53 protein-coding genes, 1 tRNA gene and 2 pseudogenes are annotated in these 56,819 nt (G+C 41.9%); 35 read left to right on the top strand and 21 right to left on the bottom strand.

Annotated elements, in window-relative coordinates:
* The 3 genes from AC075L_RS16850 to AC075L_RS16860 all read left to right on the top strand — a co-directional run.
* On the top strand, window positions 1-231 hold a 231-nt coding region (locus tag AC075L_RS16850; RefSeq protein WP_476387926.1), incomplete at its 5' end, for a MarR family winged helix-turn-helix transcriptional regulator.
* An 11-nt stretch (window positions 232-242) separates the two neighbouring features.
* Window positions 243-1,349 carry a phosphoribosyltransferase domain-containing protein gene (locus tag AC075L_RS16855; RefSeq protein ID WP_118574197.1) on the top strand — a complete coding sequence of 369 codons (1,107 nt, stop codon included), beginning with the start codon at window positions 243-245 and terminating at the stop codon, window positions 1,347-1,349.
* 1 nt (window position 1,350) lies between these two features.
* The gene (locus tag AC075L_RS16860; RefSeq protein WP_008705360.1) at window positions 1,351-2,403 is read left to right on the top strand and encodes a cysteine protease StiP family protein; all 1,053 of its coding nucleotides are present in this window, start codon (window positions 1,351-1,353) and stop codon (window positions 2,401-2,403) included.
* A 12-nt stretch (window positions 2,404-2,415) separates the two neighbouring features.
* Here the strand turns inward: AC075L_RS16860 and AC075L_RS16865 are convergent, their stop codons facing one another.
* Window positions 2,416-3,378 carry an HpcH/HpaI aldolase/citrate lyase family protein gene (locus tag AC075L_RS16865; protein WP_476387927.1) on the bottom strand — a complete coding sequence of 321 codons (963 nt, stop codon included), beginning with the start codon at window positions 3,376-3,378 and terminating at the stop codon, window positions 2,416-2,418.
* A 321-nt stretch (window positions 3,379-3,699) separates the two neighbouring features.
* Between AC075L_RS16865 and AC075L_RS16870 the strand changes: the two genes are divergently transcribed.
* The 7 genes from AC075L_RS16870 to AC075L_RS16900 all read left to right on the top strand — a co-directional run bounded on the left by AC075L_RS16870 (window position 3,700) and on the right by AC075L_RS16900 (window position 12,664).
* Window positions 3,700-5,973 carry a YceG family protein gene (locus tag AC075L_RS16870; RefSeq protein ID WP_476387928.1) on the top strand — a complete coding sequence of 758 codons (2,274 nt, stop codon included), beginning with the start codon at window positions 3,700-3,702 and terminating at the stop codon, window positions 5,971-5,973.
* 6 nt (window positions 5,974-5,979) lie between these two features.
* On the top strand, window positions 5,980-7,134 hold the full coding sequence (locus AC075L_RS16875; protein WP_020993224.1) for a toxic anion resistance protein: 1,155 nt from the start codon (window positions 5,980-5,982) through the stop codon (window positions 7,132-7,134).
* Between the two features lie 29 nt (window positions 7,135-7,163).
* The gene (locus AC075L_RS16880) at window positions 7,164-7,745 is read left to right on the top strand and encodes a TerD family protein (protein WP_022380523.1); all 582 of its coding nucleotides are present in this window, start codon (window positions 7,164-7,166) and stop codon (window positions 7,743-7,745) included.
* A 97-nt stretch (window positions 7,746-7,842) separates the two neighbouring features.
* Window positions 7,843-8,424 carry a TerD family protein gene (locus AC075L_RS16885; RefSeq protein WP_008705353.1) on the top strand — a complete coding sequence of 194 codons (582 nt, stop codon included), beginning with the start codon at window positions 7,843-7,845 and terminating at the stop codon, window positions 8,422-8,424.
* 27 nt (window positions 8,425-8,451) lie between these two features.
* Window positions 8,452-9,060: a TerD family protein gene (locus AC075L_RS16890; protein ID WP_008705352.1), complete on the top strand. Its 609-nt coding sequence runs from the start codon at window positions 8,452-8,454 to the stop codon at window positions 9,058-9,060.
* A gap of 104 nt (window positions 9,061-9,164) precedes the next feature.
* Entirely contained in the window at window positions 9,165-11,801 is a 2,637-nt protein-coding gene (locus AC075L_RS16895) for a cation-translocating P-type ATPase (RefSeq protein WP_055200185.1), read from the top strand.
* 77 nt (window positions 11,802-11,878) lie between these two features.
* The gene (locus tag AC075L_RS16900; RefSeq protein ID WP_055200183.1) at window positions 11,879-12,664 is read left to right on the top strand and encodes an HAD hydrolase family protein; all 786 of its coding nucleotides are present in this window, start codon (window positions 11,879-11,881) and stop codon (window positions 12,662-12,664) included.
* Window positions 12,665-12,717: 53 nt separating this feature from the next.
* On the opposite strand, the pseudogene AC075L_RS16905 reads toward AC075L_RS16900, so the two are convergent.
* Both AC075L_RS16905 and AC075L_RS16910 read right to left on the bottom strand, forming a co-directional pair.
* Window positions 12,718-12,843: pseudogene (locus AC075L_RS16905) on the bottom strand (AIM24 family protein); the annotation flags it as partial.
* 9 nt (window positions 12,844-12,852) lie between these two features.
* Window positions 12,853-14,613: a DUF885 domain-containing protein gene (locus tag AC075L_RS16910; RefSeq protein ID WP_055200315.1), complete on the bottom strand. Its 1,761-nt coding sequence runs from the start codon at window positions 14,611-14,613 to the stop codon at window positions 12,853-12,855.
* 280 nt (window positions 14,614-14,893) lie between these two features.
* Here AC075L_RS16910 and AC075L_RS16915 point away from each other — a divergent pair, with 280 nt between their 5' ends.
* Window positions 14,894-15,607 carry a C40 family peptidase gene (locus AC075L_RS16915; protein WP_020993223.1) on the top strand — a complete coding sequence of 238 codons (714 nt, stop codon included), beginning with the start codon at window positions 14,894-14,896 and terminating at the stop codon, window positions 15,605-15,607.
* A gap of 688 nt (window positions 15,608-16,295) precedes the next feature.
* On the opposite strand, the gene AC075L_RS16920 is transcribed toward AC075L_RS16915, so the two are convergent.
* The 9 genes from AC075L_RS16920 to AC075L_RS16960 form a co-directional block, all read right to left on the bottom strand.
* Entirely contained in the window at window positions 16,296-16,913 is a 618-nt protein-coding gene (locus tag AC075L_RS16920) for a V-type ATP synthase subunit D (RefSeq protein ID WP_008705345.1), read from the bottom strand.
* Between the two features lie 18 nt (window positions 16,914-16,931).
* Window positions 16,932-18,314, bottom strand: a complete 1,383-nt coding sequence (locus tag AC075L_RS16925; protein WP_008705343.1) for a V-type ATP synthase subunit B — start codon at window positions 18,312-18,314, stop codon at window positions 16,932-16,934.
* A 62-nt stretch (window positions 18,315-18,376) separates the two neighbouring features.
* Window positions 18,377-20,149, bottom strand: a complete 1,773-nt coding sequence (locus AC075L_RS16930; RefSeq protein ID WP_008705342.1) for a V-type ATP synthase subunit A — start codon at window positions 20,147-20,149, stop codon at window positions 18,377-18,379.
* Window positions 20,142-20,729 (bottom strand): V-type ATP synthase subunit E, encoded by a 588-nt coding sequence (locus tag AC075L_RS16935; RefSeq protein WP_025578303.1) that lies wholly within the window; start codon window positions 20,727-20,729, stop codon window positions 20,142-20,144. The genes AC075L_RS16930 and AC075L_RS16935 overlap by 8 nt, the downstream gene beginning before the upstream one ends.
* Before the next feature lie 162 nt (window positions 20,730-20,891).
* Window positions 20,892-21,200 (bottom strand): V-type ATP synthase subunit F, encoded by a 309-nt coding sequence (locus AC075L_RS16940; RefSeq protein ID WP_008705340.1) that lies wholly within the window; start codon window positions 21,198-21,200, stop codon window positions 20,892-20,894.
* Between the two features lies 1 nt (window position 21,201).
* Window positions 21,202-21,633 carry an ATP synthase subunit C gene (locus tag AC075L_RS16945; RefSeq protein WP_008705339.1) on the bottom strand — a complete coding sequence of 144 codons (432 nt, stop codon included), beginning with the start codon at window positions 21,631-21,633 and terminating at the stop codon, window positions 21,202-21,204.
* A 233-nt stretch (window positions 21,634-21,866) separates the two neighbouring features.
* Complete coding sequence (locus AC075L_RS16950) at window positions 21,867-23,807, bottom strand: V-type ATPase 116kDa subunit family protein (protein ID WP_177968093.1); 1,941 nt, start codon at window positions 23,805-23,807, stop codon at window positions 21,867-21,869.
* Between the two features lie 67 nt (window positions 23,808-23,874).
* Window positions 23,875-24,918, bottom strand: coding sequence for a V0D/AC39 family V-type ATPase subunit (locus AC075L_RS16955; protein WP_008705337.1), 1,044 nt, complete (start codon window positions 24,916-24,918; stop codon window positions 23,875-23,877).
* Window positions 24,919-24,966: 48 nt separating this feature from the next.
* Complete coding sequence (locus AC075L_RS16960; protein WP_118408521.1) at window positions 24,967-25,278, bottom strand: hypothetical protein; 312 nt, start codon at window positions 25,276-25,278, stop codon at window positions 24,967-24,969.
* A gap of 306 nt (window positions 25,279-25,584) precedes the next feature.
* Between AC075L_RS16960 and trmB the strand changes: the two genes are divergently transcribed.
* The 5 genes from trmB (at window position 25,585) to guaA (ending at window position 33,635) form a co-directional block, all read left to right on the top strand.
* Window positions 25,585-26,250, top strand: a complete 666-nt coding sequence (gene trmB, locus AC075L_RS16965) for a tRNA (guanosine(46)-N7)-methyltransferase TrmB (RefSeq protein WP_026650192.1) — start codon at window positions 25,585-25,587, stop codon at window positions 26,248-26,250.
* Window positions 26,251-26,675: 425 nt separating this feature from the next.
* Window positions 26,676-26,748 (top strand) — tRNA-Lys (locus AC075L_RS16970).
* 530 nt (window positions 26,749-27,278) lie between these two features.
* Window positions 27,279-28,679, top strand: coding sequence for a phospholipase D-like domain-containing protein (locus AC075L_RS16975; protein WP_022379960.1), 1,401 nt, complete (start codon window positions 27,279-27,281; stop codon window positions 28,677-28,679).
* Window positions 28,680-28,899: 220 nt separating this feature from the next.
* Entirely contained in the window at window positions 28,900-31,293 is a 2,394-nt protein-coding gene (locus AC075L_RS16980) for a glycoside hydrolase family 31 protein (RefSeq protein WP_055060344.1), read from the top strand.
* A 764-nt stretch (window positions 31,294-32,057) separates the two neighbouring features.
* Window positions 32,058-33,635 (top strand): glutamine-hydrolyzing GMP synthase, encoded by a 1,578-nt coding sequence (guaA, locus tag AC075L_RS16985; RefSeq protein WP_008705330.1) that lies wholly within the window; start codon window positions 32,058-32,060, stop codon window positions 33,633-33,635.
* Window positions 33,636-33,927: 292 nt separating this feature from the next.
* Here the strand turns inward: guaA and AC075L_RS16990 are convergent, their stop codons facing one another.
* Window positions 33,928-34,458, bottom strand: a complete 531-nt coding sequence (locus AC075L_RS16990) for a helix-turn-helix domain-containing protein (protein ID WP_009247529.1) — start codon at window positions 34,456-34,458, stop codon at window positions 33,928-33,930.
* Window positions 34,459-34,906: 448 nt separating this feature from the next.
* Here AC075L_RS16990 and AC075L_RS16995 point away from each other — a divergent pair, with 448 nt between their 5' ends.
* The 11 genes and pseudogenes from AC075L_RS16995 to AC075L_RS17045 all read left to right on the top strand — a co-directional run bounded on the left by AC075L_RS16995 (window position 34,907) and on the right by AC075L_RS17045 (window position 43,194).
* The gene (locus AC075L_RS16995; RefSeq protein WP_009247528.1) at window positions 34,907-35,095 is read left to right on the top strand and encodes a helix-turn-helix domain-containing protein; all 189 of its coding nucleotides are present in this window, start codon (window positions 34,907-34,909) and stop codon (window positions 35,093-35,095) included.
* Complete coding sequence (locus AC075L_RS17000; protein WP_009247527.1) at window positions 35,096-36,187, top strand: site-specific integrase; 1,092 nt, start codon at window positions 35,096-35,098, stop codon at window positions 36,185-36,187.
* Window positions 36,177-36,513: pseudogene (locus AC075L_RS17005) on the top strand (plasmid mobilization protein). Before AC075L_RS17000 ends, AC075L_RS17005 begins: the two are co-directional and overlap by 11 nt.
* Entirely contained in the window at window positions 36,503-36,709 is a 207-nt protein-coding gene (locus AC075L_RS17010; protein ID WP_476387929.1) for a hypothetical protein, read from the top strand. Before AC075L_RS17005 ends, AC075L_RS17010 begins: the two are co-directional and overlap by 11 nt.
* Window positions 36,693-37,658, top strand: coding sequence for an AAA family ATPase (locus AC075L_RS17015; protein WP_476387930.1), 966 nt, complete (start codon window positions 36,693-36,695; stop codon window positions 37,656-37,658). Before AC075L_RS17010 ends, AC075L_RS17015 begins: the two co-directional genes overlap by 17 nt.
* 355 nt (window positions 37,659-38,013) lie before the next feature.
* Entirely contained in the window at window positions 38,014-39,153 is a 1,140-nt protein-coding gene (locus AC075L_RS17020) for a plasmid recombination protein (protein ID WP_019190307.1), read from the top strand.
* 26 nt (window positions 39,154-39,179) lie between these two features.
* Window positions 39,180-39,557, top strand: coding sequence for a TnpV protein (locus AC075L_RS17025; RefSeq protein ID WP_476387931.1), 378 nt, complete (start codon window positions 39,180-39,182; stop codon window positions 39,555-39,557).
* A 453-nt stretch (window positions 39,558-40,010) separates the two neighbouring features.
* Window positions 40,011-41,555: an ATP-binding cassette domain-containing protein gene (locus tag AC075L_RS17030; protein WP_009247522.1), complete on the top strand. Its 1,545-nt coding sequence runs from the start codon at window positions 40,011-40,013 to the stop codon at window positions 41,553-41,555.
* An 84-nt stretch (window positions 41,556-41,639) separates the two neighbouring features.
* Window positions 41,640-42,137, top strand: a complete 498-nt coding sequence (locus tag AC075L_RS17035) for a nucleotidyltransferase domain-containing protein (protein ID WP_009247521.1) — start codon at window positions 41,640-41,642, stop codon at window positions 42,135-42,137.
* A 618-nt stretch (window positions 42,138-42,755) separates the two neighbouring features.
* Window positions 42,756-42,983 carry a hypothetical protein gene (locus AC075L_RS17040; protein ID WP_008705329.1) on the top strand — a complete coding sequence of 76 codons (228 nt, stop codon included), beginning with the start codon at window positions 42,756-42,758 and terminating at the stop codon, window positions 42,981-42,983.
* A complete protein-coding gene (locus AC075L_RS17045) occupies window positions 42,976-43,194 on the top strand; it encodes a hypothetical protein (RefSeq protein WP_008705328.1) in 219 nt (72 codons plus the stop codon). Before AC075L_RS17040 ends, AC075L_RS17045 begins: the two co-directional genes overlap by 8 nt.
* Window positions 43,195-43,991: 797 nt before the next feature.
* On the opposite strand, the gene AC075L_RS17050 is transcribed toward AC075L_RS17045, so the two are convergent.
* From AC075L_RS17050 to AC075L_RS17080, 7 genes are read right to left on the bottom strand one after another with little or no spacing between them, the layout of a single operon-like run.
* Complete coding sequence (locus AC075L_RS17050; protein ID WP_118616793.1) at window positions 43,992-45,356, bottom strand: sensor histidine kinase; 1,365 nt, start codon at window positions 45,354-45,356, stop codon at window positions 43,992-43,994.
* Window positions 45,347-46,009: a response regulator transcription factor gene (locus AC075L_RS17055; RefSeq protein WP_173706656.1), complete on the bottom strand. Its 663-nt coding sequence runs from the start codon at window positions 46,007-46,009 to the stop codon at window positions 45,347-45,349. Before AC075L_RS17055 ends, AC075L_RS17050 begins: the two co-directional genes overlap by 10 nt.
* Before the next feature lie 38 nt (window positions 46,010-46,047).
* Complete coding sequence (locus AC075L_RS17060; protein WP_025580194.1) at window positions 46,048-46,425, bottom strand: NisI/SpaI family lantibiotic immunity lipoprotein; 378 nt, start codon at window positions 46,423-46,425, stop codon at window positions 46,048-46,050.
* Window positions 46,418-47,161, bottom strand: a complete 744-nt coding sequence (locus AC075L_RS17065) for a lantibiotic immunity ABC transporter MutG family permease subunit (RefSeq protein ID WP_025580193.1) — start codon at window positions 47,159-47,161, stop codon at window positions 46,418-46,420. Before AC075L_RS17065 ends, AC075L_RS17060 begins: the two co-directional genes overlap by 8 nt.
* 2 nt (window positions 47,162-47,163) lie before the next feature.
* Window positions 47,164-47,910: a lantibiotic immunity ABC transporter MutE/EpiE family permease subunit gene (locus tag AC075L_RS17070; protein ID WP_025580191.1), complete on the bottom strand. Its 747-nt coding sequence runs from the start codon at window positions 47,908-47,910 to the stop codon at window positions 47,164-47,166.
* Window positions 47,911-48,615, bottom strand: coding sequence for a lantibiotic protection ABC transporter ATP-binding protein (locus AC075L_RS17075; RefSeq protein WP_025580190.1), 705 nt, complete (start codon window positions 48,613-48,615; stop codon window positions 47,911-47,913).
* 56 nt (window positions 48,616-48,671) lie between these two features.
* Complete coding sequence (locus AC075L_RS17080) at window positions 48,672-48,821, bottom strand: hypothetical protein (RefSeq protein WP_226839767.1); 150 nt, start codon at window positions 48,819-48,821, stop codon at window positions 48,672-48,674.
* A gap of 283 nt (window positions 48,822-49,104) precedes the next feature.
* Here AC075L_RS17080 and AC075L_RS17085 point away from each other — a divergent pair, with 283 nt between their 5' ends.
* The 8 genes from AC075L_RS17085 (at window position 49,105) to AC075L_RS17120 (ending at window position 55,991) form a co-directional block, all read left to right on the top strand.
* Window positions 49,105-49,860, top strand: a complete 756-nt coding sequence (locus tag AC075L_RS17085) for an 8-oxo-dGTP diphosphatase (protein WP_055059700.1) — start codon at window positions 49,105-49,107, stop codon at window positions 49,858-49,860.
* A 188-nt stretch (window positions 49,861-50,048) separates the two neighbouring features.
* Complete coding sequence (locus AC075L_RS17090) at window positions 50,049-50,459, top strand: hypothetical protein (protein ID WP_118408531.1); 411 nt, start codon at window positions 50,049-50,051, stop codon at window positions 50,457-50,459.
* Between the two features lie 40 nt (window positions 50,460-50,499).
* On the top strand, window positions 50,500-51,936 hold the full coding sequence (locus AC075L_RS17095) for an AlbA family DNA-binding domain-containing protein (RefSeq protein ID WP_055054147.1): 1,437 nt from the start codon (window positions 50,500-50,502) through the stop codon (window positions 51,934-51,936).
* Between the two features lie 50 nt (window positions 51,937-51,986).
* Window positions 51,987-52,166, top strand: a complete 180-nt coding sequence (locus AC075L_RS17100) for a hypothetical protein (protein WP_055054148.1) — start codon at window positions 51,987-51,989, stop codon at window positions 52,164-52,166.
* A 429-nt stretch (window positions 52,167-52,595) separates the two neighbouring features.
* Complete coding sequence (locus AC075L_RS17105) at window positions 52,596-53,492, top strand: helix-turn-helix domain-containing protein (RefSeq protein ID WP_055054149.1); 897 nt, start codon at window positions 52,596-52,598, stop codon at window positions 53,490-53,492.
* Window positions 53,493-53,548: 56 nt separating this feature from the next.
* Window positions 53,549-53,791: an HTH domain-containing protein gene (locus AC075L_RS17110; protein ID WP_025580599.1), complete on the top strand. Its 243-nt coding sequence runs from the start codon at window positions 53,549-53,551 to the stop codon at window positions 53,789-53,791.
* A gap of 180 nt (window positions 53,792-53,971) precedes the next feature.
* Complete coding sequence (trxA, locus tag AC075L_RS17115) at window positions 53,972-54,277, top strand: thioredoxin (RefSeq protein WP_025580598.1); 306 nt, start codon at window positions 53,972-53,974, stop codon at window positions 54,275-54,277.
* A 22-nt stretch (window positions 54,278-54,299) separates the two neighbouring features.
* Window positions 54,300-55,991 (top strand): FAD-dependent oxidoreductase, encoded by a 1,692-nt coding sequence (locus AC075L_RS17120; protein WP_118408533.1) that lies wholly within the window; start codon window positions 54,300-54,302, stop codon window positions 55,989-55,991.
* A 118-nt stretch (window positions 55,992-56,109) separates the two neighbouring features.
* Here the strand turns inward: AC075L_RS17120 and AC075L_RS17125 are convergent, their stop codons facing one another.
* On the bottom strand, window positions 56,110-56,769 hold the full coding sequence (locus AC075L_RS17125) for a Crp/Fnr family transcriptional regulator (RefSeq protein ID WP_330673167.1): 660 nt from the start codon (window positions 56,767-56,769) through the stop codon (window positions 56,110-56,112).
* Between the last annotated feature and the right edge of the window lie 50 nt (window positions 56,770-56,819).

The following is a 56,819-nucleotide window of genomic DNA, read 5'->3' on the forward strand; positions in this document are numbered from 1 at the left end:
GCTGTGAATAATCTTGTAAAGAAGGGATATATCCAGCGTATGAGAAGTCAGGAGGACCGAAGGGTTGTGCTGATCTCCCTGACAGAACAGGGGAAGAAAGCTTATTATCATCATAAAGATTTCCATGAGAAGATGGTACTGGCTGTACTTAAAGGCCTAAATGTGGAGGAGACAGAGGCATTGACGAAAGCTCTGACCAAGTTGCAGGCATTTTTCAGATCATATCAGTAGAAGGAGTAAAGATGGAATATACTGAGAAGGATTTAGTAAAGATCGCAAAAAGGGAAAATAATACGAAGAGAAACTATCTGGTAGTGGATCCGCTTCAGGGAAAGCATATTCCGGTAGTGCCATCAAAGGCACTGAATTTATTTGCTGCTCTGGCAGATACTTTCAGGGAGAAATACAAAGATGAAAAACTTTTGCTGGTGGGCTTTGCGGAGACAGCAACTGCCATAGGTGCTCAGGCAGCGATTACTGTGGGGGCAGATTATATTCAGACCACCAGAGAAGTTATTCCCGGCGTGAATTATCTGTTTTTTTCCGAGGAACACAGCCATGCCACAGAGCAGAAGCTGGTAAAAGATGATATTGACAGAGCAGCGGCGGAGACGGATCGGATCATATTTATCGAGGATGAAGTCACTACCGGAAAAACAATTCGGAATATCATCAGTATTCTTGACAGGGAATATGACGGAAAATTTAAATATTCAGTAGCATCTCTGTTAAACGGAATGAGCGAGGAGAATCTGGAACGTTATAAGAGACAGGGGATTTCCCTGTATTATCTGGTAAAAACGGATCACAGTACTTACGGAGACAGAGCAGAAACATTTAAGGAAGACGGATTTTATTATAAATGTCCGGATAAGGCCGCAGAGTATACAACGATTTATGTTAAAAACCGGATGGATGCCCGCAGACTGATTGATTCCGGGAAATATGAAGAAGCATGTGAGAATCTGTGGAGAGAAATCCGGGAGAAAACCGGAAACATGGCTGATAATATATCTGGCAAAAGAATACTGGTGATCGGCACTGAGGAGTTTATGTTCCCTGCACTTTATATCGGAAGAAAGATGGAAAAAGAGGGAGCCGAAGTAAGGTGCCATTCGACTACAAGAAGTCCCATTGCTGTGAGTCTGGAAAAAGAGTATCCCCTTCACAGCAGATATGAACTGAAAAGTTTATATGATCCGGACAGGAGAACGTTTATTTACGATATAGAAAAATATGACAAGGTATTGATTGTCACAGATTCCCCGGAAATAAAGGAAAGTCAGGAAACGCTGATAAATGCTGTCCGGATGCAGAACAAGGATATTACAGTTGTAAGGTGGTGCTGATTTGAGAAGTTCCTATTCAGAAGAAGATGTGATTTTATTATTGAAGGATATTACCGGGCTGGTAGAACCTCAGCCTGCCAAAGTGAGGGAGAAACTGATTCAGTCCGGAAAACATTACAGCGAGATGCTGCCTGTTGAATATGTTCCTACAGATCAGTATATGCAGGTATATCATAATGCGCTGAAACATTATGCGAAGCCGGTTGCCAATGCAGTAGGAATGCTGGCAGATAAGATCATAGAGAATAAGGGAAAGAAAATTGTCTTGGTATCCCTTGCCAGAGCGGGAATCCCAATTGGTATCCTTGTGAAGCGATACATTAAATTCAAATATGGTATAAATGTGCCGCATTATTCCATTTCAATTATCAGAGGAAGAGGGATTGACGATAATGCCATGAAGTATCTGCTTGAAAAGTACAGACCGCAGCAGATTTTATTTGTGGACGGATGGATTGGCAAGGGTGCGATCCTGAATGAATTGAAGAAAGATATCTCTGCATATGAAGGGGTTTCTGCTGACATAGCGGTAGTGGCAGATCCGGCAAATGTTACGGAGCTTTGCGGAACACATGAAGATATCCTGATCCCAAGTTCCTGCCTGAACAGTACAGTATCCGGCCTTATCAGCCGTACTTTTCTGAGAGATGACATAATAGGCAGAGATGATTTCCATGGGGCAGTCTATTACGGAGAACTGACAGATTCTGATCTGTCATATGACTTTATTGAAACCATTGAAAAGGAATTTAATATGGAGAATACACCTGATCTGGAAAAAAGAGTGGAAAGTCAGGGTATTGATGAGGTAATAAATATAGGAAAGAATTTCGGTATTGACGATATTAATCTGATCAAACCGGGGATCGGAGAGACAACAAGAGTATTACTGAGGAGAATTCCCTGGAAGGTGCTGATCGATGAGCGATATAAGGGAAATCCTCAGTTGGAGCATATTGTCAGACTTGCCGAAGAGAAACATACACCTGTAGAATACTATCCACTTACACATTATAAATGCTGTGGAATCATTAAGAAGCTTGCGGATGCGTGAGAAGGGTAATACTTATTCTGTTATTCCGAAAACTTCTGAAAGATAAACTGTTTTCTTAGCCCAGTTCAGATGGGTTTTATATTCATTCATTCTTTCTCTGGTTTTGCTTCCTGCAACAAGGGAAGCAGAATCAGCATTCCAGTTTAAAATCGCCCGTGCGTCAAGGTAGTCATTTCGTGAAACCTGATAAGCTCTGTTTACTACAGGGATCTGTGAAGGGTGGATAACGGTTTTTCCGATGAAACCGCAAAGTCTGTCCTCCCGGATTTCCTGAATCATTCCTTCTTTCCAGCTGTCACCGGCATAATATTCCCATACAGGACCGGAAATCACATAATCCATACCATATACAGTGATAATATCTGAGAAAATATCTGAAACAGGTCTGATGCTGTGAATAGATTCATTGGCATGTCTGCGAAACCCAAACATATGGCACAGATCATTTCCGCCAACACGTATATTCAGTATAAGATCTTCAATTCTGGCTAAAGAATCCCTTAACAAATAGAGAATATCAATTCTGTTTCGCAAATCTATAATGGAGGGACTTTCGTAAATAGGCATCATGTAAAGTTTTTTTGCGACAAGTTCATTGACGAGGATCATCTGCTCAATATAACTTTGTGCGTTATCCGGGCTGAATTTAGGGACGATGAAACCGGTAACAATCTTAATGGATTGCCCAAGAGCTTTTGTTAATCTCTGAATCTGCTGTGGATTCCGAACCCGGATAAATATTTTGGGCAGATAGAATGGCTTTTGTTCATGCTGTATGAATATCTGGCTGAGAGAAGAAATCAGTATCTGCTCGGCCTCTTCAACATGATCGTCGTTTATGGTATCTTCAAGACAGAGAGCAAGAGAAAATCTGTTCCCGAATCTTTCATTTATCAGAGAATCAGTGATGGATATTCTGTTGGCAGGACAATAGAGTAATGGACCTACACTGTAATATAAAATATTATTTTTCATAACACTCCTTCTGACATATCTACAAAAATTCCCGTAAATAGGGTACCTTATAGAAATTCAATAAAATACTGCAGGTAATCCGGTCCATCACAGTGTGAAGGACCGAGTCAGCAGCTACATCATAGCACATTTCAGGGGAATAAGCCATAGAAAGAACAGGGGAATTTTCTTGAAATATAAATAGCAATATGATACAATTTTGAGGTAGAATTTATACGAAAATTTGGAGAAAATTATGGTTCCGCATTATTTTATGAAATTGCTGTAGAACTTATCATGAACAGAAATAAGATAAGCAGATATTGAAGGTGAGATACTTATATGTTGGAACACAAAAAAATTCAAAACCTCAGTGATTATTTTGTCGAACTGAACAGCAGGCGGGAGAAAGGTGTTTATTTCTACCGTATCAACGGATATTCTGAAGAAGTCGGCGAATTTATAAAGAAATATTATGATACAGCAAGAAGAACCGGAGTGGTTATCGAAGGGAAGATACCTAATCCCGATGAGGGGAATCTTGCATATTATAATGAAATAATGGGAATGGATTTTCAGATGAGTATGGATTTTATCCATGTCAGTCTGAGAAAATGGCTGCCAAGGATGAATGAGTTTCAGAGACAGAATGTGGCAGCCTCCATTTATGACTCTCTGGATTCCCTGCGAAAAGCCGGGAAAACCGAGAATATGCTCAGGAACGCATATATCAAGTTCATGTGCTGGCTGTATTATAAATTTGAACGCATTGTAAATCAGCTTGGAGAGAACCATATCCCTAAAATATTATATGAAGGGCAGATAAGCAATTATGAGTTAATGCTCATATCGATTCTTTCCAATGCAGGCTGTGATGTAGTACTGCTTCAGTATGCAGGGGATCAGGGATATCTGAAAACAGATCCGGGTTCCGTTCTCTCAGACAGTTTGCAGATGGAAGGTTTGCAGCCATTTCCGCAGGGATATTGTGTGAAAAAGGTCAGAGATGAGATTCAGAATGAACTCAACAATGAGAGACTGTATGGAATCAGACCTTCGCTTACAAATTGTACAAATGCATGGATAAAGGGAAACGGCCTGGATGATATCCGCGAGAGCATTCTGTTAAGGGGAAATGACAGCCGTTTTTTTTATAACTGTTTCTGCAGGATTAACGGGGCAGAAGATAAGTTTACTTATGCAAATGAGTTATTCAGATTGCAGCAGGAACTGAGAAATTCAAAGAGAAATACAGTGATCGTAAGTAAAGAGATTCCAAGACCAACGCCGCAGGAAATTTCAGAGATAAAGAGGTCAAACTATACATCCGGAGATCAGATGCTCCTGGGACTTGCGTGTAATATACAGTATGGAGCCAATCCGGAGCTTCAGCGGATCCTGCATAAAACATTTGTGGATGTTATGCTGGCTGAATCTCAGAAGGAAGGGGAAAATCTTAACAGACTGACAAACAGGGCAGTGTATCTGCTGTGCTGGCTGAGAAGATATCTGCCGAAGCTGTTCATAAACTGGAAATCACCGGAGATTGGATGCTTTATTTATCTGGGGGGCTGCCGGAATGAAAACGAAGCTCTGTTTATGAGTTTCCTTGGACGGCTGCCACTGGATGTGCTGATCTTATGTCCTGATCTGAACATTAAGTGCTGTCTGGAAGATAAACTTCTGTATGAGGTCAACTATCCGGAGAGTCTGGCGATCACAGAATATCCGGAAGAGAGTTCTCAGGTAAAGATTGGAACAGCCGCTTATCATGCGGAAAGAGAACTTGATACTCTGATGTATCAGGACAGTGGGATATACAGAAATCAGCAGTATGTGAAGGCGAATGTTATCAATCTGCAGACCATGTATGAAGAGATAAAACTACTGTGGGATCAGGAATTGAAATACAGACCTAATTTCAGCACAGTTAACGGTGTGGTAAATATTCCGGTTATTTTTTCAAAAATCTCAGGAGTGAAGGATGGAAGTGTTTCTCAGTACTGGGAATCCATAGCAGCACTGATCACAGAAGATACCGTTGTTGTGAAAAGTGCTCCGTACATTGAACCAACTGCCTCCGGTCCAATGAAAGCCTTTGCCGTAGAATTTTATAAAAACGGAAAGCTTCTGCGGAATAAAATAAAGAATCATCCCAGATATCCTTATCATCTTCTTCGGGAGGAAATGCAGGAATTTATACTTGACAAGCTGCAGCTTCTGATCGAGCGGAAACTGATAAAGGGTATTGGGGAAAATGGTACAGAATATACAGTGATTGCGCAGATTCTGGATCTGCCGAAGGAGATTCTGCGTCTGATCCAGAAATTTGATTTTACAAAAAAGAATCCGAAACTGATATATATTAATACAGGGGAGACGATGATTTCACTTCAGGATTCGATTCTTGTAACATTCCTGAACCTGGCAGGATTTGACATTCTGTTTTTTGTCCCTACAGGCTATCAGAGTGTGGAGAACTACTTTGCAGAAAAACTGATGGAAGAGCACCAGATCGGGGAATATAAATACGATATGCAGGTTCCGGATCTGAATAACATTTCGACAAACAGTACCCGCCCCTCATGGCGGAGAAAACTTTTCAGGAGAGGTTAGTAGATTATGGGACTTGATTTCGGTAAATCATCTATGGGAAATCCTGCTCAGGCCGGTAATGGTCTTCAGGAGAAAAATGAGATTGAAGTTGTGGAGAAATATGATATTGTCGCTGACAGGCAGCAGATGAATGCTGAGCTGGTCAATTCAAAAGAAGTGGACGATATTGTCAGCACGATCGAAGTTTACAATATGGATACCATTGTATCTTTTGGTGCGAAAGCAGCAGAGGAGATTTCCAAGGCATCTGATGTGGTCCTCAACAGCATGAATATGTCGCAGCTTAATGAGACAAGCGAGATGCTTAAATCGCTGGCAAAGATCATGGATCAGTTTGACATTAATGAAATTAAGGATAATCCGGGACTTTTCGGAAAGCTTTTCGGAAATTTCAGAAAACAGCTGGATAAGATACTGGCCAAGTATCACACAATGGGCGAAGAAGTTGATAAGATTTATGTTCAGCTTAAAGGATATGAGTCTGAAATCAAACAGTCCAACAAAAAGCTGGATACCATGTTTAAGACCAATGTGGATTATTATCATGAACTGGTGAAATATATCCTTGCAGGAGAACAGGCATGTAAAGAGATTGAAGCCTACATTGCCCAGAGACAGCAGGATATGGAGAATACGGGAGATCAGTCTATTCAGTTTGAACTTACCAGTCTGAATCAGGCACTGATGATGCTGGAACAGAGGACACAGGATCTGAGAACAGCAGAGAATGTGGCAATGCAGTCCATTCCCATGATAAAGACTATGGAGTTCAGCAATTACAATCTGGTGAGAAAGATCAATTCTGCGTTTATCGTTACGCTTCCTGTATTTAAGCAGGCACTTGCGCAGGCAATTCTTCTGAAGAGGCAGAAGATACAGGCAGAATCTATTGCAGAACTGGATAAGAAAACAAATGAGATGCTTCTTAAGAATGCTCAGAATACAGTAGATGTATCGAAGATGACAGCTAAAATGGCATCCGGAAGTTCCATTCAGATTGAGACTCTTGAGAAGACATGGGCAACCATTACAAATGGAATCGAAGAGACAAGAAGGATCCAGGAAGATGCCAGAAAGAAACGCCAGGAGGATCAGGTTCGTCTGGAGGCAATCAAACAGGATTTTAACAAACAATACAATGTGCCACCGGTAAGAAAATAAAAACACAGAAAAAAGGGAGGATGAATGATATGCCTATTAATTTATCAAAAGGACAGAAGGTAGATTTAACAAAGAAGAATCCGGGACTTAAGAAGATCATGGCAGGACTTGGATGGGATGTAAACGCTTTTGATTCAGGTGCGGATTTTGACCTGGATGCAGCAGCATTTATGCTTGGTGCCAACGGAAAATGCCCTACAGAGAAAGAATTCATTTTCTATGGCAATCTGAAGCATGCCAGTGAATCAGTCATCCACATGGGAGATAACCTTACCGGTGAGGGTGAAGGTGATGATGAGCAGATCATGATCGATCTGTCAAAGGTTCCGGCGAATATTGAGAGAATTGCGTTTACAGTTACCATTTATGATGCAGAAGCAAGACGTCAGAACTTCGGACAGGTTTCAAACTCTTACATCCGTCTGGTAGATGAATCCAATGAGATGGAACTGATCCATTATGATCTTGGGGAGGACTTCTCCATTGAAACAGCAGTAGTTGTAGGAGAACTTTACCGACATAACGGAGAGTGGAAGTTTAATGCCATCGGAAGCGGATTCCAAGGTGGACTTGCAGCACTCTGCGGTCATTATGGTATTGAAGTAGCGTAATGTAAGAGACAGTCGGCTGTTTGGTAAAAATACTAAACAGTTATCAGGTATGGAGCTGTATAGCGAAGCGGATAAGACAATATGGGAGGAAAAATATATGCCAGTTAGTTTAAAAAAAGGACAGAAGGTCAGTCTTACAAAAGGTAACCCGGGACTTAAGAATGTAGTTGTAGGTATCGGATGGGATATCAATGCTTTTGACACAGGCGGAGATTTCGATCTGGATGCAGCAGCGTTCTGTCTGACAGATTCCGGAAGGGTTTCTGATTCGAACGATTTTGTATTCTATGGAAATCTTGTACATCCGTCCGGAGCAGTCCAGCATATGGGAGACAACCTTACAGGTGCCGGAGACGGAGATGATGAGCAGATTAAGATCGATCTGTCAAAGATTCCTGCCAATATCACAAAGATTGCATTTACAGTTACCATCTATGATGCAGAGGCAAGACGCCAGAATTTCGGACAGGTTTCTAATGCCTTTGTGAGAATCTTCAATGAAGTGACAGGAGAAGAAATCCTCAGATATGATCTTGGAGAAGATTTCTCTATTGAAACAGCAGTTGTATTTGGTGAACTGTACAAGAATGGTGACGAATGGAAATTTAATGCCATTGGAAGTGGTTATCAGGGTGGTCTGGCTGCTTTGTGCAACAGTTATGGTGTAGACGTAGAATAGTGCCGGAGGGCAACAGGAGGGACGAAAATGTCAGTAAGCTTACAGAAAGGACAGAAGGTAAATCTGTCAAAGGAGCATGCAGGATTAGCAAAGGTGATCGTGGGACTTGGCTGGGATGAGGCAAAGCCATCCGGCGGTGGTGGATTGTTTGGTGCATTATTTGGTTCTTCATCACATCAGGCAATCGACTGCGACGCTTCTGCAATCATGTTGAAAAATGGTAAATTTACAGATAAAACAGACCTGGTATATTTCGGCAACCTGAAACATAAATCCGGGACAGTCAATCATATGGGAGACAATCTTACAGGAGCAGGCGAGGGAGATGATGAGCAGATCGTTATTGATCTGTCAAGAGTTCCGGCTGAATATGATAAGATTGTCATTGTTGTCAATATCTATCAGGCAGTAAAGAGAAAACAGCATTTTGGAATGATCCAGAATGCATTTATCCGTCTGGTTGATGCCAGAAACAATAAAGAAATGTGCAAATATAATTTAACTGAGAATTATTCAGGTATGACTGCGATGATTTTTGGGGAAATATACAGGTATAACGGTGAATGGAAATTCAACGCCGTAGGAAATGGCACAACAGATCCCGGACTTGGGGAACTCTGCCAGAGATTTGTGTGAAAATAAAAAGAGGAGCTGTTATGGTTCCTCTTTTTATATAAAATCCGGTAACTGTCTGTCCATGATTGAACAGTTGCAAAACCCGAAAGAGGAGGTTGATTATTATGAATGAAATAAACAAAGAGGAGCGAATGCAGGGCCTGTCCGGACAGCAGGTCAGCGAGAGCAAGGCGAAGTACGGCACCAATGAGCTGGCGAAGAAAGAGACTGAATCACTCTGGTCCATGTTCATCGGCGCATTTGATGACATCTGGATCAAGGTATTATGTGCGGCTCTGGCTCTTAAAGTTATCCTGGCTGTGCTGGGAATCTTTGTCCCTGCATTATCCGGCGGAAATGATGTTGTGGAGATCATCAGTATTGTGATCGCAATCGCACTTGCTACCGGTTTCAGTACCCTGTCAGAGTACAGAAATACTTCAAGAAGTGAGGCGCTTCAGGAAGAATACAGCAAGACCTATGCCAAAGTTGTAAGAGACGGAAAGCTGGTCAATATTCTTACCAGTGAAATCGTTAAAGGTGATACGATCCTTATCCAGGCAGGAGATAAGGTTCCGGCAGATGGTCTGTTATTTGAAGGTAAGATCAAAGTATCTCAGGCGGCATTAAACGGTGAATCAAGAGATGAGAACAAAGCAGCAGTAACCAATATGGACGAGGCAGAATCTACGGATTACTCTTCACAGGGAAAAGTCTTTATGGGTTCGGTTGTGACTTCAGGCGAAGGTTACATGATCGCAACTGTTATCGGAGACAGTTCTGAATTAGGAAAGATAAACAAAGCTCTGACAGATACCTCCGAGGAAGAAGAGCGAAAAGATACTTCCAGCCTGAAGCTGGAGGGTGTGGCAGCAGGTATCGGTAAACTGGGTGTGTCAGCTGCAGCGATCGCGGGTATCCTTCATGTTGTCCTGACTCTGATCAGGGCAGATCAGGCAATCACTGTTGTTTCCGTTCTCCTTGTAATAGCGGAAGCAGTTATGCTTATGGCTTCTATCGTGATCATGGCAGTTCCGGAGGGACTCCCGATGATGAACAGTCTGGTTCAGTCAATGAATACAGAGTCCATGTATAAAAAGAATATCCTTGTCAGCCACAAGGCGGCATTTTCAGATTCTGCTTACATGAACGTGCTGTTCAGTGATAAAACCGGAACGATCACACAGGGTAACCTGTCACTGGTAGAATTTATCACAGGTAACGGTGAGATTGTTGATTCCATCCAGAGCAGGGAGTTTATAGAAGCTATCACTCTGAATAACCTTGCAAAGATTTCCTCAGAAGGAAAGGCAATCGGAAGTAACAACATGGACAGAGCACTGCTCTCTTATGCCATTGATCATGGTTATAATGATTATGACAATGATCCGGAGAAGGTAGAAGAGATCAGCGGATTTGATTCCGAGAAGAAATGTGCCACTGTAAAACTGAAAAACGGACTTGTTTACTGGAAGGGTGCTACAGAGAATATCATTGATAAAGTAACACATTACATGCTTCCGGACGGGGAAGAAAGAGAGTTTACAAAGGCAGATAAAGATAAAGTAGAAGAACAGATGCATGCACAGGCAAAGAGAACCATGAAGCTTCTCTCCGTAGCGAAAATCAGCGATGGAAAGACTGTTCTTATGGCAGTTCTGTGTCTGCGTGATAATGTCAGAACAGATGCGGTTGAGACTGTTCAGATTCTCAATGATGCAGGAATCCAGGTAGTTATGGTTACCGGTGATGCAGAGGAAACTGCAGTAGCCATTGCAAAAGAGGCAGGTATTCTTGCAGATGAGAAGAAGGACGTGGTTCTTACCCATGAAGAAATGGAGAAATTATCAGATGAAGAGCTGAAGAAAGTTCTCCCGAACCTGAGAGTGGTAAGCCGCGCGAAACCGCTTGATAAGAAAAGACTGGTATCTCTTTCACAGCAGATTGATAATGTCTGTGGTATGACCGGTGACGGTGTGAACGATGCTCCCGCATTAAAACAGGCAGACATTGGTTTTGCAATGGGAGATGGTACAGCAGTTGCACAGGAGGCAGGAGATGTTGTTATCCTTAATAACAGTCTGACTTCCATTAAAGACTGTGTGCTTAACAGCAGGACTATGGCGAAATCTGTTGGAAAATTCCTCATTTTCCAGCTTACTGTAAATATCAGTACTCTGTTAATGAATATCATTGCACCGATCCTGGGATGGACAGAGCCGTTTTCCATTGTCCAGATCCTTTGGATCAACCTGATCATGGATACATTGGCTGCCATGGCGTTTGGTGGAGAACCTATTCTTGACAGATATATGAAAGATCAGCCGGCAAAGAGAACAGATAATATTCTGACTCCGTACATCAAGTCAGCGATCGGAGTAAGTGCAATATTTATTACCCTTGGTTCTATCCTGATACTTGAGAATATCGGCGGCATTACCAGTTGGGTAATCCCTGCGGGCTGTGCAGATCCGGAGCTTTATGAGAAAACATTTATGTTTGCGTTCTTCATTTATGCGATTATCTTTAACAGTCTGAATACCAGATCTGAGAAGTTTAATCTGTTTGAGCATATCGGGGAGAATAAGAACTTCGTACTGGTAATGGGAGCAATCTTTGTTCTTCAGACCATTATCATTGAAATCGGCGGAAAAGTATTTAACACAACTCTGCTTGAGCCAAAGGCATTACTGGTATCCATGGTACTTGCAGTACTTATTATACCGGTGGATCTTATCAGAAAAGCAATCATGAGCAGGTAAACAATACGTATGAAATAATAATTATGGGGCTGTCGCAGGTAATAACAGTGTGGCAGTCCCATTTTTGGAGGAAGCGAATGAATGGCATTTTATGCGCGGACATGGACAATACCATAATATATTCGTATAAGCGCAATATCGGTGAAAATAAATTAAATGTTGAGTTATATAATGGAAGAGAAATCTCATTTATTTCTGAAAAAACGCATGATCTGTTGAAAAAAGTAAGTGAGAAGATGACTATCATACCAACATCCACAAGGACGGAAGAACAGTATAAACGTATTGATCTGGATATAGGAATCGTACCCTATGCCCTTGTCTGTAATGGAGGAGTACTGCTGGTAAATGGTAAGCGTGACAGAGAGTGGTATCTGGAGTCGCTGCAAATGATCCAGAACAGCAGACCGGAAATGGAAAAAGCGCAGCAGATTCTTGCCGGGGATTCCAGACGAAAGTTTGAGCTGAGATTTCTAGATGAGCTTTTTATTTTTACAAAATGTGAAAAGCCAGAGGAAGTGGTTGAAGATCTGCAGGCAAAACTGACTACGAAGCTGGTGGACGTATTTCATAATGGAGAGAAGGTATATGTTGTTCCTGTAAATCTGAGTAAGGGAATGGCTGTGAGAAGACTTCGAAAGAGGTTGCAGCCTGCATATATCATAGCAGCCGGAGACAGCGAATTCGATGTTTCCATGGTGGAAGAAAGCGACCTGGGATTAGTTCCGGCCGGATTTAAAAAGATTTACGGTAATGGTAGCGACAGATTCAAAGAGACAGTGATGGAAATGGAGGCAGGAAGACTGTTTTCGGAAACATTACTTGAGAAATGTTTGGTTTTATATTTTAAAGAGCCGGACTGACTGCAATTCTATAAAATATTGCAGTCAGTTCGGCTCTTTGTTATATCAGGCTGTTAATCCATACTGACGCGGATTCCGCTCTGACGTTCAGATGGCTGAATGATAACCGTAACATTATCTCCTCCATGCCACTCAAACTGATAAGACTCTCCGGAAGTCTGGCCGATGAAAGTTTTCCAGTAATTCGTTTATTTCATGTATTTTTCCAGAACCGGAAACTGTACAGGTCCGATGTCCAGAATCCGGCGGTGAAATTCTTTCAGGTCGAAATCATCTCCAAGTCTTTTCTGACAGACTGTTTTCAAGTCAAGGAAATTCAGATATCCCCAATAGTATTTCAGATAGTTACCGGGAGTTTCCACAATATACTGATAGATTTCGGCAGCAGTAGAAGCATTGTTGATGCCAAATGCTTTCAGAAAGACAGCAGTGCGGGCTGCATCCCAGCCCCTGTAATGAATGCCGATATCGATCAGGGAGTAAATGCACAGATTCATACTCCTGTTTAACCAGGCAAGCCGGACAGCATTTTTGGCAGAATCCGGATCCTTCATGAGGGAGGCGGCATATTCATAGCCGTAGGATTCCACGTAGGTTGCCCAGCCTTCCACGTAACCGGAGGAGGTGACCAGATATCTGATGTTAGAGGGATTGTTTTCGGCAAAAGAAACTGTCTGGTAAAGATGGCCGGGAAATCCTTCATGTGCCAGTGTGCCGAAAAGTTCCAGAGAAGAGGTACGTCCGGAATCGTTGATATAGATTACGTTGGGGGTTCGGGTATCCACAGGCGGCGTGAGGTAAAAAGCAGGACTTAAGAATTTTTTCATGGAAGGATGAACGGTGCGGAGTTCGTAAGAGGCATCTTTCAGTTCCGGGAAATCTTTTTTCATCAATTCCGGAAGCTTCTCAAGCATCTGAGTCGGTGTCAGCGTAAGTTCACCGGAACATTGATTCAGCCTGTCGATCAGGGAGGAATTCTGTTTCAGCAGGGAAGATATCTCCCGATAGTCGGACAAAAGCTGAGCTGACAGTCTTTTTTCAATTTGTCCGACAGGTACATAGGTTCCTGTCTGGCTTTGCAGCAGGTAGAGGTAATATTCACGCCCACCCTCAAAAAATGCCAGGCCCCGGCTGCTTTTGCCTGTACCGCGAAGACTTTCCAGACTGTCTGCCAGTTCCTGATAAGCAGGGATCACTTCGGTTAAGATCAGTTTATGATGATATGTACAGAGTTTTTTCTGATCTTCGCTGCTAAATGCAGGGTTGGAGAAAGCTTTCAGTTTCTGCGCGAAAATATCATCCATGTAGTTGGAATCAGGATTCGCGACAAAAGAATGACATTGTTTCAGGATACGGTCCAGAGTTGTGTCGCTCATGAAAAGCCCTGACTGGGATTTCTGCTTTTCCAGTTTTATAATACTTTGAAAATATGGCCTGACGGTACTCAGAAGTTTCAGATAATCAGAGATATCTTCTTTTGTCCGGAAAGTATATTCCGCCAGAAGAATGGGAAGTTGTGCCTGCACACCCAGGCCTGGTCCCAGCGGCTCATCCAGGGCGCTGTTTTTTCCAAGGGAGGCTCTGGTGTGAAAATAGAGAAGAAGCATATCACAGGTAAGCCGGTTTTCTTCGGAGAGCTTGGAATAGGCAAAGGATTTCAGCTCTTTCTCATATTCCTGACAGAGACTGGTGGTCTTAGCCGGGTCAGAAAGTGCAGTTCCAAGAGTTGCCTCGGGCTTTCTGATACCTTTTTTTTCAGGGTGTGCAAGAGTGTAGTGAAGGGTGAGGGTATTGCTGCATACTTCGGACCGGAATAATTTTTCCGTAAAGGTCTGAAAACGGGAGTTTTCAGAAACAAAGTGGTCGGAGAGAACACCCATGCTGATGCCAATGGCAAAGACCAGACACAGGCTGAGGATTCTTTTAGGGATATTTTTATAAATACGCATATCCACCTCGGAATCTGCTTTTTACTATCTTATTGAAGGAAGGCATGAAGTATGCTTTCGGTAACATCATTACTGTTCACACACCATTATCCCGCGAGGTGTTTTGGCATAAATATGCCAAAATCCTGAGACATACAAGCCAAAATTCATTCCAAATGCTCGTCACACTTTTTTCATTTGACAAAATTGGGATGTTATGTTAACATACACAAATGCGTAACAAAACGTAATAAAAATGTAATAATTTTACAACGATGTATAACAGGAGTTGATTAGTAAAATGAATAATAAAATAAAGACAATTTTGATGGCAGCAATTATGAGCTCTGTGTTTCTGACACAGGGGGTATGTGTAAGCGCAGCACAGTTTGATGATGGCGCATCAGCATTTTCTGATGGAACAGGAAGTGTAAGTGCTCTGGCAAGTACACTGGCGAAGCAGACAGAGGAACAGACACAGGAGTTTGTTGCGAAAGAAGAGGAAGCAGCTCAGATTCGTGAAGAACGAAGAGTAGAGAAAGCGGAAAAGGCTTCTGAGAAGGCAGAGCAGGAAAAAACAGCCGCGCTGGAGAGTATTCAGCAGACAGTTGAGGATACAAAGAAAAAAATTGCCGAAGAAGCAGAAGCGAAACGTCTGGCAAAGAGACAGGAAGTGGTAAACTTTGCGCTGCAGTTTGAAGGAAATCCTTATGTTTATGGCGGAACAAGTCTTACAAACGGTGCAGACTGCTCAGGATTTGTAATGTCTGTATTTGCCAACTTCGGTTACAGTCTTCCACGTGTGGCTGCAGCGCAGTGTGAGGCATCCACAAAGAAAGATATCAGCCAGCTTGAGCCGGGAGATCTGGTATTCTACGGAAGTGGATATATTGATCATGTGGCACTTTATATTGGAGATGGAAAGATTATCCATGCCAGCAATGCTGCTACAGGAATCAAGATTTCCGATTATGATTATGAGAAGCCGGCAGCTGTAGGTACGTTCATGGAATAGCTGTAACGCCTAAAATTATATGATTCGACAAATTGCACAAAGAATGTCGAGAGGTGGGAAAAGTGGATAAAGTCATACACACTCTATCCACATACCCGGTTATTGAAAAATCCCGTAAATTAAAGTTATACACAAAGTTATCCACATTATCCACATTTTATGTATGTGGAATACTCGATTTACATAAGGAAAAAAGAAACAAATGTTTTGTGTAAAATGATAAATCGACATTTTTGGACGAAAAAATCCACAAATCTATTGACTTTTTTATATTCTAAAAAACATATAATATTGTACAAAAAAGACAAAATATAACAATATATATATAAATAATCAGAATATTCAAAAAGATATTCTACTAAAAAATACAACAACAATGAAAAAAAGAATACATTTGACAGAAACGGGAAATTTCCACATAGGAGAGACAGATGTGGATGAGAAATGCACAAAATGAATTCGGGTGGGGATAACTTTTCACAGATATTATCCACATAGCATGAAGTCCTGTGTCAGATATCTTTGCCGTGCGTCAGCACGCCTGCAGATATCTTCCTTGTCTTTCGCACTCTGCTGAACTGTCTTAAATGTATTATTTACGAGGATTGCTATAGATATCTTTATCATACGTCAGATAAAATCAGCCGGATGAATAGTAAATATTCATCCGGCTGATTTCTGATATATACTATTTTTGTTTCATCCGTTTGATGACTTTCAGACGGGTAAATTCCTCACGTTCTTTCTCCTCCAGTGCATTCTGGATATCTTTGGTCAGTGCCTCGTACTTCGGAATAGTGATATTCTTCAGAGCATTGGCACGTTTCTGAGTTTTCTTGATATTGGCTGCAAGGCGGATGGCTGCATTTTCCACCATGGACAGGCGGATGGACAGCTCTTTTACCTTTTCAAAGGCAGCCTTGGCTTCGTCCAGAGACATCTTTGTGCTGTAGTAGGCATAGGTGGGAGTGTTAGTGGTTTTGTCATATTCCACCAGAGGAATTTCCGTACCCATAACACTTCGGGTTTTAATGCGTATAGAGTTCTCGACAGGAACCGTACACGCGATCTGCTGGACAAAGGCGATACCAATCTCCATATTGGCTTTCTGCAGTGCTGTATAGGCAGTGCGGAAAGTCACATCAATCTGTGTCTGGATATCCTTTGCCTGATCGATCAGCTCCATCATTTCACGAATCAGGATGTTACGCTTTTTGTCCATCAGTTCATAGCCCTGACGGGAAAGCTTCAGTGAGTTCTTTGCAAGTATCAGGTTTCCCTTGGTGGGAAAGGTATTCGGATCCATGTAATCACCTCGCTTCTTTTAGCGTACTGTTTCGTGATAGTACTTGTCGAGGATCTTCGTATCAATTCGGTCGAGCTCTTCTTTCGGAAGAAGTCCCAGAAGCTCCCAGCCCTTATCCAGGGTTTCGGTGATGCTTCGGTTCTCGGTTTCGGACTGGCCGACAAATTCACTCTCAAAGGCTTTACCAAATACCAGATAGCGTTTATCCAGCGGGGAAAGCTCATCCTCACCGATAACGGAAGCAAGGGCTCTGGCATCTCCAACCTTTGCATAGCAGGAGAAAAGCTGATTTGCCACGTCCTGATGGTCTGCTCTTGTATAGCCTTCACCGATACCGTCCTTCATCAGACGGGAAAGAGATGGCAGTACGTTAATAGGCGGATAGATTGCCTGTCCATGAAGCTGTCTGTCCAGAACGATCTGACCTTCGGTGATATAACCGGTAAGGTCAGGGATCGGGTGAGTGATATCATCGTTTGGCATGGTCAGGATCGGGATCTGGGTTACGGAACCCGGTTTGCCTTTTACGATACCAGCACGTTCGTACAGGGTTGCAAGCTCACTGTACAGATAACCCGGATAACCTTTACGGGACGGAATCTCACCTTTGGAGGAGGAAACCTCTCGCATGGCCTCGCAGAAGGATGTGATGTCTGTCAGGATGACCAGGATGTGCATTCCTTTTTCAAAAGCAAGATACTCTGCGGCAGTGAGGGCAATCTTCGGTGTAAGAAGACGTTCAACAACCGGATCATTTGCAAGATTCAGGAACATAACTACATGGTCTGCAGCACCGCTTTCCTCGAAGGTACGGCGGAAAAATTCCGCTACGTCATATTTGACACCCATTGCCGCGAAAACAATGGCAAAATCTTCATCAGAGTCCTCTCCCAGAGAAGCCTGCTGTACGATCTGTGCAGCCAGCTTGTCGTGTGGAAGACCATTTCCGGAAAAGATCGGAAGCTTCTGTCCTCGGATCAGGGTGGTCAGTCCGTCGATTGCGGAAATACCGGTGTTGATATAGTTTCGGGGATATTCACGTGCTACCGGGTTCAGCGGCAGACCATTGATGTTTAATTTTACATCCGGGGTGATGTCCCCCAGACCGTCGATGGGCTGTCCGATACCGTTAAAGGTTCGTCCGAGGATTTCCGGGGAAAGCCCGATCTCCATGGGACGTCCGGTCAGCCGGGTATGGGTGTTGCCTAAGGACATACCGTCTGTTCCTTCAAAAACCTGGATAACAGCCTTGTCCTCATAAATCTCAATAATACGGCCGATCTTGCGAGTCCCGTCATCCATGTGAAATTCAACGATTTCCTCATAGGAGGCATTCTTGACGCCTTCCAGGACCACCAGAGGTCCGTTTATTTCGCTTAAGCCTAAATATTCAATTGCCATAAACTTCTCCTCTCTGTTACGACTCATAGCCGGTTATGGCTATGAATGTAACTGTTCCGGCATCAGCCGTTTTTTTCCATTATGTTATCATAGAAAGTATCAATGTCCTGCTTGTATTGGTCGAATTTATCAAGCTGATTATTTGCCACATCATATTTAATGGAAATAATTTTTTCAAAAATGTTGTTCCCCTCTTTCAGTACGGAAACCGGCATTCCACGGTTGATGAGTGCACGGCATTTTTCATAAAGATAGAGGATCGTTTCCATCATTTTAAACTGTTTTTCCATTGGTACGCAGGTGTCTTCTGCGTGAAAAGCGTTCTGCTGGAGGAAGCCCAGACGGATGACTCTGGCAATTTCCAGCGTCAGTTTCTGGTCATCCGGAAGAACGTCGCTTCCGATCAGCTTGACGATCTCCATCAGGGAGCTCTCCTGATTCAGGATTGCCATGAGCTGATTCCTGTCTGCTACAAATTTCGGGGAAACATGTTCTCTGTACCATGGAGTCAGGTCTTCCAGATATTCACTGTAGCTGGTGAGCCAGTGGATTGCCGGGAAGTGACGGGCATAGGCAAGGGATTTGTCCAGTCCCCAGAAGCAGCGGACGAAACGTTTGGTGTTTTGTGTGACAGGCTCTGAGAAGTCACCACCCTGTGGAGAAACTGCTCCGATAATGGAGACAGAGCCTTCGGTTCCGTTTAAGTTCTGCATCATTCCTGCACGTTCATAGAATGCGGACAGCTTGGATGCCAGATATGCAGGGAAACCTTCCTCTGCAGGCATTTCCTCCAGACGGCCGGACAGTTCTCGAAGAGCTTCTGCCCAACGGGAAGTGGAGTCTGCCATGATAGCTACGTCGTAACCCATGTCCCGGTAATATTCCGCAAGAGTTACACCTGTATAAATAGAAGCTTCACGCGCCGCAACAGGCATGTTGGAAGTATTGGCGATCAATGTGGTTCTGTCCATCATCAGGTTTCCGGATTTCGGGTCGATCAGTTTACTGAAATCTTCCAGAACCTGAGTCATCTCGTTTCCACGTTCTCCGCATCCAATGTAGATGATAATGTCTGCATCAGACCATTTTGCAATCTGATGCTGAGTCATGGTCTTACCTGTACCGAAACCTCCCGGAACAGCGGCTGTACCGCCCTTGGCAATCGGGAAAAGAGTGTCCAGGATACGCTGGCCTGTGACAAGCGGGACGCTTGCGGGGAAACGTTTGTGGGTTGGTCTCGGGATACGGATCGGCCATTTCTGTGCAAGTGCCAGATCTTTGGTGGTTCCGTCTGCGAACTGAATGGTTACGATCGGTTCCAGAATGGTGTATGCTCCGTCAGATGCCGCGTGGATAACTGTGGCTTCTGTAAGATTCGGAGGAACCATGGATTTATGGAGAATGGAGTCTGTTTCCTGAGTTTCTGCGATAACAGAGCCGGGACCTACAACATCTCCTTCTTTTACTATGATGTGAGTGTTCCATTTTTTTTCTGTGTCAAGAGAATCAACGCTGACACCTCGTGAAATATATTTGCCTGAGGCTTTGGCGATCTCTTCCAGAGGACGCTGGATACCATCAAAAATATTGTGGATGATTCCAGGTCCCAAAAGTACAGAAATGGCATCTCCGGTTCCTGTAACTGTATCGCCTGGTTTCAGTCCTGTAGTCTCCTCGAAAACCTGTACGGTGGTCATGCCTTTCTTCAGGCCGATGATCTCACCTACCAGATGTTCCGGACCTACATAGACCATCTCGGAAATCTTAAATCCGCTGTCGCCCTTCAGATAAATGACGGGGCCGTTGACACCGTAGATAATACCTGTATTACTCATGTTCTGGTCCTCCGTCAAACTTGAATTCTTTGTATGCTGCCTCAAAATTTCCTGCAAAAGAGTGATCGATCAGGATGTTTTTCTGAGGAATCGTAGCGCGGATACCGCCAAGAAAAGAGTCCTTTGCAAGCTGGATAGCAGTACCTGTTGTATGCTGAAGTTTCTCTGCAAGAGATCTGTCCTCCGGAGAGAGATAGATGGTAATCTCATCATTTCCCGCGAAATCCAGAGCTTCTTTGATCTTAGCAGTTAAATAGTTCTCATACTCCGGAGTTTTGGTAAAGGATTCCAGAAGTCCTTTTACTTCGGAGAAAATTTTCTCTTTTAATTCGTTTTGTTTTCTGGTCCAGTCACGCTTGATCGTGAGCTGTTCTGCGGAGAGAGCCTTGTTTATTTCACGTCGGGCGCTGGCAGTTTCCGCTTTGATCTGTGTCTGGGCGTTTTCTTCACTGAGAGTTTTGTGTTCTTCTGCCATTTTCTCCAGAGCCGCTTTATGCTCATCGAGAATGGCGGCAGCTTTTTCGTGGGCTTCCTCTACAGTGATATCATAAAAATGGCTGAGTTTTTCATCAATTGTCATGTTAACACCTGCCTGTAATATTTAGATTGTAACTGTTCACTCCGTTCACAGTAACGTAGCCAAAATTCATTCCAGATTGCCTGCGGCAATGGGATTTTGGCTTGTATGTCTCGAGATAGTGGTGTGTGAACAGTAACATTAGATTTACTATTGGTAACTGTTTTACAGTTTTAAACCAATAGCTTCATTCACATATGAAGTGATAAAATCCGGTTTGCGGCCAGTACCGTGCCTGTCGGGAATTTCAATGATCAGAGGGGTCTTGTGATGAAGCTTTACATCATCTATAATTTCGGGAAACTCCCGGCCGAATTTCTCGGTCAGGAGTATGATTCCGATTTCTTTATTGGAGATAGCTTTCTGCAAAGCATCTTTTAATTCATCATGTGTGTGTACGACCACGCCCTCCACACCTGCCAGTCTCATCCCTGTGTAGGTATCGATATTGTCGCTGATCAAAAACATCTGCATCTTATAACTGTCCCAGGATCATGAAGGAGATGATCAGTCCATAAAGGGCAACACCTTCTGCAAGACCTACGAAAATAAGGGATTTACCAAGGATACTCTGATCCTCGCTGATAGCACCTAATGCTGCGCTTGCCGCACTGGCAACGGCAATACCACCACCGATACAGGAAAGTCCGGTTACAAGAGCTGCTGCGATATAACCCATACCTGTTGCAAGTGTGCCTTCAGAGCCTGCAGCGGCCTGTACGGAAGAAGCACCTGTGAACATAACTGCAATGGCGATAAGCATGGTTCCAAAGAAGAAGAATGCGTTTACACCGAGAGCTGTTTTGTAACGTCCGCGGTTTTTTTCACCGATGAGATAGTAGCCAAATGGAAGAATGATGCTGAGTACCAGTGCGATTGCTAAAATGATCTGTGCGATTGTTGTCATAATTAAATCTCCTCTTTTCTTAGATTGTTGATACACTAGGGTCAAAAGGTTAAAAGTCGTTCGTGATTGCACGATAAGACTTCTGAACCTGGGACCCGCCAAACATGAGGAAGTAGCGATTTGCGTAGTAAATCTGCGGATTCCGAATGTTTGAGAATTGTGGGAGCTGTTTTACAGCGGAGCAATTCGTGTATATTGCGATTAGATCAAAATATATTTTGATCTAATCATTTCTATTTTACAGAGCGGAACGGCTCAAATTTACGTCCTGTACCTTTGTAGAAGCGGCTGAACATTTCGTAATATTCCAGACGAAGCACCTGGATACCGACGATCAGGCCTTCCATACCACATACAAAAAGGTTTCCCAGAACTACTACTATCCAGTTCAGGTTTCCGCTTTCTGCGCCTGCAAGCATGAGAACGACTTCCATCATCGCTGCATGGCTGACTGCGAAAGCTCCGATACGGACGAAGGAAAGGGTATTGGAGAAGTAGCTTAACAGGACTTCAAACATTTCAAAAAGTCCCTGTACAACGAACATTCCCTTCTCTTTTGGCATAACTTCTGATTTCTTCTCAATGAGGGCTGTAAGTGGCTCTTTCAGGAAGATCAGGATCAATGGTACGCCGAACATGATAAACAGTACGATTCCGCCGGGAAGTGTTTTGCCATTCAGTATAAGTGCAATGGAGACAACTGCAGAGCCGTAGAATACCAGACCGGCCACTGAGTTTGTATCAAACCAGATGTGTTCTACATCTCCGGCCTTCCAGGCATTCAGGATGTTAAATACCATACATAAAAGGATCAGGCACATACCAAAACCAATGGCAACAATAAATACTGTATTCAGCTTTCCGATAAACGGAACTGACATCATATTGTTCATCGGGCGAAGCCACAGGGCAGGTATCACATCTTCGAATCCGAAGATACTTCCGAACATAAATCCGAAGATTGTGGAGAACACACCTGCACAACTGATAATGCCTGCCAGTGTGATATGTTTGAATTTATAAAGCAGGAAACCTCCGATAAAGAGCAGCAATCCCTGTCCCACATCACCGAACATTGCACCGAAAATAAAGGAATAAGTCAGTGCTACAAACCATGTGGGATCCATCTCGTTATAGGCCGGAAGACCATACATCTTAATGTACATTTCAAATGGTTTAAACAGTTTCGGGTTCTTCAGTTTCGTTGGTGGCTGCTGGTGTATACCTGGCTTCAGATGTTCGTCCTCTTCACCGTCAATAATACAGAAAATGCGGCTGTCGTCTTTGATATCATTCTGGAAAGAATGGGCATCTTTCTCTGTCATCCATCCACATAAGATATAGAAAACGTCTTTATCCCCATGTGTACATGCCGCAAGTCTGCGCACATCAAAGTTACCGGAAAGCTGTGTGATAGCATTGCGTGATGCAACGATATCTTTCTGATTTCTAAGAAGAAAATCTGTTTTTTTCTGATCGGCAGATGCCAGATCAGCAGCAGCTCTGTTGCGTGTTTCAGTCAGTTGTTCGAAAGCTTCTTTTGCTGTTCCCTTATAAGTATCCGGCATATAAATACGCTCGAAGTGCATGGAAGAATAGACGGCTTTTACTTTCTGGGCTTCGTGCTCCGGGACAAAATACAGACCCCAGACATACTGGTCATCTTCATCACATTTAATGAAAATTGTGTCCAGATTTTCGTAAATATACTTTTCAAATTTCTGGTAATATTCCTTCTCAATCCTTCCGAAACGGAAGTGGATGAACTGGAATTTCAGGATTGAGGAAATATTGTAATTAATATTTCTGAACGGGCGGATCACTCGCAGAGATTCATCCAGAGCTGCAAGCTGACTCTCCAGATCAGCACGTTTATTGCTTAGTTCCCGATAATCAGACTGAATCCGGCGGATTGTATTTAAAGCCTGTTCAGTATCCATAGGTTTGGCAGAAATCTTCTCCGGATCTGCCAGTTCATCATAGAAACTGTTGGCAGTAGAGAGTGCTTCCTTATATGGATTGATTTCCATAAACGGAGAAAGACTCTCTACTGCGGTCAGCTCGGAAAGGGCATTTTCCAGATGAATTTCGTACTTGGAAAGATAGGTGTTTACCACTCTGTCAATATCGGCCTTAGGACCGGTAATGCTCAGGAACTTCATTTTCTCAATCATAAATTCACCTCCTGGTTAATGTTCTTTAAACTGCGAAGCAGTTATTCAGTTATGCGTCATATAGAAATCAACTGTTGCAAATATAACGCATGGCTTCATCATGCTGCACACCGTAACGTACGCATTCAATGGCGATAGTCAGGCGGTTTACTTCGTGTTCCTTGTTATACAGATAAGAATAGATCACTGCTACAGAATATGGATTTCTGTGGGATTCCTTCTCAAGGATCGAGCGGTGGATGTGGTTGTAGAATTCTTCCAGATTGGCTGCGGTAAGCTGTTCATATTTGTTGCCGTACCATGTTTTCTGGAAAATTCTTCGACCTTCTTCGTATGAAGGTGCTTCCACCAAAGCTGTGATCTCTTCTTTCTTTAACTTATAATTTACAGGGATCAGCAGGGCATAAATACTTGCCGGATCCATGTTGTAATACCTTTTGGAACGCTGGATAAACTGCAGGTTCAGCATATCAAATTTCTCGCCGTAAGTGCAGGTAATCTCTTCCAGATCTTTACCTTTAAACAGCTTCTTACGGATGTTCCAGATCTGGGTAAAATAGTACAGATCCAGTGCCATACCATAGTCGAAGAGAAGTGCTGTTTCATGCTCCTGGATCTTCGAAAGCGGGATGTAAAATTCGTTTCCTTTGAGGCAGGAGATCAGTTCCTCCATGGTGGAACAGGTAGTGATCCGGTCTACATCAATATTGGAATGCAGACGGAAAAATTCACGGTACGGAGAAACATCTACAGGATCCGTGTCGCGGTGATCGAAGATATTTGTCATGACTTCCTTCAGTACACGGATTTCATATCGCTTGGAATACAGATCCAGAAATTTACGCTGTTCCGGGTTGGCAAAGTGATAAATTCTGGAGAAATTCTGGAATATGGATTTCTTCAGAAGCTTCTCAATCTGGCCACGGTGCAGGGTATTTTCATCCAGTGCATCCCACCTGGAAGAGTATTCCGGCATTCGCTTCAGATAGGCGGCTACCTGCGTGACATCGGAGAGTTGGAGGATTTCCTCGAACTGATCCATGGTAGTAAGCCTGCTCTGCATTGCGCGGATTTTCGTGGAAAGTCCGCTGTAGGAGAGTACGCCTCCCATTGTTTTTCACTTCCTTTCCTGATGTCATTTAGCGTTTGAGACAGATCTTTACATAGCCAGTATTTTCTCAAACAATTCTCTTGAAAGTTGTGAGTGCTGCTGTTCGTAATGAGCATCCAGTGAAGAAAAGGTAGCGTCTGTGTCTGCACGTAACTGTGCCAGGCGAGAATCTTTTTCTTCTTCCAGTTGCTGACGGATCCGTTGAATCTGCTCTGCTGTCCGGGTCTCCAGCTGCTCGTCATAATTTTTACATTTCTGTTCTGCCTCTTCAGAAAGCTGTTGCTTTTGCCGGTCGCAGTCTTCCATGATGCGTTGGGCTGTAAGCTCGATTTCAGATAATTTGTCAAGTATCTGCTCCATCTTCAACCTCCTTAGTTGTCAAAATTTTACAAAAAAACCAGATTTACTATGCGCAAAATAGTAATATCTGTTAGATATCATACACCCTTTTGTTAAAAAAAACCATCTAAATTTTTTCCAGAAAGAAAAAAATTGTTATTTTTTAGACAAGTTAAAGAAACCTCCTGCGAATATCTGTCCGGGATGTAATTGACGTTAGGAGTATGGTATGGTAGTTTATTGGTGGCAGGAAATTGCACGCACATCTTGCGTAAAGCATTTTTCAAACACGCTCTGGAGATATAAGAAAAGGAACAGGAGATTTTTATGAGATTAAGAAATATTCCGGGAGCTCAGGATGCAATTCTGGAGAGCCCTTATGTGGTGCAGGAACCACAGACAAAGAAAGGACACTGGGGGGAGGTTTTTGTGAAAAAGCAGCCTCTTCATATTGAAGTAGGGATGGGAAAAGGAAGATTTCTTATGGATTTGGCCCGGCTGCATCCGGATATCAATTATATAGGAATCGAGATGTATGACAGCGTTCTTCTTCGCGCATTGCAGAAGAGAGAGGAACTGGAGGAGAATGGAGAGGTTTATTCTAATTTATTTTTTATGAGAGTGGATGCCAGACTTCTGCCGGAAATCTTTGAGAAAGGTGAAGTGGATAAGATTTATCTGAACTTCTCTGACCCCTGGCCCAAAGCCCGCCATGCAAAACGTCGCCTGACATCCAGAGAATTCCTGGCACGTTATGACCAGATTCTGGTTCAGGATGGAAAAGTGGAATTTAAGACAGATAATAAGGAACTGTTTGAATTTTCCCTGGAAGAAGTGGAGGAAGCCGGATGGAATCTGGAAGCTTCTACCTTTGATCTGCATCATAATGAAGAGATGGTACAGGGAAATGTTATGACAGAATATGAAGAGAAATTTTCTTCTATGGGAAATCCAATCTGTAAGATGGTGATTTCCAGAGAGTGTCACAGATAAAAAAGCAGAGCAATCATCTGGTTTATAGCAATTCCGTAGTGAAGTGGATTGCGATTATTCATTTGATTATCTATTGTGGCTGGCAGTGCATATTATAGTATAAGAAAATTTCGGGGCGCTTCGCGCCCCGAAGGAGTCAGCTGGTGAAACGAAAAAGTTCTTTCCATAATAAAATGCTACAATTCCGCTATGAACACAAAAACTTTGATAATACCTTCAGCCGCCTGCGGAAATCCGCAGAAGAGGTCAATAAAACACTTAACAAAATGTCCCAAAACGACGAAAAAAAGGAAAAATAAATGAAATAGAAAAAAAATCTGATTTTTTTTGAAAAAACCTATTGACATTTAAACGACTATTATATATAATATCACTTGCGTTGAGGGTGATGCAAAACTTCAACACAGAGAAAAACAAAAGAATATGCGCTTTTAGCTCAGTTGGTAGAGCACCTGACTCTTAATCAGGGTGTCCAGGGTTCGAACCCCTGAAGGCGCACTAAGAACACTGTTTTTGCGGACAAAGCGATTGCCGCGGGGACGGTGTTTTTTATGTTTTATGGGAAAGTGAAAAATAAAGGTGTCTGGGAAATAGATAGAAATGAAATATTTACGCCCTTGCGGAGAAAGTTCCACAAGGGCGTAAAAGTATTTTATGCTGCTGATAGCGCTTGAAGAACACAGGGTCAAGCTGGTAAATATCTTCATGCAGGAGAGAAGACTGCTGTGCAAGATGCAGATAAACTCTCTTTATAACCAGTCATCACACTTTATACAAACCATCCTGATAACATTGAAATCCCTCCCTGTTGGAAAGAGTTGATGACATTGAATTTTTATAAGTCGGAAACATATAAGACATTGCAAGAAAAAGAAAAGGGTTTGTGAAAAGATTTTAACGCTTTTCGTATCAAAAGATGCACTATGGCTTCTGATTATGTTATACTCTATACTCAGTGTATTGTCGAAAGAAGAGGAATAAGTCAAATATCTGGGTTCCGGTCTGGTCAAAGGAGGTTACGGTATCGAATGAAAAAAATACTAAAAAGAACAGGAAAAATATTTTGCCTTTTCCTGCTGATCGTGGTGCTGGTAAATATACTTTCACCTCTTTTTTGCAGGAAACCGGACGAAACATATGTGGAAAGTCTGAGAAAGACAGAATTTACATCAGAGACAGCAGGCGTAGAAAGGATTTGCTGCATTGACGATAATGAAGAGGCACTTTTGTGGAGGCTTCGTATGATTGGCACTGCGAAGGAGAGCATTGTACTGTCTACCTTTGACTTACGCGCGGATGATAATGGCACTAAAATTCTTGCCGCATTGAATTGCGCTGCGGCAAGAGGTGTGAAGATTCAGTTATTGATCGATGGAATTTATCAGCAACTGTTTCTGGCTGGAAGCAGCGATTTCCAGGCTCTGGCATCATATGAGAATGTGGAAGTGGGAGTTTACAATCCGGTGACACCGGTCAATCTGTTTAAGGTGAATTATCGCATGCATGATAAATATCTGATCGTGGATGAGAAAATGTATCTGCTGGGCGGACGCAACAGCAATGATATCTTTCTGGGGGATCAGACAAAAGGCATTAATGAAGACAGAGATATCCTGGTGTATGATACATCAGAAGGACAGGGAGAGTCTCTGAACCAGCTTGAGGATTATTTCCATAAAATATGGAAGGAAAGCTGTGTGAGCATTAAAAACGGCAAACAATCTTCTAGATATACGGATGCATACCGGCACATGGAAGAAATTTACATATCTCTGCTGAAAAGGTACAATGATATAGAAACCTACAGTGCATGGGAAAAGGATACGATAGAAGCAAACAAGATCACTCTGATCAATAATGGAATTGAGGCGGGACGAAAAACACCGCAGGTTCTCCAGACAATTCAGTATCTTACTGAAAATGCAGATCATGTAATAATACAGACTCCTTATGTGATCTGTAATGGTTACATGTATGATGTATTGCAGGGGATTTCAGATCATGCAAAGCTTCAGATCGTGCTAAATGCAGTGGAAAAAGGCTCTAATCCATGGGGCTGTACAGATTATCTTAATCAGAAAAAGAAAATTCTGGAAACAGGGGCAGATGTGTATGAACTGATGAATGATTATCCGGTTCATACAAAAGCTGTGCTGATAAATGACCGTCTGTCAGTAGTAGGTTCCTATAATCTGGATATGCGAAGTACTTATCTGGATACGGAACTGATGCTGGTAATTGACAGCGAAAAACTGAATCAGCAGATTCACGAAACAGAATCAGATTATATGGAAAAAAGCAAAGAGGTACTTGCAAACGGTCAGGAAACCGAAGGCGCAAAGTACCAGGGGAAAGTGTTGAATCGGAAAAAGAAGTTATACTACGGTGTGCTCAGGATTATCATTCGTCCTCTTCGGCAGCTGCTTTAGAGTGTGTTTGGAAAATCATTCCCAAAATCTCCTGCAAATTGTGACGCACATCTTGCGTAAAGCATTTTTCAGACACGTTCTAGAAAATAGTATCACAAGTATATGTCATATAAATGTTCAGTAGCTGAAAAAAAGCGTTGTCAATCAGACTACAGAAGATTAAAATAGACATAAAAGCAGTTGTTACAACTGTTGTTGATGTAAAGGAGGAAAAGCTTTTATGGACTTAAAGAAATTTGTACTGGAAGGTAATCCTGTATGCAGAAAGGAAGCTGTAATCGTGGGCGATCATTTCAGGATTACAATGCTGACAACTGCCCTGATCCGTTTTGAGTACAGCGAAGACGGAGGATTTGAGGACAGAGCAACACAGATGGTATGCAATCGTGATTTCCCGGTGCCGGAATTCAGGGTGAGCGATGGCGGTGAGGAATTACATATTTACACCAAAGACCTGGAAATCCACTATGACAGGCAGAAATTTTCTCCAAGCGGTCTGATGATACGTGTTGCGGGTGGAAAAGCCAGCGAGCGTGTGTGGCATTATGGTGATGAACCGAAAGATCTGCTGGGAACAGCCAGAACCCTGGATGAAGCAGACGGTGAGATTCCGCTGAGTCATGGCATTATGTCCAGAAACGGTTTTTCAGTGTTGGATGATTCCCACACAATGGCTATGGGCGAAGATGGAATGGTAGAGCCACGTCAGGGAAACAGAGCAGACTTTTATTTCTTTGGATATGGTCACAGATATGTGGAATGTCTGCAGGATTTTTACAGATTATGTGGAAAAACACCTCTGCTTCCAAGATATACGTTCGGAAACTGGTGGAGCAGATATCACAAATACACAGAGACAGAGTACAAAGAACTGGTAGAGCGTTTTGAGAAAGAAGAAGTGCCATTTTCTGTTGCAGTTGTAGATATGGACTGGCATCTGGTAGAGGATGTACCTCCTGTATATGGAAGCGGATGGACAGGATATACCTGGAATAAGAAGTTTTTCCCAAATCCGCCTGAATTTATGGACTGGCTGCACAAACATGGATATAAGATCACATTGAACGTACATCCGGCAGATGGAGTGCGTGCTTATGAAGAAGCCTATCCGAGAGTTGCAGAGAAGATGGGAATTGATCCTGCAAGTAAGGAACCGGTACTTTTTGATATGACAGATCCGAAATTCATTGAGACATATTTTGAGGAACTGCATCATCCGATGGAAGAAGAGGGAGTAGACTTCTGGTGGCTTGACTGGCAGCAGGGAACTGTAACCAAGGTTCCGGGACTGGATCCGCTCTGGATGCTGAACCACTATCACTATCTGGACAGCAAGTGGAAAGGAAAACGTGCGCTGACTTTCTCAAGATATGCAGGTCCAGGAAGCCACAGATACCCGGTCGGTTTTTCCGGTGATACGTTCATTACCTGGGAGAGTCTGAAATTCCAGCCATATTTCACAGCAAATGCCAGCAACATCGGTTTTGGATGGTGGAGTCATGATATCGGTGGACATATGTTTGGATACAGAGACGACGAGCTCACTGCAAGGTGGGTACAGCTTGGAGTCTTTTCACCAATGAATCGTCTGCACAGCACAGATAACCCGTTTAATGGAAAAGAACCGTGGAAATACAACCAGATTGTAGAAACAGTAATGAAGAATTTCCTGAAACTGCGTCATAAGCTGGTTCCGTATCTTTACACCATGAACCGTCGTGCAAGCAGAGCGGGACTGCCGCTGGTACAGCCGATGTATTATCTGGAGCCGGAGCGCGAGGAAACCTATGAAGTACCGAACAACTATTATTTCGGTACAGAGATGATGGTATCTCCAATCACAGATAAGCTGGATCCGGTAACAGGACTTGCAGGCGCAAAGACATGGATCCCGCAGGGAATCTGGTATGATTTCTTTAACGGAAGAGCATATAAGGGCGGCAGAAAAGTGGATCTCTGGAGAGATATTTATGAGATGCCGGTACTTGTGCGTGAAGGCAGCATCATTCCACTGAAGGACATGGAAGGATATGATAATTCCATTGAGAATCCTGAGAAACTGGAAGTACTTGTATATCCTGGAGAATCAGGAGAATTTGTACTCTGGGAAGACGATGGGGACACACCGGAAGACCTGGATGAGAACTGGGTATCCACCAGAATGACGAAGACTGCAGATGAGAATGGAACAGTATTTATTGTAGAAGCTGCGCAGGGAAATACAGCAGTGATTCCGCAGAAACGTTCCTGGAAGATCCGCTTCTGCAACATTCAGGACAAACCGCAGGAGGTTACTGTAAACGGACAGGTATATAAGGATGCAGAGTTCGCAGAGGATAAGAAGCTTCATGGAACAATAGTGATTCTGAAGGATGTGCCGGCAGATGCACAGGTGAAGGTTACTTTTGCGGCAGATGCAGCTGTTTATCAGAGAGACTATGCAGAAGAGGTCTATGAGATTCTGGAAAAAGCACAGATTACCTATGCACAGAAGACAGAGGTTTATAAAGTAGTGAAAGAGCTGGGCACAGAAGCAGTGCCTGTTCTGGTATCCATGAATTTGAATCCGTCATTGCTTGGGGTACTGATGGAGATTCTTACAATGGGAATTTAATCGAATCAAGTAAGTGTGCCAACAAGTTGATTTCTCGAACAATCTTGCGTCTAAATTCCTTATTTCCGCGTTGTCGTCGGTCGCCGTAGCCACCGCTACGCCTCCTTCCTCCGCCTTGAAATAAGAAAATTTATCCTGCAAGATTGTTTCAAGAATCAACTTGTCGGCACACTAGTTCTCTGCGGTAACACAAAAATCCCGCTCACAGTTGTGTCTTACTGTGAGCGGGATTTCACATTTTAAAAGAAGGAGTGCCGGATCTTGCGATCCGGCAAGTATGAAAAAGAAAAAGTTTTATTATAAATAAAGCGTTTGCTTTATTTGCTTATTAATATACAGGGAAAATGTGTGCAAAATGTGATGGACTGTTGAAGAAATTGTGATTAAATTCTAAAAAACTTATAAAAAAAAGAAAAAGACCTGAAAAGGTCTGTAAAAAGAAGGAGGGCCGGACCTTACGGTCCGGCATAAGTATGAAAAAGAAAAAAGTTAAAAATCTATGTGAAAAAGCATTTGCAACCTGTCTGTAAAGCATTTGCTTTATTTGCTTATTAATATACAGGGAATTTGTGAGCAAAATGTGATGGACTGTTGAAAAAAACGTGATTAAATTCTAAAAAACTTATAAACTGGCAGGAAGAAAACACAAGGTGGAAAACTGAAAATAAGCATTGTAAAAATCCGAACTGTAATTTATAATAAAATTTAATGGTAACGGTTCAATATCTTTACAGTTACAAATAATGAGAAACAAGGAGGAAAACATGAAAAGAGAAACAGTCGTCGTACTGGATTTCGGCGGTCAGTACAATCAGCTGGTTGCCAGACGTGTAAGAGAATGTAACGTATACTGCGAAATCTATTCATACAAGACCGATCTTGAGAAAATCAAGGCAATGAATCCTAAGGGAATCATCCTTACCGGTGGTCCGAACAGCTGCTATGAGGCAGATTCACCTACATGCAATAAAGAATTATTTGAGCTTGGTATTCCTGTTCTGGGACTCTGCTATGGCGCACAGCTTATGATGCATGTTCTGGGCGGAAAAGTTGAGAAAGCAGATGTGAGCGAATATGGAAAGACAGAGGTTCTGGTAGATAAGACAGATTCTAAAATCTTCAAAGACGTATCTGACAAAACAATCTGCTGGATGAGCCACACAGATTATATTTCTCAGGTTGCACCAGGATTTGAGATTGCTGCTCATACAGCAGACTGTCCGGTAGCAACTGCACAGAATGAGGAGAAGAAGCTGTATGCGATCCAGTTCCATCCGGAAGTGCTTCATACAGTAGAAGGAAAGAAGATGCTTTCCAACTTCGTACTTGGTGTATGCGGATGTGCCGGAGACTGGAAAATGGATGCCTTTGTTGAGCACACTATCAGAGAAATCCGCGAGAAGGTCGGGGATGGAAAAGTTCTTCTTGCCCTGTCAGGTGGTGTTGACTCTTCCGTTGCAGCAGGACTTCTTTCCAGAGCAATCGGAAAGCAGCTTACCTGTGTATTTGTAGACCATGGTCTTCTTCGTAAAGATGAGGGAGATGAGGTTGAGGGTGTATTCGGACCAAACGGTCAGTTTGACCTGAACTTTATCCGCGTTAATGCACAGCAGAGATACTATGACAAGCTGGCAGGTGTTACAGAGCCTGAAGCAAAACGTAAGATCATCGGTGAAGAATTTATTCGTATTTTTGAAGAAGAGGCCAAGAAGATTGGTGCGGTAGATTTCCTGGCACAGGGAACTATCTATCCAGACGTTGTAGAGAGTGGTCTGGGCGGAGAGTCCGCAGTGATCAAATCTCACCACAATGTAGGCGGACTTCCGGATTTCGTTGATTTTAAAGAAATCATTGAACCGCTCCGCGACCTTTTCAAGGATGAGGTTCGTAAAGCAGGTCTGGAGCTTGGAATTCCGGAGAGACTGGTATTCCGTCAGCCATTCCCGGGACCGGGACTTGGAATCCGTATTATCGGTGAAGTTACCGCAGAGAAGGTTCGTATTGTACAGGATGCAGACTTCATTTATCGTGAAGAGGTAGACAATGCTGCAGCTGAGTATAAGAAAGAACATGGTGAAGATCCTTCATGGATGCCGAACCAGTATTTTGCAGCACTGACAAATATGCGAAGTGTAGGCGTTATGGGTGACTTCAGAACTTATGATTACGCTGTAGCGCTCCGCGCAGTGAAGACTATCGACTTCATGACAGCCGAATCTGCTGAGATTCCGTATGCAGTACTGAATAAGGTTATGAACCGCATTATTAACGAAGTTAAGGGCGTTAACCGCGTATTCTATGACCTGACCAGCAAGCCACCGGGTACGATTGAATTTGAATAAATCGAGTTGCTTAAAAAAGCCAGTGTTTATGCGGGTTTCAGCGATTTCGATTAGTCTTTTGATAACAAATTGATAACAGTCATAGCAAGTGCCATTATTCTTGTTATCCAGTGGTTTATGGGTAACGGAACAATTAACAGGTGGCTTGCAGACTAAAGTTCGGAGCTTGGCTCTGAACAAATTCCATATTATAAACTAAGCCCTTAGCTGTGGTTAATAACCATAGTTAAGGGCTTTTTTGTCGTTGCCAAAGCATCTGTAGGGAGCTGCCAGTGGCAGGTCCTGTAGGTGCTTATTTATCTTTCAAGTGGTCTTTGAATGCTTCCACGAGAGCGTCACTTAATTCCTGTGATGGAACTTTTGCCCAACGCTGTGTGGTGTCGAACTCTGGATAATGGTAACGCCAGTTATCGTATTCTTCTCTGTTGATTTCTTCGGAAGATAGCTTGTCTGCCTGTTCTTTCCAAGCATACAGCATTTTGAGGAGTTCATATGCTTCTCTGCCTTTGTCCTTGTTGACCTTTAAGCATACCTCTCCGTCTGCTTCACTGACAGTAAGACCGTAAATATCTTCAAGGGTAAACAGAGTGTGCATAAGACCGATATAGCTGTCTATGTCAGGAACATCAAGAGCCTGTGGAGAAACATCAAGCACCTGTGCCAATGCATTTGTAAGGTCTGCTTTCGGTTTGCGTGTACCAGTTTCGTACTGTGCCAAACGCACATCAGCACTCTTTTCTGGAAAACCGATTGCTGTACCGAGATACTTTTGTGTCATACCACGCATTAGTCTGAAAAAATGTATTCTTTCGCTGATAGCCATAATGATACGCTCCTTTTATATTTAGTGAAATAAGTATAGCAGAAATGTTTAGTGGAAGTCAAGAAAAACCGAAACAAAAATGTTTAATATTTTCTTTGCAACCACTTGACAATAGCAAATATGTTTAGTAAAATAAATTACGAATTAAACAAATATGCTTAATGCGACAACTGAATGACCGTCCGAAAAGCCAAACCGCCAAGACCTCGTCGGAGCAAGTTCCGTATCGTTCGCTTGTGTGCAAGCACAAAAGCTCATTCGCTGCACTGCTCCTCCTCTTCCCCAAAAGTCTCCGACTTTTCGGGAACCCCTATACGAGCGAGCGCCTGATGTACTGCGGTGCATTGGGACAGCACAGCGCCTGCCGACAAGCAGGAGTGCCTGTTGGAACTTTAACACGGAGAAAGCGGCAAGCAAAAAATTATTTTAAGAAAGGAAGAAAAAGGATATGGAAAACAGATTTATCCGAGCCGAAGATGTGGCTCAGGAACTAAACGTATCAAAACCTTATGCATATAAACTCATCAGACAATTAAATGAGGAATTGAAAGCAAAGGGCTTTATTACGATTGCAGGGCGTGTAAATCGCCAGTATTTTTACGAAAGGCTCTACGGAGCAGGAAAGGGGGAAATGTAAATGCCGGTATTTAAGAATGAAGATAACGGTACTTGGTATGTGATGGCAAGGTATGTGAACTGGAAAGGGGAACGCAAGCAGAAATGCAAGCGTGGCTTTGCTACCAAACGAGAAGCACAGGAATGGGAAAGAATGTTCAAATTGCAGACTTCTTCAGACCTTGATATGAGTTTTGAAGCCTTTACGGAGCTTTATATCAATGATGTGAAGAACCGTTTGAAGGAAAACACGTGGCTTACCAAAGAGCATATCATACGCACAAAGATACTTCCGTATTTCGGGAAACTGAAAATCAGCGAGATTTCCACAAAGGAGATTATTACTTGGCAGAATGAAATGCTTGCCTATCGTGATGAGAAGAAAAAGCCTTATTCACAGACGTATCTGAAAACGCTGCACAATCAGTTGTCCGCCATTTTCAATCACGCTGTCCGCTACTATGAACTGCGTTCCAATCCTGCGGCAAAGGTGGGAAATATGGGACGTGAGGAACACAAGGAAATGCTGTTCTGGACAAAGGAAGAATACAAGAAATTCTCTTTTGAGATGATGGACAAGCCTGTTTCCTTTTATGCGTTTGAAATGCTTTACTGGTGCGGTATCCGAGAGGGCGAGCTGTTAGCTTTGACTCCGGCAGATTTCAACTTTGATAAGGAAACAGTCACAATCAATAAATCCTATCAGCGTTTGAAAGGGCAGGATGTGATTACTTCTCCGAAAACGAAAAAGAGCAACCGCACGATTAAAATGCCGAAGTTTCTGTGTGAGGAAATGAAAGAATATCTCGGTATGCTTTACGGATTGAAGAAGAAAGACCGTATCTTTACGGTGACGAAAAGCTATCTTCATCACGAGATGGACAGAGGGGCAAAGGCGGCAGGCGTGAAGCGTATCCGCATTCACGATCTCCGTCACAGCCACATTTCACTCTTGATTGATATGGGCTTTTCTGCGGTGGCGATTGCTGACCGAGTTGGTCACGAAAGTATTGATATTACTTATCAGTACGCACACCTCTTTCCGTCAAAGCAGATTGAGATGGCAGAAAAATTAGATGATTTAGGGAAAGGAGATTTTGAAAATGTCAGCTAAGAACAGAGATAACAAAAATCGTTGGAGGAATATCACAGTAGGGTTTCGAGTATCGCCCGAAGAAAACGAACTCATTAACAGAGCTGTAGCTCTATCAGGATTGCCAAAACAGGAGTAATTGTTACCGCCGTTGCTTAAATCAGGATGTGGTGGTACAGGGCAATCCGAGAGTGTATAAGGCGTTGAAAACGGAATTTGCCACAGTCCTTGCGGAACTGAAAAGGATTGAAGCAGGAAAAGGTGTGGATGATGAACTGCTGAGTGTAATAGAACTGATTTCCATTATTCTCGGCGGTTTGAAAGGAGAGGATGCGAATGGAGAATAAAAAAGAAATGACTATTCCAAATGTATCTGCGGCAACAGATGCGGAACAGTCACTTTCCAAATGTACTGACAATAGTATAGTCAATCAGGATACGGATTTCAAGGGGTACGAGCAATCTCGAAGAAATCCAAAGGGAAATACTCAGACAGTTAGACCCTTCCTATCTGAAAACAGTATCAATGACAACGCTGTATGATACGGTGTTTGAGGTTGACAGACACCACTTATCGACGGTCTGCTCCAAAGGGGAACTTACCTTTTTCGTAGGTTCCCCGAAAGTGGGAAAGAGCTTTATGATGGCACAGCTTGCCTATCATATCAGCACAGGCACACCGCTTTGGGAGTATAAGGTGCGTAAGGCAACGGTGCTTTATTTTGCCCTTGAAGATGATTACCCACGTTTGCAGAAGCGATTGTTTCAGATGTTCGGTGCAAAGGAGACAGGCAATCTGTATTTCGCAACGGAATGTAAAACGGTCAATGGCGGACTGGAAGAACAGATAAGAGGGTTTATGAGGGAACACCCAGACACAGGCTTGATTATCATAGACACCTTAAAGCGTGTGCGTGAAGCAGGCGGAGCAGATTACAGCTACGCAAGTGATTATGATGTTGTGGCAAGGCTGAAAGCGTTGGCAGACAGTTACAAGGTTTCAATGCTTATTGTTCATCATACACGCAAACAAAAATCGGAAGATATATTCGATATGATTTCAGGCACGAATGGTCTGATGGGTGCGGCAGACGGTGCATTTGTTCTCAGTAAGGACAAGCGTACTTCCAACAATGCCACACTTGATGTTGCTGGCAGAGACCAGCAGGATATGAAAATCCATCTTGTAAGGGACAGCGAGCGATTGGTGTGGAACTTTGCAAAATCGGAAACGGAGATGTGGAAAGAACCGCCCGAACCTCTGCTTGAGAAGATAGCGGATACGCTCTTTTCGGAAAGTGACAGATGGGAAGGAACTGCTTCGGAACTTTGCGAAAGGCTTGCGGTGGATATAAAGCCGAATGTACTTTCTTTAAGGCTCAGTATCAACGCAAGCAGGCTGTTTCGTGATTACGGTATCCGTTATCAGAACAGCCGCACACACGACGGAAGAAAGGTTTCACTTTGGAAAGAAACCGAGCAGACGGCGTGACAAACGGTGTCAAAGGTGTCAATGTTTTTGAGAGCAGCACGCTGTGAAAAACATTGTCACCATCGTCACACTTTGACACCGGATAAAGTTTAGGGGAGTGTGCAGAGAGTGCCTTTTCAAAGGCGGCTCTTTGGTCTCGCCTGCTGGCTCGGTCGGTTCGCAGGCGTGTGTGCCACCGGCACACGCTCACCCCTCGGAGAGCCTTCGGAGAACGCAAAACCTGTTTACAGGTCGCATTTTTGATGGGTGTACCCGTCAAAAGTGCTTTTGCGTTACTTTTGACAAAAGTAACAAAACCTGAGAATGTTGAAATTTACAGATGGGAGATGAAAAAATGCAGAGAACGATAAGTGCAATGGTCGGTAAAGGCTCGGTCAATCACAATAGCCGAAAGTTCCGAGCAGAAAATGTAGACGGAACTCGTACTCATCTCAATATCGACTACTGCAATGAAAATATAAAGACAGTTTATCACGAATTGTTTGATGAAGCATTGGAAAGATACAATGCCAAGCAGATAAGGTCAGACCGAAAGATAAAAGATTATTATGAAAAAATCCGAAGTTCCAAGCAGGAAAAACCGTTCCACGAAATCATTTTACAGGTGGGCGGTAAGGGAAATATGAACGCCGATACGGAAAACGGAGAACTGGCAAAGCAGATTTTAGATGAATACTATCAGGGTTTTCAGGAGCGAAATCCACAGCTTCGGGTGTTCTCGGCTCATCTGCATATGGATGAAGCTACACCACATCTGCACATAGATTTTGTACCTTTTACCACAGGCAGCAAGCGTGGACTTGATACAAGAGTGTCACTAAAGCAGGCTCTTGCAACGCAAGGTTTTAAGGGCGGCAGTCGTGGCGATACGGAGTGGTCGCAATGGATACAGTCCGAAAAAGAACAGCTTGCGGCGGTGATGGAACGTTATGGGATTGAGTGGGAACATTTAGGCACACACGAAAAACATCTTTCTGTTTTGGATTATAAAAAGCAGGAAAGAGAAAAAGAAGTGGCGGCATTAGGTGCGAAAATCGAGCAGAAACAGATTGAATTTGATGTGTTGTCGGAACGAGTATTGAACTATGATAAGGCAAAAGACGAGCTGTCAAATCTTGAAATAGAGCTTGATACTGCACCGAAATATCAGTTGCCAGAACCAGAGAAATTTATGACTGCAAAGGCATATAAAACCAAAATGGCAGAGCCGGTTGTAAGGAAATTGAAGCAACTTGTCAAAACGGTGCTTGCCCGCTGCTTTGAGGGGTGGGACAACTATCATAGGCTGAATACAGCGAATGCACAGTTATACCGCACCAATCAGCGTTTGGAGAAAGTCAATGAAAGATTGACCGAAGAAAACAAAATCCTAAAAGCAGAAAATAAAGATTACAGCCTGCTCCGTAAGGTTTTTGGTCGCAAACAGATAGATGATTTGTTGGAGCAGGCAAGAACAGTTAAAGGTCGCAAGCGTGATAATACACGATCACGATAGACAAAAATCACAGGAGGAAAAGGAAAATGACAAAGACAATTTTTGAAGAAATGGGCGGAATTTATAGACAGGTGGGTGATTATTTATTGCCGAACATCACAGTACCAGCCGAAGAAGAAATAGAGCCGATTGGTTTATGGGGGAAACGACATGCAAGGCATTTAAAGGAACACTATAAAGTGTTATATATGAACCTGCTGACAAGCGGAAAGCTGCATAGTTATCTTGCAGAAGTCGATAAGCAAGCAGAGGATATGTTTCTTCGACTGGTAAAGGAATATGCCGACAGACAAGATGTGACGGAACAATTAAAGAAAGATAATCCCTACGAATGGATTGGAAGAATGAATAATATTCAGGCTTGTGTGAGGGAAGTTGTAGGAACGGAGTTGATTTACACATAAGCGTTTTACGGTATGGTGCTCCTGCGTTTGCTGGAGTGCTGTGGTTGTGGTTGTAAAGAGGTTGTGAAAGATTGAATTTCGTAATGGTTGGATGTATAATTAGGAAGTGAAAATTTTAATTTGCACTTCCATAAGGTGAAATGTATTGACACAAAAAATACAGTATGATAGTATTGCCATTAGAAGAAAGAAAGGCACATTTTGTGTAAGGTGAGGAAATGATTAATAGATAATTTGATTTAAGTAAGACACATATAGTTATTGAGCCTGTAGAGAATAGGTTTGTTTTGTGTACGCTTAAGTTGGATTATCGCAAGAGGCATTTCCTTTGTTTTCCTTTTGGAAAAGAAATAAGGGTCTATTTAGCGAGTCTATTTTTGCGTATGCAAAAAAGACTCGTTTTTGTGTGTTCAAAATAATAATTGGCTCAGACTTCGAAAAGGAGAAACTTTAATGTTGCAGATAAAAAAATTAAATTTAACACATAAAAAAGACCTGAGAATAATTCTTAATGATTTCAACCTTGTGCTAAATGATGGAGATAAGGCAGTTATTATTGGAGAAGAGGGAAATGGGAAATCGACATTAATGAAGTGGATATACAATCCGTCGCTTGTAGAAAACTATATAGAAGCAGATGGGGAAAGGATAATGGGACACGAACGTCTTGGTTATCTTCCGCAGGAGATGCTCGATGAAGATAAGGAAAAAACAATATACGAATATTTTTCTGAAGAGGAAATATTCTGGGAGAAAACGCCTAAAGAATTGTCTGTTATTGCGGGAAAATTTGGAATGAAAAATGATTTTTTCTACAGTAACCAGACAATGGGTAGTCTTTCAGGAGGCGAAAAAGTCAAGACACAACTTATGAGGCTTTTCATTCGCGATGTTTCTGTGCTGTTGTTGGACGAACCTTCCAATGACATCGACATTGCGACGCTTACATTACTGGAAAAAATCATAAATGACTGGAAGCACATTGTGCTTTTTATTTCACACGATGAAACGCTGATAGAGCGTACTGCCAACATGGTGATACATATCGAGCAGATTATACGAAAAACAAAGGCGAGATATACCGTGGCAAAGCTTCCCTATAGACGCTATGTGGAAGAACGGCTTCATAAATTTGAAATCCAAAAACAGCGGGCACTGAGTGACCGTAGGGAGAAAAAGATTCGCGATGAAAAATATCAAAGAGTTATGCAGAGTGTACAAGGTGCATTAAGAAGTTGTACCAGACAAGCACCGTCTGTTGCCAAAAACTTAAAGGACAAAATGCATACGGTTAAGGCAATGGAACGAAGATTTGAAAAAGAAGATGAAAATATGACTCAGATGCCGGAACAGGAAGAAGCAATCTTTGTCAAATTAGGGGATGAAAACTCACACATTCCCGCAGGAAAAACGGTCATAGAATATGAACTTTCAAAGCTTGTGACTCCGGATGGCAAAAGAATTTTAGCAGAAGGAATTCATTTAAAAATAAAAGGTTCAGAAAAAATCTGTATGATAGGAGCCAACGGGGCAGGAAAAACGACTCTTCTAAAAAAGATAGCGGAAGAACTCCTAAATCGGAATGACATTAAAGCAGAATATATGCCTCAAACTTATGAAGACCTGCTGGATTTGGATGTTACACCGGTTGATTACCTTGATAAAACAGGAGATAAAGAAGAGCGTACAAGAATTAGAACATACCTTGGTTCACTTAAATACACACCAGATGAAATGGAGCATCCGATTCGGGAGTTATCAGGCGGACAAAAGGCGAAAGTGCTTCTCTTGAGGATGAGCTTAAGTGGTGCAAATGTTCTTATTCTGGATGAACCGACAAGAAATTTTTCACCATTGTCCGGTCCGGTAATAAGAAAAATGCTCCGAGAATTTCCGGGGGCTGTCATTAGCATTTCTCACGATAGAAAGTATATTGAAGAGGTGTGCGATAAAATATATCAGCTAAATCCTAATGGATTACAGCTAATTGGTGATTGATAACAAAAAGGATGAAAGACTGACAAATTTCAGGCTTTTAGTGAGTTGGAAAGCATACAAAGATTTGAATTTGGAGGATAGATTATGGTACGTACAGAAGATGCATGTGAAATTATAAAATATGCTTTGCAAAACGAAATTAAAGTATATTTAGATGGCGGATGGGGTGTTGATGCACTTCTTAAAAGAGAATCAAGAATACACAATGATATTGATTTGTTTGTTGAACTGAAACATTATCATGATTATATTTATGTGATTAAGCAGCATGGATTTGAGGAAGTAAATACTGATTATACAACGGATGGTCATACTGTCTGGAAAGATGATAAACAAAGAATCATTGATTTACATTGTTTTGAATTTACAGATGACGGAATTGTTTATGAGGGAGATATATTTCCATCAAAAACTTTTTCCGGTATTGGAAAAGTTGGAGATATAACTGTTTCTTGTATTGAACCATTGAGTCAGGTAATGCTTCATTTGGGATATGAACACGATAAAAATGATGTGCATGATGTGATGCTGTTGTGTGAAACATTTCAAATAGCAATACCAGATGAATATAAGGAAAAGTAAAATTTCAGTTTTGTGTTGAATCTCTAAGCAAAATAGCTTATAATTTGACATGCTACATATAGTTATTATCCACAGTTATCGAGTAGGTGTTATCAATGCCGATAACAAAATGATAACATTAGCTCGTATAGGCAGGATAATATGGATATATCAAATAATCAAAAGAACGAGAAACATTACAGAGAATAATTCCTAAACAAAAAGCGTTAGTCTTTGTAGAGTTTGAGTAGCGGACTAAATTGCGAAAAAGCCCATAAATAAAGGTTTTGCGGGCTGTCTGGATGTTCCGGTGGAGTGCAAATGGAGTTAAAAAATCTTTTTTTTCTTTGTTTTCTTTCCGGAGTTATCTGAGATTTTCGCAAAAGTAACTATGCTCAGAAAATATAATTAGTGTGAATATGAAGAACAGTTTGTTTTGATGGAAATATTTTCCGTCAGGGCAGACTGTTTTTTTATACCCTTTTTCAATGATATTAACTCCATGGTTCAGCGATAACACATATGGAAACTGTAAAATTAAAATAATTTGCTAAATTTCGGAAAATGATGTCCGATTTTGCATTTGCCAGTACAGAGTATATGAAGAGATAAATATTCAAAACACAGGAGGTACTGATTATGCAGAACAAATTATTTTTAAAGGCAGCCGATATATGTGAACTTCTGGAGGTAAAACAGACATCGGCTTATGAGATCATTGGCAATCTGAATAAGGAGCTGGAAGAACAGGGATATTTGACGCTTAGAGGAAAAGTTCCGACAAAGTATTTTGTGAAGCGTTTCTACGGAGTGGAAGATACTTGTGAGATTCCACAGGAAGAGGGAAAGGAATGGTTTCATGCGTAAGAGAAAAATGTATTTATCAGTGGAAGACATTGCAGAACTCTTTGGATTATCAGTTTCGTTTGCTTACCGGGTGGTGGAAAGAATGAATGCCGATCTGGAAAGCAAGAACTATTATGTTATTCTCGGACGGGTGCCAACCCGCTATGTAGAGGACAAGATCTATGGTCTGGAACATGTTGAGCAATATTTGAAGGAGGATAAAGCGATATGAGTATAGTGCAGGAAAAAATGTATATGGATAGGCCGGAAATATAAAACTGTCGCTGGGGTACTGATCTATCGTGCATAGCGTGTCCAGTTCCGAAAGCGGCAGCGTTTCAAAGGATGTTTCCCAGCCACGCTGACGCTTCCTTTCCCGGAAGTAGTCAACGGCTTCATGGTACAGTACCAGCTTGCAAAAATGGTCAAACTGGCAGCGCCTCCCGTAATCATCAGGGGTAACTTTCATCTTCTCACCCCCTTTCCGTGGAGAGTGAGCAGGATGATCCTGTCCGTTGTCAGGGGCCTATGCTGGCCCTGGTCTGCTGACCGCCTCCTTTTCCATCTGATTTTTTGCCGGAAATGACAATCCGCGAAAATCGACAAAAATCGCCCGGCAGGTCGTAAACCTACCGGGCGACGATTTGAAGCGTTTTGTTGTTTTCTTACATGGTATAGTTCATACTCATAGCCGGAATATTCCCGTGGCGGGGCAAGGCTTTTTTTAAGCGGTAGAAGTGGATTAGATTATAATGATAGTAAAACAGCATGGCGGCGTCCTCCCGTGGGCCGCCATGCCTTTAACTGCTGGGAATGACAGAAAGAAAGCAGCGGCCTTGATTTCTCAAAACCGCCACCAGTGAATATAAATTAAGCGTGAAAATGGGTCTGCCCAGCAGCGGTTTTTTTCTTTTCTGCCGCTGGGCAGATGTTTTTTCTTTAGATACATGATAAGAGGAATTTTTGAAGATTCCATAAAGATTTGAAAAATGGACGGACATAAAAGACGTCCATTACACTATCGGAAAATCAGCAAGGAAGTTTCATAGTAACCTTTGCGCCGCCGGTTTCTTTTGAATTTTCTAAAATAAGCTGACCATTATGTTGTTCCATAATCGAATTTGTAATATATAGACCCATACCAAAGTGTAACTTTGAATTGCGGCTTTGATCGCCCATATAGAACCGTTCCTGTGCGTGGCATAATGCCTCTTTAGAAAACCCCGTTCCCTCGTCTGTGACTGAAATTTCCACGAAACCGTTGTTACTCTGAACATCCACATAAAGCGTTCCGCCTTGCGGGGAGTAGTCCAGCCCATTACTGATAACATTCATAATAGCACGTTCTATCAGCACCCTATCAAATTTCAGCATTTGAGGGAGTGAAACAGTATTCATTTGCAGCCGGATTTCTTTTGTCCGGCATAGTGATTCCATATAACCGAACAAGTGCTGCATGAACGCTGGCAAGTCTATACTTTCAATATGGAGCTGATAACCAACCGCCGCCCGTGATATATCAATCAGGGTTTGAATATATGACTGCATCTGGCCGGAGCTTTCCACGACGTAACCAGCGTATAATCGTTGCTCATCATCAAGATTTGTTTCTGTGAGTAAATCAGCATTTCCTTGAATAACCGTCAGAGGCGTTTTCAAATCATGGGCAAGCGCGGCGATTTGCTCTTTCTGTGTCTGTTCGGTTTTCCATTGCCGTTCTAACGAAATTTTCAGATTATCTTTCATATCTGAAAAAGATGCAAGGACATCTTCAAACTCTTTGATTTTGGCGTGTCCTACTTCAAAATCAAGGTTTTGCTTTGAAACCTCCGCAGTTGCTTCAAAAAGCGGGGTCAGTTGTGTACGCAGGTTCTTAGCAAATCTGGCGGTCAGTATGATAATGACCAGCAGCGAATTTACAGCCATCAGAATAAACGCAAGCGTGTCAGGAGATGGAAAATATTCCGGTAGCCATGACACTGTAAATTGAGAACCAATATAATACCTTAAAACGCAAAATTCGTTTTCCCGGACAACAAGTGCAAACTGCCTCCCCGTAGCATATTCAATATATTCTCCCTTTGCGTACAGCAGGGCAATTTCTTTTTCATCATCGTCCATATTGCTGTAAAGCTCATTAAAGTTCCTGTCCAGAATTAAGTAGCCGCATCCCTGTGGAATCACAACCTTTGTAATATCCGGGGCAATCGTCAGCGTTGGAATGATCTCTTTTACCTGCAATTCACTTAGATTTGCTCTTGTAGCTAATCCAGCATTTACAGCAAGTCCCTCCAAACCAACAGGGACAATAATTGCCGCTACCAGCATGACAATGAGGGAGATAGCAAACTGGCGAAACAATATTTTCAATGTAGGTTTCTTTTTCACTCCCATTTATATCCTATCCCCCATACGGTGCTGATCGGACTTATTTTGAAATGCTCCAATTTCGCACGAATATTTTTTATATGCGTTGAGATCGTAGAGTTATCGCCTATTCCATCAAACCCGAAAACGGCTTCATAGATTTGTTCTTTTGTAAAAACCTGTCCCCGGTTTTTCGCAAGGTATTCACAGATTGAATACTCGCTTTTGGTAAGGGGAACCGGCTGTTCTGAAACATACAGTACCTTTGCGGAAAGGTCAAATCTTATATCAGGCTCAAATGAAAGTGTGCTGTGATGCTCCCTTTTTTCTCTGCGTAAATGTGACGCGACACGGGCGCGAAGCTCCTGAATACGAAAAGGTTTCGTAATATAATCATCCGCACCGATGCCCAATCCAAACAATATATCTTCCTCTAATGTCTTTGCGGTCAGAAAGAGAATCGGGCAGTCTACCATATTCCTGATTTGTTTGCAAAACTCAAACCCGTCTGTGCCAGGCATCATCACATCCAAAAGAATGAGGTCATAGAAATGCAGCTTTTTGATGTCTACATCATCCGCATTTTGACAGACTGTTATCAAATATCCATCTTTCCCCAAACTGTTCTTAATCAATTCCAAGATAGAAACTTCATCGTCAACTACAAGTAAGTGGGTCAAAAAATCACCTCCCGCCCCATTATACCACATTGTTGAGGTTACTCATCATTATTTTTAATGTCAGCTTTCCGATATTCATTGTTGATATTTACAGCTACGGCATTGCTTATATCCACATCCACAATACTGTAAACGTAGCCGAAACTGAAATCTTCCCCCGCCACATTTTTGAAGCGTTTCGATACCTGCCCGATTTCTTCTTGCAGTTCTGACATTTCAAGACATTCATCCGTTATGGTATATGTCAGGCCGTTATATGAAATTTCATCATAGTTTGCGGCGTTCAGCTCATAATACGGCAGAGATTCATTTAACGCCTTATTTTTATCGGCGGTATCGCGGAGCGCACCGCAGGCCGATAAGCATATAAGACTTACAAGCACAATTACCACAGCAAACAGGCACTTTTTATTCACTGTTTTTACCTCCCTCCCAACCATGAAACCAAACCAAACTGGCAATCAGCAGACAAACAGTGCAGCATACAGAAATAATCATACCGCTGAAAAAATCGGTTTTTACCTGTGCATACAGTTGGGGGCTATCCCATGCAAGCACAGTGTAATCCATAGCACGAACGCCCCAGGCCCAGGGAATATATTTCCATGTAGCGTCACCAAGCCCTGTTATCATAAGGGCAGCTATTAAACTCCCTGCAATTCCCAATCCCATAGATGCACCTTTTCCGAAGCTCATTCCCACAAACAAATGAATCAGGTAAATGGGAAGCATGGTAATCAACAATAGAATCCCTGCTTTCAGGTAAAGGCTTGCCGGAGCATCCCTATATAGTGCAGCGAATGTTCCTAACGCTAAAAATGTTGCGCCAAAAGCACAGATCATCAGAAAACCAAGTTTACCAATATACGTTGCCATGCGAGATGGGATTGTTCCCAACAAAAGCTGATAATGCCCGGCCTGATTTTCGATCTGAACAACCAGGCCCACAATAATGCCGATCAGAAACGGGAACGCAACGGCCAGCACTTCCAGATAGGCACTGATTTTGGTTGCCAGTTCCCATCTGGATATATGATAGTAACCCGCAAAAATCGCCGCACATATAATCGGAATCATGCTGTGCATATAGAGCAAAATGCTATGTTTACACTTCTGATATTCTGCTTTCCAGCAGCGAACCACAGATACCATAGTTACCCCACCTCCTTTTTCTCAAACCATCTTGCAGTTAAAAATGACAGCGCCGCAAACCAGGCCAGCGAAATGACCAATACAAGTATAATCATCCAAAATGCCATTGCCGTACTCTGATCTGCAACCGGCTCACCATTAGGTAAAATACCTAACACGGAAATCATAAGATGCGGCACCCAGCTATACGGGCAGATCATCCACAAAGAGGTTGTAGCCGTGAAAATCCCTAAAACGCTTCCAAGTCCGGCATTAAGAATAACCGTGACAAAGATACCAACTTTTTTTGATAACCATAAGCACAGCGGAACTTCCCATAGGCTTGCAATGACAATACAAGCTGTTCCGGCCGCAGCCTGCCAAATTCCGATTGTCAGGGGAATTTCGTTGATAACTAATATTGCAAAACCGCCCAACAGATTTAGCGCCAGGAAAATGAAATTCCCCACACAGGAGTAAATACCGGCCACTCCAATTTTGGCTTTCCAGACTTTGTTCTGCGAAACAGGCAATGAAGCAACGGCACGATATTTTAGTTTGCCATTATCCCGCTGTTCAATCAAGGCACAGGTGAGCGTAAGGAATCCAGGATAAAGCAGGTTATACCACCAATTATAAGAATTGAGCTGGAACCAAAGAGGGGCAAAAAAGTTCATAAGCGCAGTTACAAACGGGGCCAGAACGATCAGCGTTTTTGTGAAAGTTCTCTTATGCTTTAGGTTCTCTGCCTGAATATATGCCATCTCCATTTAATATCCCTCCTTACCATTTCTGCGAATAACATCCATAAAGAGTTGTTCCAAATCTTCACCAGCGCGAAGCTCTCCCTCATATCCAAGGACGCCGCCAGCAATGATACCCACATGATCTGCAATCTGCTGGACTTCTGACAGAATATGGCTGGACAAAATAACTGTAATCCCTTTGCAGGGAAAAGAGCGAATTAACTCTCGAAGTTCCTCAATCCCTAAAGGGTCAAGGCCGTTAGTCGGTTCATCCAGAATCAAAAGCTGGGGACTGTTCAGCAATGCAATAGCAATACCAAGCCGCTGCTTCATACCAAGAGAAAACTGCCCGGCCCGTTTCTTGCCGGTATTCGTGAGCTGGACAATTTGCAATACCTCGTTAATTCGTGCATCGTCCAGGCCGAGCAATGTAGTTCTGACTTTGAGATTTTCGTATGCAGTCAGATTTTCGTAAAGCGGGGGCATCTCAATCAAAGCACCGATATGCTCCAGATCATTCCGCTTCCACGGGTGGCCGTCAAACTCGATGCTTCCCGATGTGGGGCGCAAAATGCCGGTGAGCATTTTTAAGATCGTGGATTTGCCAGCCCCATTCGGCCCCAGCAGACCATAAACCGAGTTGCGCCGGATGTTCAGTGACACATTGTTTACCGCCATTTGCCCCTTGAAATTTTTGCAGAGGTCAGTCGTTTTCAAAATCATATCCATATAATCAAGTCCTTTCTTTGATTTTACGGATAGCATACCGGGCAATTTTGAAGATTTCATAAAGATTCCCGAAAACAGAATATGAACAATACACCGTAAGCTCCCATGTTTTTGGTCTTTGATTCAATCATCTTTCTACGGATAAGCTTCTTTTCTTCGGGGGAAACACAAAACAAAATCTGTATATTTCTTTTTCTCTTTGCCATAGGCAGATTCTCCTTTCTTTGGTTCTTCGAAGTAGTGACTTCTGGGCTTTTAATTTAGGGCAGGGTTCCCTAAATTGCTGGTTTTTCGGAAGTGTATATACACTTCCTGTCCTTGCTATTTACCGGTGGCACAGCCTCCGGAAGAGAGTCCTTAAAAAAGATCCCTCTATAAATAAGGTACTGAGAGAAGAAAAAGAGGACATCGAAGCTCTGAAGTATGACGCAAGCATGATTCTGTGGTATAGTAAAATCTGAATGAAAAAGAAGAAAAGAGGTCAAACCGATGTCACGGAAAAACCATAAGATGATAGATGGGAGATTACTGCAAACGAATAAGAAGTATTCCCAGTTAAAAATGAAGCAGAAAGAAAAGATTGCGGAATGGATGTTTCAGGCAACCAGAGATTATTATATGAAAAAATGTACTTTTCCGAGTGACAAACATCTGGAAGAAGTGGTGGATTCTGTTTATGAAAAAATTGAAGATGCAGAAATCTGGATTCCGTATGGAGAGGTCTTCAAGCATTATAAATCCAAACGATCGGATATCAACAAACGTGTCAGAAAATCTCTGAATGAAAAAGAAGAGAGTCGGATTGAGAAGGTCTGTTTTATGAATATGTGTATGATTCAGGATCATAAAGGGAATGTACTGGCTCTGGATAAAGTAAATGATAGCTATACCGGTACAACTTTTCCAGGCGGTCACGTAGAAGCAAATGAGATTTTTCAGAAATCTATGATTCGGGAAGTCTGGGAAGAAACAGGACTTACGGTTGAAGCACCGAAGCTTGGAGGATTATATCATTGGCATAAGAGCGGAGTGCACTATGTTATTACCTTGTATAAAGCGGATAAGTTTACCGGAGAATTAAAGAGTTCTGAGGAAGGAAGAGTTTATTGGATTCCGCTGGAAGAGTTAAAAACAAAAGAACTTGCTACAGGTATGGAACACGTTTTGCGGATTCTGGAATCAGAGAAGGTGGATGAGTGCTATATGCATCTGGAAGCAGATGGATATGTGGGAGACTTGTATTAAAGAATTACATGAGAAATGGCTGCCTGTTCATTGGAGAAAAGACAGCCATTCTTTATAAGATACATCATTCATATACAATCATAACGGCACCTCGTCTTTTCCTAAAATTATAAATACAACTGTATTGAAAAATAAGCTGTGCTGTCATACACTTGTATTATAATACAGGGGTATAAAGGAGCGAGAAGATGAGAAAAAGATGGTTTATCAGTCTGATAATCGGTATAATAATTACAGGTGGTTGTCTGGGATATCTCCAGTTTGGAAGAGATATGGATGTGTATGGTTCCCATGCAATGACAGCGGACAATTACCATGAGGAGCGTTTGACGGTAGTGGTAAATAAACTGTATGTAGAGGATCAGAAAGTATGTGCAGAAGAAATCGTGAAACGTTGCAGGGAAAATTCATTTAAAAGTGTGCGGTTCAGCTACGATCAGTCGATTCCGAATGCGTTATATGTGACGGTATATTCATCAAAGCGACAGGCAGAAAAAGGAATACAGATGTTTTCGTTTTCTTACTTGCCGGAGGATGGCGATGGAACGTATAATATTGTTAATGATTCGGATAAATTTATGTTGAAGCTGGAGAAATAACACAGCTGATGATACAGCTTAGAAGAGTAGGAGTGAAAGAATGGTAGAAGATACTATGTTTTCCGGGGAATCGAAAAATATTGAGTACAAGGTATCCTTACCTGATAAAAGTGAAAAGTACATGAAGACAATCGTAGCTTTTGCCAATACACAAGGTGGCAAGCTGATTGTTGGAGTAGATGATAAAACATACCAGATTGTTGGTGTGGAAAATGATGTGTTGTTTCAGATGATGGACGGAATTGCCAATGCAGTTTCTGATTCCTGTGTGCCACAGATTATTCCTGATATTGAGCCACAGACAGTAGACGGGAAAACGGTCATTGTTGTATCAGTAGAAGCTGGAAAGAACAGACCGTATTATCTGAAATCAAAGGGAAAAGATAATGGTACTTATATCCGTGTTGCAGGTACATCAAGGCAGGCATTTCCAGAGAAAATAAAAGAACTGGAGATGGAAGGAGCCAGAATCTCCTGGGATGAACTTACCTGTGTAGGATATCCAGTTTCAGAAGAAGCTACAGAGAAACTTTGCCAGGATATTGAAAAGTTCCGGAAAAAAGCAGGAATGTCAGAGCATTCTGTGAAGAAAGAGCAGCTGATAAACTGGAAGATCTTAAAGCAGAGTGAGGGACAGTTTCTGGCAACGAATGCCTATGCGCTGCTGACATCAGATTATTTCTCATTTTCTAAAACCCAATGTGCGGTATTCAAGGGAACAGATCGTGCAGTATTTCTTGATAAGAGAGAATTTACAGGACCAATCTATACACAAATCGAAGAAGCAGTAGATTTTGTATTGAGAAATATTCGACTTGGAGCAACAATTGACGGATTGGTGCGAAAAGAGAAATATGAGCTACCACCGGAAGCAATCAGGGAAATGATTATTAACGCCCATTGTCACCGTAACCTGTTGGATGAATCCTGTATTCAGGTCGCAGTTTATGATGACAGACTGGAAGTGACTTCTCCAGGCGGATTATATAACGGATTGACTTATGAGGAAGTCATGAATGGTCATTCTAAGATCCGGAATAAAGGAATTGCCAATATATTCAGTCAGATGGGACTCGTAGAAGCATGGGGAAGCGGAATTAAAAGAATCCTTAATGCAGCAGAGGAGTATGGACTTCCGAAGCCGAAATTTCAGGAATTCGATAATATGTTTCGGGTAGAGTTGTTCCGAGTCAATCCAATAACTGACCAAGCTAACCAAGCTACTAACCAAGCTAACCAAGATTTAGAGAGATTAGACCAAGTGGAAGATGAAAATGTACTGAGTGAGAAAGAAATAGAAATTCTGAATCTTGTACGTATGCAACCTTCAATCACGCAGAAAGAAATGGCTAATGCGTTAGATTGGAATCTTGCTAGTGTGAAGTATTATATAACCAAATTGAAGGAAAAGAATTATCTGAAGAGGCAGGGAAGTAGCCAAAAAGGGAAATGGGTGATATTAACAAAACGAGATTGACACTTGTATCAATTCATGTTAAACATATGAAATGTAAGGAGGAGAGAAAGATGCCTAGAAAACCATCATTAGACGGCAAAGATTCTAGTCTGAGAATCAGGATGTCACCAGAGCAAAAAGAAAAGCTAGTATTTTATGCAGAGAGACATTATCAGACTATGAGTAATGTAATATTCCAGGCGTTGGACATTCTTTACGCAAGAGAAGAACAACAAAATAATAAAGAGTAAAATGGAGTTATTTTGGAGTTTATTTCTTCATTTTTTAGCACTCCTCTTTGGCACTTTTTTGATAATCCCCTTTGTAAGAATCAGAAAATCCGGTTCATACGGAGCACCAGAGAAAACATCAAAAAAAGACACAGAAACATAGAGAAAAAAATTAGAAGCCTTGCATCAGGGAACGTCCTGACGCAGGGCTTTTTCAGTCCTGAAAGAAAAGGGAAGAAAAATAGTGCAGTATCCCGGAAGCGCCGGAAAAGGAAGTTTTTACAAGTGAGTTTGCTAAAAAAATGCAAAGTGGGTGTGCGAAGGGACAGGACATATAAGCTTTGTATTCTATCTGGCAAACTAGACAGACTTAAAAGTCATATTCTACCTTCGAGGGGTATGCTTTTCATCTAAAATAGAGTACGATTAATAAAAAAAGGAGGTAGATGGATGGATCTTATCAAAATTGGAAAATATATTGCAGGTAAGCGAAAGTCATTGGGGATGACACAAAAGCAACTGGCAGAAAAATTAGGTATGAGTGATAAGTCTGTTTCTAAATGGGAGCGAGGAGTTTGCCTGCCGGATGTATCTGTTTATAAAGAACTTTGTTCAATTCTTGGTATTAGCCTCAATGAGTTTTTGGCTGGAGAAGATATAGCTCAAGAGAATATGATTCAGAAGTCAGAAACAAATATTATTGAAGTGATCAGAGATAATATAGATAAACAGAAATGTCTAAAGGTTATGAAATGTATATTATTAGTTATATCTATCTGTGCGGTATCAGTAATCGGATTTACCATATACCGTCTGAAAAAACCACAGAATTATATTTCTCCTGTTGCAAAGGATAGCATAGAAATGCAGACAGCAGAACTGCTTGCTGGACCGGATGGAGCATTTGTCTATAAGTTTATCACAACGGATGAATATAAAAAACTCAGATTACATATTTATCGATACGAATCAGGAAAATTGAGTGATCAGGACAAAGTTGAAATGGGATTTGAAGATATTGGTTCGCCAAAAAGTGGTGAAATCGTAATGGTGCCTGATTTCGATACTTATGTAATTAAGTTAATTATTTCTGGAGGTGGTAGTAGGTTGTCAACAGAAATTCCTGTTTTAGAAAATGTAGAAAATAGAGAATACTATGGCAGAACAGCAACTGAAATAAAAAATGTCGTAGACATTAGATACGATAAGCAGCAGCCACTTATTGCCTTTGTTTATGATAATGATGAAATGAGTGTTCCGACTTTAGACGATTTTATAAATAGCCAAACAGATTTTCTTTCAAAAAATGATTATGTGTATTATGTGGCATTTGAGTTTTGTAAGTAATAGATTTGATAATATGTTTCGGATAGAGCTGTTCCGTAATTCATTTCCGGTGACAAATGAAAAAGAAAACATCGGAGGTAGAGTGGAGAACAGACCTTAACGATACACAGCAAAAGATTATAAAGTTGCTTTCAGAAGATCATCAATTATCAGCGGTTAAGTTAGCTGAAAAAATCGGGGTTGTCAGGCGAAATATTGAGAACAATATTAAGAAGTTAAAAGAATATGGTATTCTCATAAGACATGGCTCTCCAAAGAATGGTTACTGGGAGATTATAGATAAAGATCTACAGGAGTGAGAAGTAAATTAATCCAAGATTAGTCAAATGCTGAGAGAAATAGACCTTCGCAGACGTAATGTTTGCGGAGGTTTTTTTGATAAAAAATTAATCATGATAATAATGTGATGATATCACAGAAAACAAATGAATTTCAGATTATAATAAAGCCACAAAAGAAAAAACAAGGAGGACTGTAAAATGTCTGCTATTAATATCAATAAAAATAATTTTCAGAATGAAATAATGGATTCCGAGAAAACCGTTCTTTTAGACTTTTGGGCTCCCTGGTGTGCTCCCTGTCGTATGGTGGTTCCTATCATGGAGGAGATTGCAAGTGAACGCCCTGATATCAAAGTTGGAAAGATCAATGTGGATGAGCAGCCTGAACTGGCAAGTAAATTTGGGATTATGAGTATTCCAACTTTGGTGGTTATGAAGAATGGGAAGATTGTAACAAAAGTTTCAGGGGCAAGACCTAAGAAAGCGATTTTAGAAATGCTTTAATGAGGAAAGGTGGAAAAATAAGATGAAGGTAATAATCGTAGGCGGTGTAGCCGGAGGAGCTACAGCCGCAGCAAGAATACGCAGACTGGATGAACATGCAGAAATTACTGTGTTTGAAAGATCTGGATACATATCCTATGCAAATTGTGGGCTTCCTTATTATATTGGAGACGTGATCACAGATCCGGAAGAACTTACATTACAGACACCAGAGAGCTTTTTTAAACGCTTTCGCATTAATATGAAAATTCATCATGAAGTTATCTCCATACATCCGGATCGTAAAACTGTTTCAGTGAAAAATTTGGAGAATGGTGAGATATTTGAAGAAAACTATGATAAGCTGATCCTTTCTCCAGGTGCAAAGCCAACACAGCCGAGACTTCCTGGAGTTGGTATTGATAAACTTTTTACACTTCGTACAGTAGAAGACACTTTTCGTATAAAGGAATATATAAATAAGAACCATCCAAAATCGGCTATATTGGCAGGTGGTGGATTTATTGGTCTGGAACTGGCAGAAAATTTGAGAGAGCTTGGCATGGATGTTACAATTGTTCAACGGCCTAAGCAGCTGATGAATCCTTTTGATCCGGATATGGCATCCATGATCCATAATGAAATGAGAAAGCACGGGATAAAATTGGTACTGGGTTATACGGTAGAAGGATTTAGAGAAAAGGACAATGGAGTAGAGATTCTATTAAAAGATAATCCGTCCCTTCAGGCTGATATGGTGGTGCTGGCAATCGGCGTTACACCAGACACAGCATTAGCAAAAGAAGCCGGTCTGGAGCTTGGCATCAAGGGAAGTATCGTAGTGAATGACAGGATGGAAACTTCTGTACCGGATATTTATGCAGCAGGTGATGCAGTTCAGGTAAAACATTATGTTACGGGTGATGATGCGCTGATTTCTTTGGCTGGTCCAGCCAATAAGCAGGGAAGGATCATTGCTGATAATATTTGTGGTGGTGATAGCCATTATTTAGGCAGTCAGGGAAGCTCCGTTATCAAAGTGTTTGATATGACAGCAGCCACTACAGGTATCAATGAAACCAATGCTAAAAAGTCAGGGTTAGAGGTAGATACAGTAATTCTTTCTCCTATGAGTCATGCCGGTTACTATCCTGGTGGAAAAGTGATGACCATGAAGGTGGTTTTTGAAAAAGAGACTTATCGTTTGCTTGGCGCTCAGATTATTGGATATGAAGGAGTTGATAAACGTATTGATGTGCTGGCAACAGCGATCCATGCAGGGCTGAAGGCAACCCAGTTGAAAGATCTGGATCTCGCATATGCACCGCCTTATTCCTCTGCAAAGGATCCTGTAAATATGGCCGGCTTCATGATAGACAATATAGCAAAAGGGACCTTAAAACAATGGCATTTGGAAGATATGGATAAGATTTCTAAAGATAAAAATGTGGTGTTGCTGGATGTGAGGACTGTAGGTGAATTTAACAGGGGTCATATGAAGGGATTCAACAATATTCCTGTAGATGAACTAAGGGAACGAATTAGTGAAATTGAGAAAGGAAAGCCTGTGTATCTGATATGCCAAAGTGGTCTGCGCAGTTACATTGCCAGCCGTATTCTGGAAGGAAATGGTTATGAAACATACAACTTTTCCGGTGGATTCCGCTTCTATGATACAGTGGTTAATGACCGTGCGCTGATAGAAATGGCATATGCATGTGGTATGGATTATTAAAAAATAATCACAATATTTTTATAATTTTCTCGTAGCATAAAAAGATCCCCCATTTATTAGAATGACTTTTATAATTCTGATAAATGGAGGATTCTTTTGATGTTACAGAAAAACAGTTTTATGATCTTTGTAGTGTTTCCAGTCTTTTCGAATCCAGGATTGTGATTTTGCCGCGGGAGAGTTTGACGAGTCCTTCGCCTTGAAAGTATCGAAGCATTCGAGTGATAACTTCCCTGTGGGAACCAAGATGATTAGCAATCGTCTCATGAGTGATTTTCAATTCATTTGTTCCTTCGATAGAGGTCTCTTCTAAAAGAAATGAAGCAATACGCTTATCTAAACTCTTCCACATGATTTGTTCAATCAGCCACATGACATCAGAAAAACGGGTAGCCATTAACTCATTGGTATAGTTTGCGACGGGAGCAGATTCCTTCATGATGTCCTTATAGATCTCAGCAGGGATGATCCAAAGATCAGTATCTTTTTCTGCTTCAATGGTTACTTCAAATTGAATGGAGCGTATGATACATGAGGCGGATAAAAGACACATATCCATATCGAACAGACGGTAAAGTGTAATCTCTCGTCCCTCATCTGAAAGTATGTAGGTTCGAAGCTGCCCGAATTTAACCAGTAATAATCCAGTACAGTCCAGGTTTCCGTTGTGAATGATCGTTCCTTTTTTTACATCCCGTGTGATTAAATTGTCTGAAATTATTTTTTTCTGTGCTGTATTTAAGTCATTCCATAGTGGAAAATAATTTTCGAAGTTCATAACAGTTATCTCCTTTACGAACATAGTATACTTGCTTTTTTTAGATGCGT

The organism is Blautia sp. ZXY-1-B12, assembly GCF_056339915.1.

Coding starts and splice junctions, on each gene's coding strand:
- AC075L_RS16885 (WP_008705353.1), top strand. CDS start 7,843: ATGCCAGTTAGTTTAAAAAAAGGACAGAAGGTCAGTCTTACAAAAGGT.
- AC075L_RS17090 (WP_118408531.1), top strand. CDS start 50,049: ATGAGAAAAAGATGGTTTATCAGTCTGATAATCGGTATAATAATTACA.
- AC075L_RS16960 (WP_118408521.1), bottom strand. CDS start 25,278: ATGGAGCAGATACTTGACAAATTATCTGAAATCGAGCTTACAGCCCAA.
- AC075L_RS16855 (WP_118574197.1), top strand. CDS start 243: ATGGAATATACTGAGAAGGATTTAGTAAAGATCGCAAAAAGGGAAAAT.
- AC075L_RS17030 (WP_009247522.1), top strand. CDS start 40,011: ATGTTGCAGATAAAAAAATTAAATTTAACACATAAAAAAGACCTGAGA.
- AC075L_RS17080 (WP_226839767.1), bottom strand. CDS start 48,821: ATGGCAAAGAGAAAAAGAAATATACAGATTTTGTTTTGTGTTTCCCCC.
- AC075L_RS17020 (WP_019190307.1), top strand. CDS start 38,014: ATGGTCGGTAAAGGCTCGGTCAATCACAATAGCCGAAAGTTCCGAGCA.
- AC075L_RS16990 (WP_009247529.1), bottom strand. CDS start 34,458: ATGGCTATCAGCGAAAGAATACATTTTTTCAGACTAATGCGTGGTATG.
- AC075L_RS16890 (WP_008705352.1), top strand. CDS start 8,452: ATGTCAGTAAGCTTACAGAAAGGACAGAAGGTAAATCTGTCAAAGGAG.
- AC075L_RS17050 (WP_118616793.1), bottom strand. CDS start 45,356: ATGGGAGTGAAAAAGAAACCTACATTGAAAATATTGTTTCGCCAGTTT.
- AC075L_RS16910 (WP_055200315.1), bottom strand. CDS start 14,613: ATGCGTATTTATAAAAATATCCCTAAAAGAATCCTCAGCCTGTGTCTG.
- trxA (WP_025580598.1), top strand. CDS start 53,972: ATGTCTGCTATTAATATCAATAAAAATAATTTTCAGAATGAAATAATG.
- AC075L_RS17105 (WP_055054149.1), top strand. CDS start 52,596: ATGGATCTTATCAAAATTGGAAAATATATTGCAGGTAAGCGAAAGTCA.
- AC075L_RS17125 (WP_330673167.1), bottom strand. CDS start 56,769: ATGAACTTCGAAAATTATTTTCCACTATGGAATGACTTAAATACAGCA.
- AC075L_RS16995 (WP_009247528.1), top strand. CDS start 34,907: ATGGAAAACAGATTTATCCGAGCCGAAGATGTGGCTCAGGAACTAAAC.
- AC075L_RS16900 (WP_055200183.1), top strand. CDS start 11,879: ATGAATGGCATTTTATGCGCGGACATGGACAATACCATAATATATTCG.
- AC075L_RS16950 (WP_177968093.1), bottom strand. CDS start 23,807: ATGATTGAGAAAATGAAGTTCCTGAGCATTACCGGTCCTAAGGCCGAT.
- AC075L_RS16955 (WP_008705337.1), bottom strand. CDS start 24,918: ATGGGAGGCGTACTCTCCTACAGCGGACTTTCCACGAAAATCCGCGCA.
- AC075L_RS17015 (WP_476387930.1), top strand. CDS start 36,693: ATGACAACGCTGTATGATACGGTGTTTGAGGTTGACAGACACCACTTA.
- AC075L_RS16880 (WP_022380523.1), top strand. CDS start 7,164: ATGCCTATTAATTTATCAAAAGGACAGAAGGTAGATTTAACAAAGAAG.
- AC075L_RS16980 (WP_055060344.1), top strand. CDS start 28,900: ATGGACTTAAAGAAATTTGTACTGGAAGGTAATCCTGTATGCAGAAAG.
- AC075L_RS17110 (WP_025580599.1), top strand. CDS start 53,549: ATGAAAAAGAAAACATCGGAGGTAGAGTGGAGAACAGACCTTAACGAT.
- AC075L_RS17075 (WP_025580190.1), bottom strand. CDS start 48,615: ATGGATATGATTTTGAAAACGACTGACCTCTGCAAAAATTTCAAGGGG.
- AC075L_RS16915 (WP_020993223.1), top strand. CDS start 14,894: ATGAATAATAAAATAAAGACAATTTTGATGGCAGCAATTATGAGCTCT.
- AC075L_RS17095 (WP_055054147.1), top strand. CDS start 50,500: ATGGTAGAAGATACTATGTTTTCCGGGGAATCGAAAAATATTGAGTAC.
- AC075L_RS16940 (WP_008705340.1), bottom strand. CDS start 21,200: ATGCAGATGTTTTTGATCAGCGACAATATCGATACCTACACAGGGATG.
- AC075L_RS16865 (WP_476387927.1), bottom strand. CDS start 3,378: ATGAAAAATAATATTTTATATTACAGTGTAGGTCCATTACTCTATTGT.
- AC075L_RS17120 (WP_118408533.1), top strand. CDS start 54,300: ATGAAGGTAATAATCGTAGGCGGTGTAGCCGGAGGAGCTACAGCCGCA.
- trmB (WP_026650192.1), top strand. CDS start 25,585: ATGAGATTAAGAAATATTCCGGGAGCTCAGGATGCAATTCTGGAGAGC.
- AC075L_RS17040 (WP_008705329.1), top strand. CDS start 42,756: ATGCAGAACAAATTATTTTTAAAGGCAGCCGATATATGTGAACTTCTG.
- AC075L_RS17035 (WP_009247521.1), top strand. CDS start 41,640: ATGGTACGTACAGAAGATGCATGTGAAATTATAAAATATGCTTTGCAA.
- AC075L_RS16930 (WP_008705342.1), bottom strand. CDS start 20,149: ATGAGTAATACAGGTATTATCTACGGTGTCAACGGCCCCGTCATTTAT.
- AC075L_RS16945 (WP_008705339.1), bottom strand. CDS start 21,633: ATGACAACAATCGCACAGATCATTTTAGCAATCGCACTGGTACTCAGC.
- AC075L_RS16975 (WP_022379960.1), top strand. CDS start 27,279: ATGAAAAAAATACTAAAAAGAACAGGAAAAATATTTTGCCTTTTCCTG.
- AC075L_RS16925 (WP_008705343.1), bottom strand. CDS start 18,314: ATGGCAATTGAATATTTAGGCTTAAGCGAAATAAACGGACCTCTGGTG.
- guaA (WP_008705330.1), top strand. CDS start 32,058: ATGAAAAGAGAAACAGTCGTCGTACTGGATTTCGGCGGTCAGTACAAT.
- AC075L_RS17010 (WP_476387929.1), top strand. CDS start 36,503: ATGGAGAATAAAAAAGAAATGACTATTCCAAATGTATCTGCGGCAACA.
- AC075L_RS16895 (WP_055200185.1), top strand. CDS start 9,165: ATGAATGAAATAAACAAAGAGGAGCGAATGCAGGGCCTGTCCGGACAG.
- AC075L_RS17025 (WP_476387931.1), top strand. CDS start 39,180: ATGACAAAGACAATTTTTGAAGAAATGGGCGGAATTTATAGACAGGTG.
- AC075L_RS17000 (WP_009247527.1), top strand. CDS start 35,096: ATGCCGGTATTTAAGAATGAAGATAACGGTACTTGGTATGTGATGGCA.
- AC075L_RS16935 (WP_025578303.1), bottom strand. CDS start 20,729: ATGACAATTGATGAAAAACTCAGCCATTTTTATGATATCACTGTAGAG.
- AC075L_RS17085 (WP_055059700.1), top strand. CDS start 49,105: ATGTCACGGAAAAACCATAAGATGATAGATGGGAGATTACTGCAAACG.
- AC075L_RS16875 (WP_020993224.1), top strand. CDS start 5,980: ATGGGACTTGATTTCGGTAAATCATCTATGGGAAATCCTGCTCAGGCC.
- AC075L_RS17065 (WP_025580193.1), bottom strand. CDS start 47,161: ATGGTATCTGTGGTTCGCTGCTGGAAAGCAGAATATCAGAAGTGTAAA.
- AC075L_RS16870 (WP_476387928.1), top strand. CDS start 3,700: ATGTTGGAACACAAAAAAATTCAAAACCTCAGTGATTATTTTGTCGAA.
- AC075L_RS17045 (WP_008705328.1), top strand. CDS start 42,976: ATGCGTAAGAGAAAAATGTATTTATCAGTGGAAGACATTGCAGAACTC.
- AC075L_RS16920 (WP_008705345.1), bottom strand. CDS start 16,913: ATGGATCCGAATACCTTTCCCACCAAGGGAAACCTGATACTTGCAAAG.
- AC075L_RS17070 (WP_025580191.1), bottom strand. CDS start 47,910: ATGGAGATGGCATATATTCAGGCAGAGAACCTAAAGCATAAGAGAACT.
- AC075L_RS17100 (WP_055054148.1), top strand. CDS start 51,987: ATGCCTAGAAAACCATCATTAGACGGCAAAGATTCTAGTCTGAGAATC.